The organism is Alterirhizorhabdus solaris, assembly GCF_007785815.1.
Classification (GTDB): Bacteria; Pseudomonadota; Alphaproteobacteria; order Sphingomonadales; family Sphingomonadaceae; genus Alterirhizorhabdus; species Alterirhizorhabdus solaris.
Map to the genome: position 1 here is coordinate 1 of NZ_VNIM01000029.1, position 42,414 is coordinate 42,414.

Here is a 42,414-nt window from a genome sequence, read left to right on the forward strand (position 1 = left end):
AACCCGGCGCTTGCTCGCGCCATCATAGATGGCCGCCGGGGCGAGAAAGCGCGGGGTTTGTGCGCCGTCCTTGGAGTGGCGGGCCGCCTTCCTCACAGAGGCAGCGTCGAAATCGGCGCGAAGCGCGATCGGCATGGCAAACTCCAATCCGTTTGCCATGTTGAATCAGGGCGCGCTGACGCTGGCAAGCCCCGCCGAGTCACGATCTCTGAGCCTTGGTATTAGCCGAGCAAGGTGGGCACCCTTTGGATGCCCACCCGAAGCGGCACCTACGCTACGCTCCGGCTTGCTTTATAAGCATCCTGACTGACTGGTGTATATCCCGCCCTGCAGGCATAACCTTCCAATGCATCCCTGAGCGGGGCTGCTTGTGGGGGTCTCACATCGACCCACGCTGTTGGCGCAAGGAGGGCGCGATCGGTGATCGTTCTCCTTCTCGACATCCTCGACGAAATCGTCTCTGGGATGCCGCGAGGCTCCTGCGGCTATATGCCGAAGGCCCTCCTTTCATCGCAGGGTGTTCAAACGTTGTTTCGGATTCAGCGGGTCTAGCGTGTCGTTTAAGCGCCCTGATTCTAGCACCATTTTTTCTGGATGGAAATCTACCGACCAGAAAAAGTCTACTCCTGTCCGCAGTGGGTCCGCATCAGCTCTCGGGACTTCCTTTGTGATGTAATCGATCCAGACTGTCGCCTCGGCGATTGGTTTTACGTGAATTTGCCCGCGCCCGCGAGATAGAGAGTTCCACTTCTCCGAGAGCTTTGCGAAGAAGGTGTCCTCCAGCCGGCACCCCATCCACCGCAGGCTTAAATCCGCTGCTATATGAACATGCGCATTACTCGCCAAATGCTCAGGAAGGCCGAATGCCTGAAAGCGAAAATCGGAGGGGATGTTATCTATCCTCTTTCTACCAAATTTAAGACGATCCACCTCACGACAAAACAATCCAAAGCGTGATCTAAGAACATTGATACTGAGGTCATGTTCGTTCGGATTTAACGTTATGGCATGAGTTGGACCACTGGCCTTGATCCAATCCTTCAGATGAGATCGTCTCTGACGAGATGAAAAGAGGGGTGACACCCCATTCTCCTATCTATTAGCGCGAGGTGTGCCCTTCGCGTCGCATCTTGGCCCTTGGATCTGGTGTCAGCCGCCCGGCGCTGGTGGGGGCGCAGGCAGTTTCAATCCGTCGAAGGTGCAGCCGCGGATCGCCGGATAAGTCTCTTCGATAGGAATGGTGCCGACATACCGGCGGTCCAATTCTGGTTTGGCATGTCCGATGACCTCGTTGATCGTATTGGGGTGAAGGCTAAACCGACTGCTGCCCAACATTGATTTAAACGCTCCGCGCAGCGAGTGAAACGTGACCTCCCGTCGTGCGCCCGGCACAAGCTGATCGCCCAAAACCGCTGGAATTACGGTACGATTAAACGCGCGAATGATCCTAGCGTTCGACCAGGCCGCGTCATCCTTGGCGAAGGAGGCGGACGTCTTCGGGCTTGCCCAGTCCGGGAATACGCGATCCTCGCCCTTGCGATGCAATGCAGCGATATACTCCACAAAGCCCTGAGCAAGCAGGGCGTCCAGAATCGGTACGCAACGTGAGTAGCCGCCCTTGGTGCGCCGGTAATCGTTATCGCGGATGACAATATGCGGGTGAGGGTCATCGAGCCGTACCTCTACTACTCGCAGTCCACCAAGCTCACTAGCGCGACATCCCGTAAACAACGCCAGCATCGGCGCCCAGTACTCTGCGCCGCCTAAGCGGTGGGCGCCAGGCGCGTGCGTCCAGTCGGCCGATTTGCACCCAGTGAACCACGGGTGCGCAAACACCCGGTTGAGCTCGCCTACCGTTAGTGGACGTTTTGCAGGCATCACTGCCTTGTCCGATTTCGAGACGAATGCGTCGACCTTGAAGCCGGTTGCCGGATTAGGTCCGGCAAACATTTCAGTCTCGATCGCATAATTGACGGCGGCTCTTAGCAAGCCGAGTCGCTTCTTTACGCTAGGCGCGGCCATTGGCCTGCTGACGCTGCCATCGGACTTGCCGCCCACTGTCTGACCCGCCAGATGTTCGACATATCGCTTAAAGTCGCTACGGCTGAGCGCGTCGAGCGGCCGATCGCCCACAACGGCGGTAAAGGTTCGAAGGGCGAGGTTCACTTCGGACGTCGTTTTGGGCGGGAAGCTCTTTGCCCCAGCATAGGCAGTAACAACCTCGCTAATTGTTGGGATCGAAGTCGCCGGCTCGGCGACCGACCCCGGAAGGCGAAGTTTGGCTCTACCTGCCAGAAGCTCGTCAACGTCATGATCGCCAGCCAAATAACCTCGCCGGATCGCCGCTACGATGGCGCCAAACGCCTCGCTGCCAGCTGGGGCATCAAAACCGCATCTCTCGATGATTTCACGAGCTTCTCCGGTCGGCGACGGCAAATCGATGCGGCTCGGGTCTTCGAAGCCGGGCGTCTGGATCGCCCCCCGCCGTTCAGAGGCAAATAATTCAAGGAGATGAACCCGATCTTCGAGCAGAGCGGCCGCATCAGCGTCAGCATCAGCGCGAAGGTAGTCACGCCGCCATGACGCGCTTACGGACCGACGCCGCTGGTTCTCGATAGCGGCCAGATCATCATTCGTGACCAGCCTGACTAACCGTACTGAAGACAAGCTGAAAGCCTCTGGCAGGCCGCCACACGCGACCGTCTGCCCGATCAGCGCCTCATATTCGCGTTCGGCCTCTGGCACCATACGACAGGCTTCCACCCTGTCTTTGGTGCGCAATGAAACGCGAAACTGCCGCCGGCCGCCAAGGGCTGCACGATGCTCCTCCGGTATCCAGCGCTCATACCTAAAAACATCCCCGCGCTTAGTCAGGTAGCGTACGTTTGCAGCCATCCCGCCTTGTCTTTCTCTCACACATTCCTCTCACACCAGAACCAGATAGACACCTGACTTGCAAGCATATATGCAATCTCAACGATCTAGATCCTGCCGGTTACTCATCCCGTAGGGGTCACCACCTGCATTGGATTAGGGTTCCTTTTCCGGTGTTTGTGTTGAGTGATTGGCTAACTCGCCAGCACGGTTAGCCAAATCAGCGTTGGACAGACGCCCGATCGCTGCACTTGCGAGCCGCCTCTGGTCGGCGCCTGCCGTGTACGTCGTCACCTCCGCGTCAGCTTTCCAGCCTCCGACGGATTTGATCGACTGCTGGCTCTCGCCGCTTTCCGCCAGCCGCCGCGCCATCGCCTTTCGGAGACCGTGCGAGGTGCATTGCGGCAACCCAGCTTCGTCGCACCACTCGCGCATCTTATTGCCGAACCCGGCGCGGCTGAATGGTTTGCCGTATTCGGTCACGAGGAAGGTCTTGAAGCCGACCCGGTTCATTGCGCTGATCGCGTCCAGCAGCTGAGGCGCCGCCGGCAGCCAGAGGTCGGTCCCGGTCTTCCCCTGCCGATAATTGATCTGACCGTGTTTGAGCTGTTCCGGCCCGAGCAATCTCGCGTCACCGCGCCGCTGGCCAGTCCACAGCATGATTTCCAGCGCGAGCCGTGCTCGTGTCCCTAGCGGGTGGTGAGCCTGGTACTTGCCGATGTCCTCTTCCGACCACGAATAAAACCCCGATGTTTTAGGCGCCTGGACGCGCTCGGCGTCGTCCACCGGGTTCTCCGCAATCCAGTCGAGGCGTTTGGCATACGAGAAGAGCCGGCGGAGCTGCTTTCGCAGGCTCTGAGCGGCGAACGGCCCACCCACGACCCGCCCTCGATCGTTGGTCGCCTTCTTCGCCCGCTCAGCTAACACCGCCTCGATATGCTGCCAGCCAAAGTTGGCCACGAGGTCGTCGGCGAAAGGCTCGCGAAAGCTCTCGATCAAGAGGCGTCGGCGGCGTTGATCGTCCAGGCCGCCCCGGTTGAAGTTAGTCGAACCGTAGTAGCGCGCCACGAGGTCGCCTACCGATCGAGGAATGCACCGTCCTTCCCCAGCGCGGATCGGGGCGCCCGCTTCACAAGCCGCCAGTTCTTCTTTGAACCCCGCCGTGTCGGGCGGATTGCGGAAATAGTAGGTGGCGAAGCCAGTCTTTCGCCACCGCCACCGCAGCTTGCCATGCCGGTCCGTGAAGCTGGAGACGTTTGGATAGCGCCGCTTCCGGGTCACGACCGCAGCAGCCTATCGAGCGGGTTGACGGAAGTCGCCGCCGGAGTGTCGCTGAAAACGAGACGGATCGCACCGTCCGGTCCGATGACGCACTCGCTCGGCCTGAGGCCAGCCTTCACCGCTGCGCGAAGAGCGCGGGTGGCGTCGGCCTGCCTGAAGCGGGCAGCGACCGTCATGCCTCGAAGCTCAACCCGAACAAGCGATCGACCTTATCCGGCTGCTGCGCTCCGCTGATTGCATACGCGACCGCGCGGAGCAGATCTCCGTTCAATTCCGCCGACAGGTTTTTGCCCGTGCGGAACCGCAGCATCTCTTGCTCATAGGCCAAGACGCGCGGATCGTCGGGGGATGTGGGCCGGTTTTTAATCAGGTCGACCATAGCGGGATGAGCGAAGCGGAGGATGATGCCGCCGGCTTCCAGATTACAAGCTGCGGCGCCACGGAACAGGTTGAGCTGAAGCGGCGCCTCGACCGCAAACTTGAAGCCGCGCTTGCGAAGAGCAGCGTCAAACGATCCATCCGCGATCGAGCTGAGCAGCGTCGTGAGGCTGTCCTCTAGTAATGAGCGATCGCCATCGTGCTCTTTACCCCTCCCGCTGCTGCTCTCGCGGGCATTGTTCACGAGGGAGCTGAAGGTCGCTTCGGCGTCAGCGGCCCGCTCGGGATGATCTGTCGCGGCACAAGCGATGAGGAAACGGGAGGCATCGAGGAAAGTCATCTTTGCAGCGCCGCGTCCCCTCCCGGCTTTGGAAACCCGACCCGCTTCCCGAAGCCGCCGAGCGAACAAATTCAACGTCGCCTCGGTATCGACGCGATGTTCGGCGCATATCGCCACGAGGTCGCTCAGCAATGCCATATCGGTGCGATACGCCGTTAAAGATGACAGCGCAACGTTTATCAGCGTAGCGCACCGATAATCATTCTGGTCGAGCTCGCCGCTTCCGCCGCCCTGTCTTACCCGGACGGCAGGCAGTAGAGCCGATCAGCCAAAGCTCGATCGATGCAGAGCCGCAACAGCTCAAGCCGCTGCTGATTGACTGCCGACCAGCGGGCTTCCCTCTTCCGCTTCGCGGTGCCGTTGACCAGCCTCCGCATCAAAGGGAAGAGCTGATCGGAGGCGACTTGATCCACGAAGGACGCGAGCTCGTCCATCGGTCGCGGCAGGATCACCCCGGCGTCATCGGTCGCGAGTGATGGGGGGAAGAACAGTGGTCGACCTACGGCATTGAGGGTCTGTGTCATGCTCGTGCCACCCCTTGCGCCAGACGGCGCACGTCCACCGCCAACGACTCGGCCACCAGCGTGGGCGTCCCAAGGTCGGCAAGGATCACGCGCAGTTTGGTAGCGAAGGCGGACAGGTCCGGCGCAGGCGCCGCCGTGAGCTGCATGGCTGCGCGATCGACTGCATCCCCTACGGCAATCTCGCGCTCGATTGAGGATGAGCATGGAAGCGCATCGCGCGCCGCTGTTGCTTTGGCATACCGTGCCAACGCGAGATTGAAGGTGACGCGATCGGTATTGGCCGGCGTCGGCGCCGGCAGTAGGGCATGTGTAGCCATGATCGTCTCTCCGGGACGGTGGTGGTTAGAGCCAGCGCGAGGTGTAGGAGCCTTGCGTTGGCTCGATATTTCTGGCACACGTTAACTATGACGTCAACCATAAATGGCACACAGAAACGGAAACCAGGGCGGCCTGCGACCGGGGAAAGCCCCCGCGTTCCCGTGCGTCTCACACCTGAGGTTCTTGGGATGCTGGATCTCTACTGCGGCCAAGCCGGCATAAGTCGATCAGATGTTGTCCGTGAAGCAATGATGCTCTGGATACGCAGTTATCGCGATATACTGATCACGTGCGGCGCGGACGAGGCAAGAGTCGACCGACTTAGCGAACATTACAGCCATACTTAGGTTACGCATCCAGTCCGATCAGCTCGCAAGGCCTTGTGCTTCGTCTTTAAGGGTATGGCATGTCCGATATCACCGGTGGTTTGATCGCAGACCTCAATCGACAGAAAAAGCATGCGGAGAATTTGGCAGCACGAGAAAAGGCGGAGCGTGACGGGTTGGACAAGCTGCCAACGATAGCGTCCCTCTGCCTAGCACGGCCTCTTTACGACGCAGTCGAAACGGACAGTCGAGTATATCTAAGGATGCTGCGCGGCGAGCCGGTCCAGTTCGATGCATTTTGTACTGGCTGCGGCACTACGTCCATATTCAAGGACCAGCTTTCTAGAGGTGGTGGCGCTGGATCGTCACAGGCCAACGACTGGATGCTCCAGCCTGGGCAGTTCAACATCATTGTCTTCTGCCAGCGAGCCGGCCACAAGTACACGTTCTGCTTTGACTATCGTGACTCAAAGCTTTTGAAGTTTGGGCAGATGCCCTCGCTTGAGGATGTGGCAGGGCAGGACATTAGAAAGTATGCTCCGCTGTTGCGCGACGGCTATTTCGGCGAGCTAAAGCGAGCAACTGGCCTCGCTAGCCACGGTATCGGCATCGGCTCATTCGTATATCTACGCCGAATCTTTGAGAAGCTTATTAGCGATCATCATACTACCCTTGAAAAAAGCGGGAAAGCTGTAGAGGGCTTTGCGACGTTGCGAATGGAAGACAAAATTGGAGCTTTGAAAGATGTGTTGCCGCCGGCACTGGTAAAGAACAAGGCTGCATACTCGATCCTTAGCAGTGGCATCCACGCCCTCGATGAAGACACCTGTCGCAGTTATTTCCCTGTTGTACGTGCCGCTATTATCGAAATCCTTGAACAGGATTTGCGTGCACGTGAGGAGGCAAAAGCCGCCGCCGCGTTGGAAGTCGAAATCGCGAGACTTGCTGGCGCGGTTAAATCCGCTGCCGGTCCCGTCAAGTGAAGCGAACGGAAGCGGAGCCTGCGATCCGGGCTCTAGTCGGCCAATGGGCAAAGGCGGCTTGCGTGCACGTCGGTTCAGCGGAACAGCCGTCGTTCACCGCCTTCAAGCGCTGGGCCGAAGCTGAGGGCTATGGCAGCTATTTCGTGTTCCGCTCCACCATGGGTGCTTTGGACGACGCGGAACGATGGTTCGACCAAGAGCTGCGGCAGGCCTGGCGCAACTAGGATTTGCTCCGTGCCTCCGCGATCACCGGTCCGGTGTAATACACTGCTACCACCGACCATATCCTGCCCTCGCCCCTCTCGACCTTAAGACGATTGGTCGAGGCCGCCAGGATCATCCTTGCACTGTGCAAGCCTCACACCATTGGCGGGTTAGTAACCTGCTACCATCGGCCATATCCTGCCCTCGCCCCAAGCCCTCGCTTTGGACGGCTCGGGATCGGGCGTGAGGGAAGGAACGGCTTGCACAGTGCAAGACCTGCCGCCCGGATGTTAAAGACTGCTACCACTCAACATATCCTGCCCTCGCCCCCATGAACCGCATATCCCTGCCCTCGCCCCCATGAACCGCATATCCCTGCGCTACGAAGCCTCCGCCGTGAACAGGAACGGCGACTTGAGCTAATGGCTGCAGCTATTCGCGCGCTCGGTTGACTAGCCGCCGATTACGATCCGCTCGGGCTCTGAAGAGTGGCCAGCATGTCGCGATGCCAATTCGAGCAGCAGCAGCAGCCGTTCATAAAGGTCAGTGAAGGTCGACAAGGCATCGTTGCCATCTGGAAGCACCAATTGGACAGTTTGAACGTGCACGTTGTCAGCATTGTGCAAACCGAGTTCCAAGCGCGCGCCCTCCGCCGAACCGATCAGCGGCTCGCGATGCAAGAATTTGTTTCGGTACTCGCCCAATGAGACGAGCCAAGCGTCAGGCTGGGCCGGATCGGCAGCACGTAGCATTTCCCCCAGAACGGGATGCCCGATTACGTCGGAGCGCGCCTGAAGCCCCTTCATGTGGACGAGCTTGGCTAAGGAGTCGATCTTGGCGAGGCCAAGCCGTTCACTGAAGGCCGTGGCAAGATAATCGCGAGCACTAGACATCTCAGACGCGAGCGAATGGAACGCCAAATGCAGGTCAAAGGCCTGAAGGTTGCTATAGCGATGCCCGACCTTCGTGCCTTCCTGGATGGCTTGGTGCAACTGCCCATGATATTGGTCGGAGGCATCACGGAGCCGAATGCCAGCAGCTTGAGCGCTGAAACCGATGTGACGGGCAAGTCGGGCGAAACCATTGTCACCAGCTTTTCCGGCTGCGGTCGCGATCGAGCCCCACATCAACGGTGCAGGCAACACCACACCGGCACCGCCAAGGGGCGTCCACATCCTGGCGGGCAAAGGATCATCCGGCAGGACGATGCTGTCTCCGCCAATGACACGCTGCCCTAAGCGAGCGACGAGGATGCGGAGTTGATCAAGCGGTACTGGCTGCAATAAGCCGATGCCACCGTCAGCCAACAGGGGACCGAGCGACCAGCCTCCCTGTCGCATTGTGGCGCGCAGCCCCCCCGTAATGTGGAGCTGGGAGACCTGCGGAACAGTGCCCCTCCGTGCACCTTCACTCTCCACCGCTAAGCGTGCGGTTCGATGGCTTGTTCGACGAAATCCACGCCGAGGCCGTGCCATTCGCTTACACGTTTCGTCCGGCGAGCGGCAGCCTTATCATATATGAAGACGAGCAGGCGCTGCTTCGGCCGGTGATCATCGACCAGCACAGCCGCTTCCGACGGGCTCAGACGCAGGTGCGTCAGAAGCCCTTGGCTAAGCGTGCTGATCGACTCATGTTTCATACGTTATGGCCTCGTAGCAGCGAGGCCCCCAAGCCACGGAGAACACTCCGGATCGGGATCATATAGCTTATCGAGCCGTCGGTCGCACCAGCGAATATCAAACCGACAGCATGCGCGCCGTCGCCGGTCACCACCAACGATCCGCTATCGCCCCCCATCGAAAAGGGGCCGCCGTCGGTCGCTCTGATTGCCCAAGAGTTCTGGAAGTACACGGTCGATTTGAACCGGTCTGCTGTGTAAGGGATACCCAGCGGCGTAGAAAATCGACCGATTATCTCGCCATAAGTAAGCCCCGTCGTCCGACCGACCTTCTTAACCGCCATGCCGCCGATTGGGTCTGCTACATCTTCTGGCGTATCGTACAATCCCGACCCCTGCATCGATGTGACAAGATCGGGATTTGTGAGGTCGAACAACGCTACATCTAATTCTTGTAGCTGCACCTGGCGCGGATCGCCACTCGCCAACGCCACGAAGGAATGATGCCGACCGATTGCAGTAGGCGCCCGATGATCTGGATCGGCATCGAAAGGCGCCGGACTTAAAATGTGCATGCCAACCCGGGTGTGGTTACAAGCACCGGTCACGTGATTATTGGTCAGGCCGCAAAGCGTGCCATCCCCAAGTGTTACTAGAGCACCCAAGGTGCCCGCACCCCAAACGGATGCCGCCGATAGCGAGCTTCCGCAGGCAATCCGATCATTATGGACAAAGAGCCGCTCGGCAGCGTCCACAGCCGCCTGCGGCAGCACCGGCGGATTCGGTTCGATACCAGCGTGTCCGATGTACTCGACCGGCACACCCTCCAGATACTCAGGGAGTATTTTCTTGGTCGAAGCTGAAATCTGATTCTTCGTTAGAACGACAGCTCTACCTCGCTCATCGTCAACGGCAACGGCAACAACCTTGACGCGCTCAAGAGCCTTCTCTGCCTTCGCTACGTCTTGCTGATCCTCTATCGCCGCGGGCACAGGAAAGACGCGAGTGTCAGTGCCCGCCGGGAGTGGAGGAACTGACAGATCGTCTGCCAACGCGCCGTGTTCTCTAGCCCACGCCAACACGCGCTCTGCCAGCCCTGTTAAATCTTTCCCGTCAGCTGGCATCCACTCACCCCGTTTGTATCTAGCGGGTAGGTAGCCGCATCATGCGTCCAGCTTCAAGCTTGCGAACGCCGGAGGCCACTGTTTGTCATTTCTGTGTTCGTCGCTGGATAGCGCCGTGCTCCGGCGTCAGCGCCGCCGGCCACGAGGCTTGGCAGGCTGACCCGCAGTGCTTGGCAGCCCGAACGTGCGGAGCGCCCATGGCTCTACCGGGCCGGGCTTGTGCGAAGCTATGAACGCGTTACCGAGCCGCGCCCAGGCGTCACGTGCAACAGCGAGGTCGGGCTGATGGTTGCCCGCGATCTCGATCCCGATGCGCGGGAGCGCGCGCAGGAAGTCGAACCCGCTCTTGAACGTCATGCGCCAAGCCTTCAGTTCTGCCGCCGTGTCCGTCTGCGATCGAGCGTAACGTCGTTGTCCCGTCATCATCTCTTCCCTTTGTAGCGCGCCGCGATCGGCGCCGGTGATGGTGGTTCCAGCTCCAAATTGAGGGCCTTAACGGCCGCGATGAAGCCGCTCCGGGCATCCTTTTCTAAGCCGCAAGCCGGGTTGAGCTTGGGGGCGCCGTACCGATCTGTGACGATCTCCCCGCGCTCGGCAATCACGTCCTGCGCCGCGCGCATCCGATCGACGCACTCCGATGCGCAGGTGACAAGCGCCACCCCAGCCGAGTCCTCGACCTGATATTCGTCTGTGACCTGCCGCCAGAACTTGGCGCCGGCCGGCTTCAGATGCGCTGGGGGACGCCTCCGCTTGGGTGGTTTCAACTGCATTTGAGAAAATTCCTCTCGCTGCGCACGCATGGGGCTGTCGGTCCTAGGCAAGCGCCCTCTCCAAAGTTTCGATGGGGGGGCGGGCTATCGCCGGTTCCACGGGTGGTTCGGGTCAGTCGGACGCCCACTCGCATCGACGCCGCCTTTCGGTCGGGCGCTCTGCCCCTTGTCGGCCAGTGTCTTGCGGTCTGAGCAGTCTTGGCAGAGTAGCTGGTAATTGCTGCGATCACCGGTCCCGCCTTGCGCCAAGGGCACCTTGTGATCGGCGATCTTCCCCACTGCCACATGGCCCTGCCGGGTGCATTCCTCGCAAAGGATGACGGTCCGCATCAGGTGGGCGCGCATCTTGTCGTGAGCGGTGCCGTAGCCCCGCGCGTGCCTGCTGGTGGTAGGCCATGCCATCGCGTGCGCTCTCAGCTCGGGTTGATCGTTGCGTGGGGAAACGGCCTACCGTGCTCGGCCGCGTGATCCTGGAAGGCGGCAATCCGTCGTTGCAGCCGGCGGGCTAGTTCATCGCAGAACCGACGCCGCGACGATGGGCTGGCGCAAGATTCGGAGCCTGACACCACACCCGCGACGACACCGACCAGCACGTCCACGATCTCAGCGGACATGAGGAATGCGACCCGCTCGCCGGCTTGCTCCGTCATGGATGCATCGACGATCGCCCGCATGACACCGGCTTCCAGCTTGCCAGTATAGGCTCGATCAAGACGGCTCATTGACCGGCCTCCATGTCATCCCAGCCGGGCACGGGGTCATCAGCGCTTTCACCGGGAGCCAGGATTGTTCTCCTACCGGGCAGCCGCTGCACGACGTTTCCCAACCCTTCTTCAAGGGAGGGTGCGGCAGCCTCCGAAGGGGCCGCACCCTCTACCCCTTTAGGGGTAGGTGTGTGTGGACCGCTATTTCCCGCGCTATCACCCGCACATTCCCCGCTGTCTCCCGCAGGCATTTCCCGCACATTTCCCGCAGGCATTTCCCGCACATTTTCGATCTCCCGCAGACCATACACCGACTTGCGATCGTCGCCCTGCCAGAGCGCCGCGCGCTCGATCCGACCAAGCCTGAACAGCCGATCCATCGCGCCTTCGAACCCCTTCTTCTGGATGCCCTTGGCCTCTGCCATCGATGCGAACACTGTCGGGGCGTAGGACTTGCAGACCTTCTCCGACACGGCACGACGCTGGCGGTTGCGTTCCCGCAAGCAGCGAAGGAACGTCTCGTTCTCAGCATTGCCGACGATGATTGCGCCGATCTCGGCCGCGACATTCGGTGCCATGTCTTCCTCGCGGACAAAGGCCCAGCGGTGCCACCGGAACGCTAGAGCATCGCCGTTGCGGGAGTAGTTCGCCTTGCCCTTGGACAGCAGCCGCGCGTCGGGATCGAGCACGCTGCCATCAGCATCTCGCGGTCGTTCCAAGAAGAGCCTCGATCGCACCTGGTTCTCCCATGCCGTCGAACCGGAGAAGCTATCGCCTGCCTTGTTCGGATGGCCGATCAGTAAGATCGCCGCGCCCGTCTCCGCCGCCAGCCCGTTCAGCAGCGAGAGGAAGGCCGCGACCTGATTGCGGATGTTCTCGTTGCCGCTGAACAGGTGCGCCACGTTGTCGAGCACGATGAAGCTCGCGCGGGTGGCAAGGGCGGTGGCGCGTAGCCGGTCCCATGCCGGGGTGGTGCCCATCCTGCCGAGCGGATCGAAGGTCGACAGCTCGTTGCCGATCCCGCCCGTCAGCGACGCGAGGTGCAGCTTCCCAGAAAGCTGCGGCAGGTTCGCGTCCAAGGCTTCGCAAATCGGCTTCTGGCGGCGGTGCAACTCGTCTGCGTCGTCCTCGCAGGTGAGATAGAGTGCGGTGCCCTGCCGCGTCTCCAGGCCCATGAATGGGTGCCCGAGCGCGATGCAGGCGGCGAGCTGCTGCCCGAGCAGCGATTTGCCCGTGGCACCTGCGCCGGTGAGATACGTCACCTGCCCGACCAGGATCATCTCGTGGAGCGCCCACACGCGTGCTGGCGTTTCCAACTTCGCCCAGGCGGCAGGATCAAGCAGCGGGATAAACCCGGCCGGGGCATCGGCAACCGCCAGCGCGGCAGTCGTTAGGCTCCGCAGCTCGTCCGCAGTGCCAGTCCAGTCAATCACGTCGCCCTTAGGCAGCAAGCCGGGCAGGTCGACGATGACGGCGCGTCCACCGGCCGCCTGGATGCCGTCGCGCGCGCGAACAGCGAAGCCACGTCCTTCATCGTCATTGTCTGGCAGAATTGCCACCGTTCGATCGCGCAGCCACTCGGCATAGTCCTGCCGCCAACCTTTGGCGCCGAACGCGACGGCGGTGGCAGTGAAGCCCCACTCGGCTACCTTGTCGGCCTTGCGCTCGCCCTCCGTGAGATAGACAGGCTCGTCGGGATCGGCTGCCAAGAGGGCCGGCAGACGATAGGACACCCGTTGCGCCTCGCCGAGACCGCTCTTCCATCCGCCGCGACCATCCGGCCGCTCGGCCACAAACCGTTTCCGCTCGCCGCGCTTCTCCTTCCGAACCGTCCGGTAAAGCACCTCGCCATGTTCGTCGGCATAGTCATAGATGCCAGTCACGCGGGTTGGCGGGACACCGCGAGCGCAGGCGCCAAGCGTCTCCGGGATCAAGCCTCGCTGGCGGCATTCGTCCCGAACGACCTTCCAGTCGCCACCGTTGAAGCTATTGAAGAGGACGTCATCCCCCTCCGCGTCCTTCACGGTCATGCCGCGATCGGCTTTGCTATGACCCGGCGACGGAAAGGCACCGTAGTTGCCGTGCCACTCGCCACCAAAGGCGCGCGTGATCTCCTGGGCGCGCGTCATTGATGCGCCTCAGACGAAATGGTATGCAGTTTTAGCCCGCCCGCCTGGTGAGCAATCTCAGCGCTCGATCCGGTTGCCGCCGGGTCGGGCGCTTCGCTTTTCAGGCTTGGCGAAGAGCGAAAAAGGTTAGCCAGCGCTTTCGGGGCGCCTCCTGCAAAAGGAGCCACGAATGGGAGGGTTTGCCAGTGTAAGTGCTTGAACGAGCATGCTTGTTGCAAGCCCGTAGGGGTCACCATCTCCAGGCTAAGTGGCGGAGATCTGCGGAATACTAGCAACATCAATGCTTTGTTAGGCGCCCAGTGCTACAAAAGGGTGCTACACATGGGGCGTCGGATGTCGCATTCCGTTAAGCGTACGAATTCAAAGAATGAGCAATTTCGATTGGTCGTGCCGGCCGACCTGCGCGAAGTGGTCGGCAAGACTGCATGGACCGAAAGTTTGGGCACCACCGACCCAGTTGTCGCGGCGAAGAAGCGCGGCACACTGATCGCCCACTATAAGGCATTGATCCTCAAATTGCGTGAGTCGAACGGACGCCAGGCGGAAGTCGAGGCGGTGACGCTGCTGGTTGGCTCCTTTACCCGATTGGCAACGCTGCGCGGGTCGATGGACGCAGCGGTGGCGCAGCAGCTAAATCTGCTCGCCAACTTCGTCTGCGATTCTTGGCGTGGCTCTGAGGAAGCCGGCCAGCCGCAATGGTGGGGTGATTGGATCGTGCACGAGCCTGCGACCGTCATCGAGGTCGTGCCCTCGATCGATGCGGAGCCCGAGCGTGATCTGTTCCGATTACGCGCCGAGATACTCGAAGGGCGTGGCATCGCCGACGGGCTGGTCTATCAGGAACTGGCGACGATCCTGCTACGGCGACGCGTGTTCCGGCCGATCTGGTTCGCTGTTAGCTACATGTGTTCGATCGAGCCGCGCCTCAATCTCGACGGCGACGCCGTGTATGACGTCGTGGCGGAGGCGTATCTGCGCCAACTAGCCGAGCACCGCTTCGCCAAATGGCCATCGAACATTCATGCCGCGCTCGCGCCGCCTTCGCAGGCGGTCACTTGGGAACCCAGTGTTCCTGAATCACTGCGGGTGCAGAGCAAAACCGCTAAACCCACCCAGCATCAGGGGCTACTCGCCATGCCGCTGAGCGAGGCATGCCGCTATTGGCAGGAACAGCGCCGACCCGGCGCCTCGGCGATCGCTGAAGCGAAGCGTTCGGTGGCGCGCTTCGTCGCACTGTTCGGCGACATGGCGGTAGGTGACATCACCCGCGATCAGGTGATCGAATTCCGCAACCTCGTCTCCGATATCCCACCGCAAACCGAGCTGGCCCAAATTTTGGCGGCGGGACGAACCTTGCGGTTGGTGATCGACGCCGCGCGGGAGGCACGCCGAGTATGGGAGCAGGGCGGACGTCTCGGCCCTGCTCCTGACCGGTTGGCTCCGGGGTCGGTCAAGAAAGATGTCGGAGCGATCAGTTCGATCCTCGGCAAAGTCCAGTCCGACATCGGTCAAGGCGTCAATGTCGCCGCGAATATCGAAATCGCCGGCTATTCCAAGACGCGAAAAGGTCAGAAGCGTCCACGCCTCCCGTTCACTTCGGCGATGATGCAGACGCTGTTCGATTCGCCGCTGTTTACCGGCTGCCTCGGCAAAGGCGATGCCGCCCGCGCCAAGCCAGGGCCACATATCTATCAGGATGAACTCTACTGGTGCCTATTGTTCGGCGTGGTGGGCGGCCCGCGCTTGGGGGAGATCGGCCAGATCGCGCTAAGCGACATTCACGAATGTGACCTGCGCCGAACCTATGGCGGTGACGTCGAGGGTCGCTGCACCTATGTCCACATCACTGGCACGGGCGAGGATCAGCATGTCAAGAACGAGGCGTCTGAGCGCTATGTCGTCATCCACCAGCGGCTGATCGAGCTAGGTTTCGACGCATACGTCGCGCGCCGCCGGACGGCGGGCAACGTCCGATTGTTCGACCTCGAGCCCGACCGCGGAGGCAACTTCGTCAAGGAATTAAGCCGCCGGCTCAACCGCTATCTCGACCGTGTGGTGACGGACGACCCTCGCTACGTATTCCACTCGACCCGGCATGAATTCACCGACCGCGCGGACCTCAGTCAGATGCCAACTCGGGTCGCCAACTCGATCAAGGGGCACGCCAACGCAACCGAGGGCGAAAAGTATGGGTTGGTCTCTATTCTTCATCAATATTTCCACCTTGCCAATCTGAAGGTCGGCTTCATAGACTGGCCGCGCCTTATCGCTGCGGCGCAGGGCTCTGCGGGTTGATACTGCCGGTTGCCGGACACTCACGCGGCGGGCATGGCCGAACTTTAATACGGCACGTTCTGCGGTCCCGTACGGGAGTACGACACATGCGTCATCGGCATGAAGTGACGATCCGGCCGGCGTGCTGATCCAGCGGAGCTTGCGTGCAGAAGTTGTGCTGTTGGATCCTGCACCGACGCCGACGACCCTTGCGATAGCTCGCCGTCGGCGGCAGCCATCTTGTTCAGCCCGCCCGCCACGCGTCTTCGGCTGTGTTGCTCTTTAAAAGGCTTCGCTGTCCTCCGGCCATCCCAAGCCGGCAAGGATGCGATCGTAATCGAACGGCCCCTCCCACGGCTCCCGTCCCTTGGCGTGCGCCGCGCCGCGATACTCGAGACATGTCTGCAGGAGGACGCGCTTCAACACCTTCTTGAAATCGGCTTCGTCTCGCAGGGCATGCAACGTAACCAGGATCAGCTGGGTGTCCACCTGCTGCTGCTTCTGTCGTGCCTCGTCATCCTTGCCCTTCTCGTTGCCCGTCGGACCCGAGATAGCATCCAGCACCGTCCATCCCGCCGCCATGGCAAATTTAGGCGCGACGGACTTGCGAATGGCGGTCAGGAACAAGGTCAGCGCATAAAGCTTCAACCCGTCGGCGACCGCGTCGCGGTCTTGTTTCGCTTCCGCGAGTTGAGCCTCCAGGTCAGCGACCCGCTTCTCCCGCGATTGCAAAAACGTGTGCTGTCTCTTCAGAAATGCGGACGGCTCCTGTGTGCCCTTGCCATGTACCCTGCCGTAATCGTTACCACGAGAGCCCGCCGCCCCCCGAGGGGAGGACGGCTTCAATCGCTCCTCGATTGGACCGTATTGGGTGATCGCGGGCAGATCCACATTCCGCCCGACCGCGAGATCCGCCCACAGGCTGGCGTCGATGGTGTGCGGTATCAACTGCAACAGCAGGTCGTTCACCGCCGTCTGTCGCTCGTCGATGTCCCCGACCCTATTGAGGATGCTTAGCGCATCTTCAAGCACAGCGCTGAGTTGATTTCCGGCCGCCTGCTCAAGATCTGTCACGAGCGGAATGCCTAGGCGCGACCGAAGCTCTTCCAGCAGGCGTTGCACCTCATCTTCCGAAGGGTAGACCTTCATATCTTTTTCCTTGCACCAGCATCCGTCAGGCGAGCGCAGGCCTTCTCAAGCTAAGTGAGACCACGCCGCATTCTTCACGAAAGATGATATCCGAATTTACGTGGGAGTGGCAGGTTCGCCAGACCCCGACATATGAGCCGCCCGAAGGTCGAATGTCGTCCGCCAAGCCACGACAGATGAGACTTATAACCACCCCTAGAAATTTAGGCGCAATACCGTAAAACTGCCGCAGGGGCAGTTTTACTGCGCTACCGCCGCGCTGCGGCTTGACCTGTTGCAGGCCTGCAACAGGCGTCAGGATAATCGAGCGCGACGCGCCCGCGATCCTGACGGTTTGTCGTGGCTGCGCCCCGGGTCCTCCACCGCCTCGTTCGAGTCGGCTCCGGAAGGCAAGGGGTTCAGGACAGGGTCGGCGGCCGGCATGCGGACCGGGCCGATGAGGCGGCAGGAAGAAGGCCGACGGGGCGGGTCGATAAGCCCGTCGCCAGAGATGTCCGGGAAAGCCAGATGCTTCGCTGACGGGTGAGAAAAAGCCCGGGAGAAGAAGCGTCAACACGCTCCTGAAGGACATGCCACTTGAACACCACCATCATGTGCCGGCCGGCTTCGGCCGGCGTTGCCGCCGCGCGCATCGCGCATGTCGTCGCCACGATCCTGACCGGCGAGACAGTTCTGTCGGATACCAGCCTGCCCGGTCGCTATGCCCGGCACGACTGCGTGCTCGTCGTTGCCGTGCCGACCAGCGGCACGATCTCGCACGGGCTGCTCGAGCGGCTGTGCGACGAGCGCGAGGCCGATCTCGTCTGCGCGCGCTTCGATCCGGCCGGTGTCGCGCCGCCCGTGATCACCGTCGGCGTCCGCCTGTCGTGGAAGATGCTCTACCATGGCGGTTTCCAGCTGTGGCTGCCGCGGGGTGACGGCGCCGCCCGCCTGATCCCGCTCGATCCGGCCTCGCCGCTGCATTTCGAGGTCGGTGACGGCCGCATCGAGGCCTGGGCGGACGGGCCGCTCGATGCACGGCAGCGCCGCCGCGGCTGCGATGCGGCGCAGACGCGCTTCCGTCAGCTGGTGGGGGCGCTCTGATGGGCGACTATAACGCAGAGCGGCTGAAGCTGGCGGCCGAGCTCGGCGTCGACATCGCCCACGGCGTCATCCAGTCGGTGCATGCCGGCAAGTGCAACCGGCCGGGCGACGCGATCGCCCGGCGGCTGGCGCTTCATGGATCGATCGAGCCCAACTGCTTCGCGCATGCGGTGCTGCTGCCCAGGCGCGCCTCCGAGCAGCTAACCGACATCGCAGCGCTCGTGCGGCTGTACGAGGCGCAGCTGCTCCCCGAGCAGGTCGATCTGCTGACCAACACCACGCTGCGGTTCGGCGACGAGGTGCCGACGCACCGGGCGTGGATGCTGGCGACGAACTTCGCCTATTCGGAGCCCCTCAACGTCGCACGCCAGTTCGCCTCGCTCGACCATCTGAGTGGCGCGCGCGCGGGCTGGAACGTCGTCACCTCCTGGCTGGGCGACACCGCCGCCAATTTCAGCAAGACCGAACATCCCACGCACGACACCCGCTACCGGATCGCGGCCGAATATCTCGATGTCGTCCAGGGCCTTTGGGACAGCTGGGAGGACGACGCCCATGTCGCGGACAAGGCGACCGGCCAGTTCGTCGATCCCGACAAGCTCCACCGCCTTGATTACAAGCGCGAGCATTTCCAGGTGCGCGGTCCGCTCAGCATCAAGCGCGGGCCAAGGCCCGCACAAGCGCGCCTGATGTCAGCATATCGGCACCGGCGAGGGCGCAGAGGCCGGACCCAGAGGCTATCTAAAAGGCGGCGGGCGCTGCTGCCTGCAAGCCAGTAGCGACCGTAGCCTTCAGAGCCTCGCCGCTGCAGGTGGCGGACTTGCGATTGCCAAAGGGCAAGAAACTTTTCCGCTTGCAGTGATCGTGCAAGGCGGCTGTTTCGTTGGACGAAGCTGTCGTGCCCGGGTCGTGGCGGGTCCGTGGCGCTCTCACGCTTCCGGCCAGGGCGGACGCTGCAGCCGGTCGTGCAAGCCTATTCCGCCACCATGGAGACGGTCCGGTCGTGCGCGCCGAGCGGCACCGTCAGCGTCACCCGGTCACCATGCGCGATCCGCACGTCGCCGGGGTAGTTGGTGAAGCCGACCTGCAGCTCCCGCCGCTCGCCGGGCTTCAGCGTCAGCTGGGTGGTCGCAGGCGATGTTTCCATCTCGTATAATATGGTCGCCTCGTCATTGTCCGTCCGCGCGTCGTCCCGATCGACCTCCGTCATGTCGCCCGCGGACCATAACGGCGCGTCGCCCAGCTGCTCGTGGTGCATCGCCAGGTGCGGTAGGACGATCGACACCGGCGCGGCGCCTTCGTTCCGATACACGATGTTCGCCGTTTGCGACCGCTCCGCCGCCCAGTGCGCCGTCAGCGTCGCGCTGACCGCGCCGTCGCGCACCACCGCTGATCCCGCCGCGTCGCCCTGCTCGGCCGACTGCCCGGCGGCGGGTTCCAGCGTGCCGCCATCACCCTGCGAGCAGCCGGTGGCGAGTAGACCCGCGAGCAGCAGCGCCGTGGCGCCCCAGCCGCTCATAACGCGCGTTGCAGGGAAATGAGCGGCTGCGCCAGCTTGCGGCGCGTCAGGCTGTGGGGTCCGCCTAGCTCGCGGTCGGGCTTCAACCCGTTGCGCCGCTGAAACGCCGCCACCGCCTCCAGCGTCGCGCTCCTGGAGCGTCCAACCACGCCGTCTACTTGGCGCGCGTCGAGATAGCCGAGCGCGGCCAGCTTCTCCTGCATCGCGCGGATCGCTGGGTCGCTGCCGCCGATCGCCTTGAGCGGCCGGTACGCAGCATGCCGGTCGCCAGTTCGGACCACGTCTCGTATGTAGGGGAAGCGCGGGTCCCCTTCCGACCGATTGCCACCATAGACGCCGTCGCCGAAATTGGTGACCTTGGCCATGTGCGGGCCGATGCGGAGATAGCGCACGTTTTCCGGCATGAACCAGCTTTGCACCAATGAGGCCTGCTGCTCCGCATTGAACGACGACCAAGGGCGGCCGACTTCGCTCGGCCTGAACACGTAGGCTGTGCCGCGATGCTTGTCCCAACCGCGCCACTGGCGGGTCCGCAGGATGTCGCGGACCCCGCTGCTCACCTGCGCCCAGGCAGCCTGCGCCATGTAGAGCGGCGGAAACGTCCCATGCTGTCCCTGCCAGACATGGGTCAGCTCGTGGATCAGCGTCGCCGGGCTATCCGCCGGGATGAAGGTGGACCGGAAGCCGTCCGGCCAGTTGATGAGGAAGAGCGGCCCGTTGCCGTCCCGCGCCATATCCATCAGCGTCACGGGCGCGCCCATGTCGAACGTGGTGATCGCCACGCGGTCATATTGAATGCTGTGGCCGAACACCGTCTGCGCGAGCGCTATTTCGCCGCCCGTCGGTGGCCGGCCGATATACCGGTCGCCGAATTCCTTGATCCGCTCGCGTATCCAGCTCGGCAACGACATGGGACCTCCGGTTCCGGCCGCACGGCCTGCACCCCAGCTTCCCAACGTGGACGCCGCCGCATGGATCCACGGGCCCGCACAGCAAGCCCGCCATGGCGGTGGGCGGATTGCCGGGAGGCGCGTCAGGCCGCCTTCGCCCCACTTCGGCTTGGGCGCGTCCGCCGTCTTCCGAGTGTACATCTCGAACAGATTCTCCGGCCGCTTGGTGTCGTTCCGGAAGCGGCGGCCGATGTAGATGGCGTCATACGCGCGGCGTCGGGTTCCAAGCGTCACCTCCGGATCATAGAAGTCGGCGATGGTCGCGGGGAAATACGTCTCGCCCGCGAGAAGGATGTCCTCAGCGCAGCGTGTTAGGTCGGCTTTGTCCTGCTCGGTAAATTTGTGGACCGGGAAGGCGTTCCGGCGTGCTGCTTGAGACGGTGCTGCGGAAACAATCGGATTGGGCCGCAATGTTGGCTGCGATCGAGAAGTTAGCGTCGTAGCATTCGACATTGCTTCACTACGAGCGCGGGTGGGCACTCAGCCACTTCCTACTTGGCTACGTCTGACCTCAACGTGAACATTAACAAGCGACCGAAGCTAGGATGCCGAAAACTGCTAGGGAATGTCGCTTTGTGGGTCACTCAGTCCGTTTGATTTTTGTCCGCGCCAACAATTCTAGTCGTTCTTCAATCCCGAAGCGGAGGCGTGACGTCGTTCGGCGTAAGCGACACGAAAACCGATGTGGCTGGTGCCGAGATCCTGTTCCTGCGCCTGGAAGGCGGCAGGACGGAAGTTGGCACAATAGTTCATCGCGCACAGATAGCTCCCGCCCTTGACGAGGCCGGTCGGCCCCGTACCGGCTACCCATTCCCACACATTGCCCACCATGTCGTGCAGGCCGAAGCCGCCCGCCTCGAAACAGCCGACGGGAGCGATGCCGGTATAGCCGTCATCGCCGGTATCACGCATCGGGAACACGCCCTCCCACACGTTCGCGCGCGGCTTGCCTGAAGCGGTGAAGGCCCAGCTCGTCTGCGCGCGGGTGTCGGTCTGGTCGCCGCGGGCGGCCCGCTCCCATTGCGCGGCATCGGGCAGCGCGCCGCCGGCCCAACGGGCGAACGCGGCGGCATCCTCGCGATCGACCTGGACGACGGGATCGTCGGCATGGTCACGCAGGTCGCTGCCCGGTCCTTGCGGGTGACGCCAGTCCGAGCCTCTGACAAAGCGCCACCAGCGGGCGGCGTCGTCGAGCGGCACCGGGGCGGCGGGTGGCACGAAGACCGCCGAGCCGCCGTCCCGCTCCGCCCGCGTGACATGGCCGGTGGCAGCCACAAAAGCGGCGAACTGGCGGTTCGTGACCTCGTGCCGATCGATCCAGAAGGCCGCCACCGGGGTCGGCGTGCCGGGGCGGTCCGGCCCATCCTCGCCGAGCGGCACCGTGCCGGCGGGAATGAAGACGCGGCCATCGGCGATGTCGCATCGCCCCGCCGGCGCGGCGCGCGCGCCAATCAGTGTCGCGAAAGCGAGGCCGGCGAGCAACGCGGTCGCACGCGCTCTCAAGGCTTGGGCGCCGTCGATACTGGCGCGGCGGTTTCGGGCGGCAGTGCGACGACGCCCTTGGCCCTGGCATAGGCATCGTAAGCGGCCACGAGTTCGGTCAGCCGCGCGGGCTCGGCCGTGGCCAGATCGATCGTTTCGCCGGGATCGCGGGCGAGGTTGAACAGGTGCCAGCGGCCATCCCCCACGCCGTTGCGGGTATAACCGGTGCCGCCCCTGGGCAGGAACACCGCCTTCCAGTCGCCCTTGCGCAGCGCGCGGCGGAAAAACAGCTCGTAGCCGAGGCTTTCGTCGGCCGGCCGTACCGCTTCCGCTTGCGCGGCGAGCACCGGTCGCAGGCTGTGGCCCTCATAAGGCAGGATGGGATGGCCGGCAAAGCTGGCCGGCTGGGTCAGGCCGGCGAGGTCGAGCAGCGTGGGCGATACGTCGCGCACGTCGAGATTGCCGCGCGCGATCCGCCCGGCACCGGACACGCCCTTGCCGGCGGCGAAGGCGACGGTCCGGATGCCGCCCTCGGTGGTATAGGATTTCATCAGCCAGGACGGCGTGGAGTTCGCCTGCGCCCAGCCCGGACCATAGCCGACGTAGCTTGTCGCCTTGCCGATATTGGCGAGGCTGTTGTCGATGCCGAGTTTTGGATCGGGCGGCAGATCGCGGCTGAAGCCGGGTGAGTTGATGACGCTGCCCTCCGGTCCGTTGTCGGCGAAGAACAGGATCACGGTATCGTCGTAGCGGCCGAGCGTCTTCAGCTCCGCGATTACGCGGCCGACATTCTGGTCCATGCGATCGACCATCGCCGCGTAGACCTCCATCTTGCGCGCCTCCAGCGCCTGCTCGGCCGGGCTGAGCGAGGCCCATAGCCTGGTCGGTTCGAACGCGTGCGGCACCGCATCGGCGGGGACAAGGCCCAGTTGCTTCTGACGCGCCAGCCGGGCGGTCTGCAGTGCCTCGTAGCCGGCATCGTAGCGGCCCTTATATTTGGCGATCGTCTCGTCGGGCGCCTGCATCGGCCAGTGCGGCGTGGTGAACGGCAGATAGGCGAAGAACGGGCGATCGTCCTTCGCCTTAGCGCCATCCTCCAGGAAACCGATCAGGCGATCGGCGAAATAGTCTGCGGAGAAGGTGCCCTTCGGCAGCTTGGCCGGCTTGCCGTCGGCGCGGTAGGTGGGGGCATAGCCGGCCTTGCGCCACGCCGCATTCTGGTCCGCGCCGAAATGGTTGGATAGGCCTTGCAGCAGCGCGAAGCTCCGCTCGAACCCGCGCGCCTTGGGCTCGCGATCTGGCGTCAGTCCCAGATGCCACTTGCCCGACATGATCGTGCGGTAGCCGCCGGCGTGGAGCAGTTCCGCGATCGAGGCGACGCGGTCGTTCAGATAGCCCTCATAGCCGGGCGCGCCGCGCGTCGCGTCGTTCAGCGTCTCGGCCATCGAGCCCAGCCCGGCCTCGTGATTGTCCACCCCGCTCATCAGCATGGATCGCGTCGGCGAGCAGGTGGGGGCAGTGTGGAACCCGGTGAAGCGCACGCCGGACAGCGCCAGCGCATCGAGGTTAGGCGTGGCGATCTCTCCGCCGAAGCTGCCGAGATCGGACCAGCCGAGATCGTCCGCCACGATCACGAGGAAGTTGGGCTGGGCGGTCCGCGCGACGGCGGCGGTCGGGGCCGGGGCGGCGGCCGCCAAGGGGGCCAGACCCGCCGCCAGCGCACCTGCGGCCACGGCAAACGACAGCCTCTGAAAACGCATTCTTCCTCCCGGGGGTTCGGCGATCCGATCGGCGGCGTACCTACCCACCCGTTTGGTGGCCTCCAATAAGGTTTTCTCAACCGGAGAGATAGAGAATCTTCCTTCGCTTAGCCGCAGCGGTTTCCTATCCGCCGTTTCGCAGCCTCCCGGCGCGATAAACACACGATATCAGGGATTCCGTCATGCCTTTCCTCATGCGGCGCCGCGTGCGCCTGTTGCTGATTTCCGGCACGGCCCTGATCGCGGCACCCGCATTGGCCGATGTCGTCCCGGCGCCCGATGCCATACAGCAGGCGGAAGCGGACAGCGGCTCGACCGGCGACATCCTCGTCACCGCCCGCCGCCGCGAGGAGAAGAGCCAGGACGTGCCGATCGCGATCAACGCGTTCGGCGCAGCGCAGATCGAGGCGACGCGCACCTATAATCTGCGCGACCTGCAACAGCTGACGCCGAGCCTCGTCGTTACCAACACCAACCCGCGCAACACCAGCATCAATATTCGCGGCCTAGGCAACAATGTCGCGGTCTATAATGACGGGCTGGAGCCGGCGGTTGGCGTATATCTGGACGGCGTTTATCTCGCGCGGCCGGGGCAGACGGTGTTCGATCTCGCCGACCTGGAGCGGATCGAGGTGCTGCGCGGGCCACAGGGCACGCTGTTCGGCAAGAACACGTCCGCCGGCGCCGTGGTGGTGACGACCAAGTCGCCGACGTTCGATCCGGAAGCGGGCGGCGACATCAGCTTCGGCAACCATGATTTCCGCCAGTTGCACGCCTACGCCTCGGGTCCGCTGACGGATACGCTGGCGGCGCGCCTGTTCGTCTCGAAGACGGATCGGGATGGCTTCACCTACAATCGCGCCGACGGCCGCTACAGGCAGAGCTACCACGATCTCGGCCTGCGCGGGCAGTTGCTCTACAAGCCGAACGAGGCGTTCCAGCTGCGCGTGATCGCCGATTACGGCCGCCAGCACGCCAACACCGCCGGATCGATCCTGACCGGCGCGATCCGTTCCTATGACAACGGTACAGTCTTCGCGAACAACTTCTACGATCGTGCCGCGCGGCTGGGCTATACGCCGGTGCCGGCGGATATCGGGCTGCGCACCACCGATGCCGATGCCAACCCGCGCTATCGGATGAACCAGCACGGCATCGCCGCGACGGCGGATCTGGACGTCGGCGCCGCGACGCTCACCTCGGTGACGGCCTACCGCGCGTGGAACTGGTATCCGCACAATGACGGGGATTCCACCAGCCTCGATGCCGGCTCCGACTTCCACCAGAGCAACAACCAGCGCCAGTTCAGCCAGGAGTTGCGCGCAGCATCAAACGGTACGAACCGGATCGATTATGTCGCCGGCCTCTATTATCTGTATCAGTCGATCAAGGCGGAGGCGGTGAACAATTACGGCACGCAGGCCGCCGGCTGGTTCCTGCCGCCAAGCACCGATCCGGTCGTCGGCGCCGCCGCGCTGAACGGCTACAGCATCATCAGCCATTCGCGGCCCGTCACCAACAGCTACGCCGCCTTCGCGCAGACGATCCTGCACGTCACCCCGACGATCGATCTCACCACCGGCCTGCGTTATACCTACGAGACGAAGCGTGGCTATTTCGATCAGGAAGCGACCGGCGCATCGCTGGCTGGCCTGACGACCGCACAGCAGGCGGCGGCACAGGCGATCCGCGCACGCTATGGCGTCGCCAATTATTATGACGCGGAGACGAAGAAGGGCCGGCTGTCCGGGCAGGCGACCCTGTCGTGGAAGATCACGCCGCAGGTGCTTACCTACGCCACCTATGCGCGCGGCAACAAGTTCGGCGGGTTGAACCTTGCCAACATCACCACCACCGGCCCGTTCGCCGCCAACCCGGTGATCCAGCCCGAAACGATCGACAGCTACGAGGTGGGGCTGAAGACCAGCTGGTTGGGCGGCCGCATCACGGCCAACGTCGCCGGCTTCTGGACCGACGACAAGGGCTATCAGACGACCATCGTCGATCTGGACCGCAACAGCTTCAGCTTCTTCGCCAACGCCGGCAAGGTGCGTACGCGCGGTTTCGAGGGGGATCTGCGGGTGGCCCCGGCGCGGTGGATCTCGCTCTACGCGTCCGGCACCTATGACGATGCGCGTTATGTCTCCTACCCCAACTCGCCGTGCCCGATCGAGGTGACGGGCCAGACCCTGTGCGATCTGGGCGGCAGTCGCCTGCCGGGCGTGTCGAAATGGGCGGGGTCGGCCGGTGGCGAGCTGAAGGCGCCGGTCGGCACCCGCTTCGGCCATGACAGCGAGGTGTATCTGGGCGGCGACTACAGCTACCGCTCGAACTTCTACACCACCGCCAACGACAGCCGCTATTCGCTGATCCCGCATTACGACATCGTCAACCTGCGGGCCGGCGTACGCAGCGAGGACGGGCGCTTCGACGTGCAGGTGTGGGCGCGCAACCTGACGAACAAGGATTACTTCCTGTCGCTCTCGGCGGCCAATACCGGCGCAATCACCGGCACCCTGGGCGATCCCCGCACCTACGGCGTCACCCTTCGCACAAAGCTCTAATTCGTGATGTCGGGGCAGGCAGAACGCGACGCCGCCGGCTCACAAATTCCGCTCGGTGAGATTCCGCAATCAGCGGTTCCCGCTCCGCCGCCCACGTATCGGCCGGGCGGGTGTCGTTAACCGTGGGGCACTGTTTTTGGCCGCATAGATTCGCCGACTTTCGAGCCGCAGTCGGCGGTGACCTAGCGAGGATCGTGGCGCCTGCTGGGTTCTTGACGGGAGAACCTGGGCAAGCCTTGAAATGCTCACCTTGAACTTTTTCCGCCACAAACTCCCGGGCCGCTACCTCCCCCTACCGTTCAATTCCCGCAGGCTTTGAAACTGACCACGGGGTAAACCTGAACGAACGACCAATTCCGGGGAGAGGTCAAGGCGGGCTGAACGTCCATAACTGGGTCAAGGCGTCACGGTTTCGCCCGTGCATCCAGCCAGGCACCGAGTACCGCGAAATAGGCTGGTGCATCTGGTGCGGCCTGCGTGGCAAACTGGGTGTCGAGCTGACGCGCGGGCGACACATCGAGCATCATGGCGTGATCTGCCCCGTCGATGACACGCACGGTAGCCTTCGGGAATTCGGCAGCCCGCGTTCGCAGCGCGACTAGGGAGGGCGCGACTGGTACCCAGGGGTCCGCCTGGCCGAAGAGAATGAGCGTCGGGACCTGTGAACCGGCCAGCGCACGCAATGGATCAGCCTCGATCTGCCGCTTCCATTCGGGGTCGTCGATGTTGCCCTTGAGCCAGAGCTTGTCGTACCAAGGCTCGCCCCGGACATCGGCCTCGGCTGCCGCAGCCTCGGCGCGGCTGCGTCGGCCCCGGGCATAATCATCGACAACAGTGCGTGCTCGGATGGCGCGGTCGATCACCGCCTGTGGCTGTCCCGCAACACGCAGGATGTTGGCAACTGCAAAGTTCATCTGCACGTCGGCGCCAGCCATCGGAGCCGACACGGCGATGGCAAAAGCGGCGCGCTGCTCCTTCCTGGCGGCAAGCAGTGTCAGCCACCCGCCCTGTGACAGACCCCAGAAACCAATACGCGCGGGATCGATGCCTGGCTCGCGCGCAAGCCGCGCTAAGGCGGCCACCGCATCAGCCGCCAGCAGGTCAAAATTGCCGGGAGCCGCTCCGCCGCTGGTGGACTGGCCCGAGCCTCGCCGATCGTAGAGGAACAGGGCAATCTCAAGCCGCGGCAGGATTTGAACGAGGTGGCGGTAGAGTGGATCGGTGCGCAACGGCACCTGCGCACCATGCAGCGCTATGATGGCCGCACGAGGCTGCCGGCCAGCGGGCAGAAAGAGGGTGCCAGCAAGGCGCGCGCCCTGATTCTCTACCGTGATCTCACGTCGCTCGACCATGACGTCCGACGGCACCGTCCACGGCACCTGCTCAACGGGCGCGGCATGACCGACTGCCGCGCGAACAAACATGGCGGCAACGCCCAACGCGACAGCCAATCTCGCCGTGACGATCATCCTCTGCTCCCTCCAGCGCCAGCCGATGCTTGTAGGACGGTCTTCGCTGAAGATGAACAGCCGTCCGTTTCTGAGCGACAGTTCCGGGTGGCTGAGTGACCGGGTGTGGGTCACCTCCGCCTTACCGCTCGCACCCCGAACCCGGTTGTTCAGGCTCGTGATCCGAACGGATGCCACGCTTCGTGGAGAGCAAGGTTGGCCGCGTATGCTTGCCGCTAAAAGTCGTTGAAACCGGCAGCAGTTCGGATCAATCGGGATCGGTTGAAGAGCAACGGCTTGAACCTACAGCCCTAGCGCCTCCAGCCCGGGATGATCCTCCGGGCGCCGGCCGAGTGGCCAGTGGAACAGCCGATCCTTCACGGCGATCGGGACATCGTTGATGCTGGCGATCCGGCGCGCCATCAGGCCATTGGGCGCGAACTCCCAATTCTCGTTGCCATAGGCGCGATACCAGTCGCCGGCTTCGTCATGCCATTCGTAGGCGAAGCGCACCGCAATCCGGTTGCCGTCGCGCGCCCAAAGCCCCTTGATGAGCCGATAGTCGTGCTCGCGCTGCCACTTCGTCGTCAGGAAGGCGACGATGGCGTCCCGTCCCCGAAGAAAGTCGGAGCGGTTCCGCCACTGGCTGTCCGGGGTGTAGGCGAGCGCCACGCGCCCGGGATCGCGGCTGTTCCAGCCATCCTCGGCGGCGCGCACCTTTTGCAGCGCGGTCTCATGGGTGAAGGGCGGTAGGGGCGGTCGCGACATCGGGTCGATCCTTTCAGGCAAAGGGAGTGGCAAATTCGAGGCGGATGCCGCCCGGAATGAAGACGAGGAAATGTCGCGTCGTCGATCCGGGCGCGATGGAGCCGGGCGGCGCATCGACCACCACCTCGGGATGGGCGGTCACCGCGTCCCAAGCCGCCGCGAGCGCTGCATCGTCGGCGACCGAGAGCGAGAGATGGTGGAGCCCGATATTGGCACACCGGTCGAAGGCGCGGGCGGTCGGCGGGTCGGCGGCGCGCCACAGGGTCAGCAGGATCGCACCGTCCGAAACGAAGATCGAGGGATAATCGGGCACGCCGCCGACCTCCTCGAACCCCAGCGTGCCGCAGAAGAAGCCGCGCGCCTGATCGAGGTCGGGCACGGTCAGGCCGATATGGTGGACGCCCCGTGTGAGTGTGGCGGTCATGATGCTGTCCCTTCCAGTTCTGCGATGCGCGCGCGTAGCACCGCGATCTCGTCGATCAGCGGTTGAGAGGCGCTGCGCACCTCCGCCTCGGTGAACCGCGGGGTGATATGTTGCGGGCAGTTCCAGTCGAAGCCGACGACGTCGATCAGGAAGCCGCGCTCCGGTTCGGCCGCGTAGCCGGGTGGCATCAGCGCGGCGATGACCGCGGGGTCGTCGCTCGCCTCGGCATGGCCGATGATCTTCAGGCGCCGGCGGTTCGGATAGGCCATCAGGAACAGCGCGATTCGGTCGTCAGCCGCGACATGCGCGGCGGAAAGATATTGCCGGTTGCCGCGATAGTCGGCGAACCCGATGCGATTGCTCTCGATGTGCCTTAAGAAGCCCGCCGGCCCGCCGCGATGCTGGACATAGGGCCAGCCATGCTCGGAAATGCTCGCCATGTATAAACTGTCGCGGGCGGCGATGAAATCCAGTTCCCGCGCCGTCAACGCGTCCAGCGGCCCCGCGCCGGCTTCCATTCGGGCATAGGATGCGCGCGAGCCCGCGGCCGCCTGCATCGCGCGGGCACGGGGGCCGAAAAGCGCGCGGAGATAGGTCTGTGCCATGGCCGGCAACATGGCGCGTTGCCGTAACCATGATAATTCGCGATCAACGGCATTCACTATTGCGCATCGAGGAATGATGGATCGCTTCGAAAGCCTGTCCGTGTTCGTCGCGGTGGCCGAACAGCGCGGCTTCGCGGCGGCGGCACGCGCGCTGAACCTGTCGCCGCCCGCGGTCACGCGCGCGGTCGCGGCGCTCGAGCGGCATCTGGGCGTGACGCTCTTCCATCGCTCGACGCGGGCGGTGTCGATGACCGACGACGGGGCGGTCCTGCTCGACAGGGCGCGGCGGATACTGGCGGAACTGCGCGAGGCGGAGCAGATCGCGATGGGCAGTCGATCGGTCCCACGGGGACTGCTCTATGTGACCGCGCCGGTCATGTTCGGGCGGCTGCATGTGCTGCCAGTCATCAACACGTTGCTGGCAAGCCATGCGGGCCTCAGCGCCCGCATGATGCTGCTCGACCGCAATGTCCGCATCGTCGAGGAGGGCGTGGACGTCGCAGTGCGGATCGGGGCGCTTGCCGACAGCAGCTTGCGCAGCGTGACGATCAGCTCGGTGCGGCAGACCATCGTCGCCAGCCCGGCCTATCTGGCCGAGCATGGCGTGCCCCGCGATCCCGCCGATCTGGCCGGCCATCGGTGCATCATGGGCAGCGGCGTGCGCGCGGGCAGCGGATGGCCGTTCGGTCCGCGCGCCGAGAAGGCGGCCGGGCTGGTGCCCCGCCTTTCCATCAACGGCATCGACGCGATCCTCGCCGCCACCGAGGCGGGGGGGGGGCTGGCCAACGTGCTGAGCTACCACTCCGCTGCACAGATCGCCAGCGGGCGACTGGTCGAGGTGCTGGCGGATCACGCCCCGCCCGCCATGCCGGTCAGCCTGCTCTACGACCCCGGTCGGGCGACGATGCCCGCGGTGCGCGTGTTCATCGACGCGATGCGCGAACGTGGCCGGCGGGGGGGATGGGCCTGAGCGGGACTGCCGGACGAGTTGTTTACGGCCAAGGCTCAACAGCTCCGGTTTTCATTGTTCCTTTAGGTGAAAATCGGAGCGCAGACCGGCGGCGTTTGCCCATCGATCGAGGAGTCGCCGACGCCTGAACGAACGGCAAATGTCTGGGTGGCGAAAGCGGCTCGGCAATGTCGCTTTCTGGGTCCCTAACGCTGTTGGATTTAGCCCGGCCGCACTCTCGAGCACGGCCCACCGCCCGGCATCTTTGTAGAACAGCCGTTGCGCTGGGGGACGCGGCTCGCCAAGCTGCCCGCATTCTAATGGGGGTCACACAGAATGCGCCGCCCGATGCTTGCGTCCTTGCTTGCCGCCCCCGCGTCGATCACCGCCGCATCGATCGCCATGGCCACGCCGGCGACGAAGGAGCAGCTGATGGTGCCGCCAGCCGGCGCGCGCCACTACACGATCAGTTCGACTGCGGGCAAACATGGCGATGTCTGGTCGTGGACGATGCCGGACAAGCGCCTGGCCTACCGCATGTCCATGTCCCTGCGCGGCTGGGTCACGGAAACGGATGAGTTATTGACGGCCGGCGCCGACCAGCGGCCGACCGCCATCGCCATCCGCGGCTTCACCGATTCGGGCGATGCGACCGAGGAGTTCACCGTCGACCCCACCGGCGTGGCCCACTGGAAGACCGCGGTGGATGCCGGATCGGCGCCGTTCGCCGGCAAACGCTACAACCCTTATGGCGGGCCGATGCTCGCCATGGAGCGAGACGTTGAGGCGCTCGTCGTGGCTGGCGGCAAGGGTATCGATCTGCTGCCGACGGGCCACGCCAGCATCGCAATCGGCGCACCCGTACAGATCACCGGGCCGCAGGGGCCGAAGACCGTCAGGCTCGCCTTCATCCGGGGCTACGGCTTCGCGCCCGTGCCGATCTGGCTGGATGGGGACAACCGCTTCTTCGGCAATGTCGGCGACATATCGCTGCTGCCCGAGGGCTACGAGATCGCCGGCCCCAAGCTGAAAGACATCCAGGATCAGGCGACTGCCGCCATGGTGCGCGATGTGGCGCATGGCTTTCTGAAGCCCGCCAACCGCACGCCGACGCTGGTCGATCATGTGCTGATGTTCGATTCGGTCGCGGGTAAATATCTGCCGGACCGGGCGGTGCTGATCGCCGATGGCAAGGTTGTGGTAGTGGGCGCGGGCGGCACGATCAAGCCGCCGGCCGGTGCCACCACGATCGACGGACGCGGCAAGACGCTGACGCCCGGACTGTGGGATTCGCATCGCCACGTCGGCGGGGACGACTGGAACCTGCTACAGAACGTCGCCACCGGCATGACCAACTATCGCAGCCCCGGCTCGCAGATCGAGGACGCCCTCAGCATCTACAAGCGCCGCGCCGCCGGTGATCTGCTGGCGCCGGACGGCAAGGTTTCGGTCATCATCGATCGCAAGGATCCGTTGGCCGCGCAGGGCGCGCTCACCGTGTCGTCGGCGGCGGAGGCGATCGCGGCGGTGGACAGGATCAAGGCGGCGGGCCTGTGGGGGGTGAAGTTCTACACCTCGATGAACCCGGCGTGGATCGCTCCGGCGGCCGCTGAGGCGCACAAGCTCGACCTGCACGTTCATGGCCACGTGCCCGCCGGGATGCGTCCGCTGGATGCCGTACGGGCGGGCTATGACGAGGTGACGCACATCAACTTCATCATGATGCAGGCGATGCCGCAGGACGTGGTGGACAAGGCCAATACCGCCGCCCGCCTCGAAGGCCCGGCGAGATACGCCAAGGATGTCGATCTCGACGCCCCGGCGATGAAGGCCTTCTACGCGGAACTGGCGAAGCGGCACACGATCATCGACCCGACCCTCACCGTGTTCGAGCCGCTGATGATTTCGGACGGCAGCACGGTCGCGCCGGAATATGCGCCATTCGTCGCGATCGCACCGCCAGCGGTCGCGCGTAGCTGGAAGATCGCCGGCTACCCTCTGTTCGGCGGCCTGACGCGCGAGGACTTTCGCAAGAGCTTCGCCAAGATGGTAGGGCTCGTCGGCCGGCTGCATCAGGCCGGCGTGCCGATCGTCGCCGGCACTGACGGCTACGGACTGGAACTGGTCCGCGAGCTCGAACTCTACCAGCAGGCTGGCCTCAGCAACGCCGAGGCACTGCAGACCGCGACGATCATTCCCGCGCGGATGACCGGGATGGCCGATCGCACCGGATCGATCGCGCCCGGCAAGACGGCGGACATCATCCTCGTCGACGGCGACGTCTCACGCGACCTCACCAACCTGCGCCATGTCGATACCGTCTTTCTGGATGGCTACCGCCTCGGCGGAGACGCGCTGCGCCAGGCAAGCGGGCTCGGCGGGATGCCGCGATAAAGCGCTGCGGCGAGAGCAAATTATCCGATGCCCGAGGGGATCGAGCGAGCGGAGGCGCGGCTACCCAAGTTGGTTCGTTGCGGCGGCCTTACTCCGGGTCAGGCCCAGGTACGGTTCGATACGACCCAGAGCGCGCAATCTTGAAAAACCGGCACGACATCGAGCATCTCGTGCGCATCCGCGCCTAGCGTAGATGAGCGCCGCGAACGCGGTCGTGAAACGGTTGACAGGTTGGCGCTAAGTCCCCCCCGGGCGCCACGCACCACAGCCAAGAGTTTCGTCGACCGTGGCTAACATGCCGCCCCGATAAGCACGTCGATCGTCCAGGCCCGTCCATGAGATCCTGTTGACCTGACGGGCTCTTTTCCATATTCCTCCATCGCGTTTCGGTGCTACAAACGCGTTACGAACGAAACCTAGGCGCCTAGCTAAGTTGTTGATTATACTTGAGAGTTTTTCCCGCAGACCCTTCCCGTAGGGGTCACCAACCTCGCGCCAGGCCGCGAGGGAACGTCGGAAAGCGCGAATGGACACAGTCGCTTGATCGACCCCACACCGGCGATCGCAACCTCCTTCATCGGCTATTTTTATTTCATCGTCAGGTTTCTCTCGCGGGCGGCAAACCAGTCGACGGTGTCTTCGATGGTTTCGCGCAGCGGTCGCGGCGTCCATCCCAGGTCGCGACGTGCCTTGGCGTTGTCGAGCGCGCGGAACACGTTGGACAGATAGATCGCATCGGTGGTGAGGAGGCTGTCCCGGCGACCGAGCAGCCTTGCCCAGCGCTCCGCGACCCAGGCGATTGCATAGGCGAGGCGATACGACATGAACCGTGGCATCGGCACCCCCCGCCGCGCCACGGCCGGCGCATAGAAGTCGCGAGCACCGACAAAATCACCGGCGATGATGTAGCGTTCGCCGATATGTCCAAGCGCCTCCGCCGCCAAGGCGGCCTCGGCGACGTCGCGGATATCGACCACCGGCTGCGCGACATCCACCGCCACCTTCTGCTGCCCGCTGGCGACGCGCCACAAGGAGCCGTTATGTGGAGTCGGCTGATAATCCTGCGGACCGTAGGTGTTGGCGACGCACAGCGCGATCCCGGGCAGGCCACGCTCACGGCAGCAGGCCAGGAAACGCGTCTCCGCCTCGAGACGTGCGCGGATATAGGGAGGTGCGCGGTCATGCCAGTTGAACGGCACGTCCTCGGTCACCGGCCGATCGGGATCGATTCCCAGGGTGCCCATGCTGCTGGTGAATACGAAGCGCCGGACGCCACAGGCCAACGCGGCGTTCATCGCGTTGACCAGTCCCTCGACATTGTTGCGTACGATCGGCGTCTGATCGGTCAACCAGAAGCGCGGATCGACGACGCTGTAGAAGACGGTGTCACACCCCTCCATCGCGGCATGCAGCGAGGCGGGATCGAGTACGTCGCCTGTGACGATCTCGATCGGCAGGCCTTCCAGCGCCTCGCGATTGCTCGATGCGCGCAGCAGCACGCGAACCCGGCGACCGCGCTCGACCAGCAATCGCGTGATGTGGCTGCCGACAAATCCGCTGGCACCAGCGACCAGAACCGGCTTGTCCGGTACGGTCTCAATCATTTCGGTGTGCCAGATCGACAGGTCACGACACGCCTCCCCACCCGGCCGGCTATGCCGACCATTCTACCGTTATGTACTCATTCGTGGACATCATGGCGCGGCGTGTCAACGCCGCCGTCCCTCACTGGTCGACAATCGCCTGCGTCGCTTTCGCCAGCCAGTCGAACGTCTGTGCCTCGAATTCATGAACCGGCTTCGTCGGAAGGATCTCCCGCACTGTCATGAAGCCCATCCACAGGAGGTTGAGTTGCCCGGCCCGCGCCATGGCATCGGGCGGGCCCAGCCACTCCGCCAACGGCAGGATGACGCGTTCGTGCACCAGATCCGAGCACAGCATCCGCGCGGCGGGATCGGCGGTTGCCAGCACCATCATCGAAACCGGATTGTCGATCGTTTCCGCCAGCCGCAACTGGGCGACGACGCGTTCGCCAAGCCCTGCACGATCACTGTCGAGAATGTCGTCCATGTGAAGATATTCCTCGATCGCGGCGCGCAGCAGCCCCTCCTTCGAGCCGAAGTATCGCCGTACCAGCGCCGAGTTCACCCCTGCCTCGGCCGCTATCTCGCGTACGCCGGTCGTCGTGTATCCTTTCGCCGCAAACAGTCGTTGAGCGGCCCGAAGGATCGCCTCGGTCGTCATGGCGGAATTGCGGGGTCGGCTGGTCGGCGTCTCGCCTGATTTTTCCTTCATGCGCCTTGCCGTAGATCGGTCGGGCTGTTACGTCCAACCGTACACAGTCGTAGACCGGCGAGTTGGGGGACATAGCGCTTCTTCGATCCGTGGGCGGGTCAGGCCTCGTCCGGGGTGCTTCAGCCGTAGTTTCGGACGGGGAGCGTCAGTCGAACACGTCGTTACGGGTTGACCCGATACGAAACTACGGATGCGGCCTGTGTCAGGCAGCGAAACATGAAATGACAACGACCGACCGATAAAAGGGTCGGCGGTTTGGGGGGGGGATCATGACGAACTACAAGGCTATCGCGAGCGCACGCACCCGGCTGCTGCTCGGCACCGCGGCGATGGGGCTGACCGTATGGACGGCTCCGGCCGTCGCGCAGGATACGGGAACCGCAGCGCAGAACAATACCGCGCAGAGCGGCCTCGCCGACATCGTCGTGACCGCCCAGAAGCGCGAGCAGAGCCTGCAGGACGTGCCCATCGCGATCACCGCGGTGACCGAGGAGACGCTCACCGCCAACCGCGTGCAGAGCGTGACGGACCTCAGCGGCCTGGCGCCCGGCGTGACGGTGCGCCCGGCCGCCGGCGGCTCTTCCATCCCGACCTTCTCGATCCGTGGCGCGACCAGCTATGGCGTGGTCCCGGGGTCCGACAAGCAGGTGTCGATCTATCTCGACGGCGTGTACGTCTCCTCGCCGCGCGGATCGATCTTCGATCTTCCCGATCTCCAGCGGATCGAGGTGCTGCGCGGCCCGCAGGGCACGCTGTTCGGCCGCAACGCCACCGCCGGCGCGATCAGCGTCTCCACCCGCGACCCGACCGGCGAGTTCAGCGCCCGGCAGGTCTTCTCGGTCGGCAATTACGACCTGTTCCGCACCCGGACGACGATCGACACGCCGCAGTTCGGCCCGTTCAGCGCATACGCCACCTTCGTGGCGGAGGATCGTGACGGTGACATCCGCAACCTCGGCGCCGGCACGGTGCTCGATCGCTCCGCATTCGGCTTCGGCACCGCGACATCGCCCAAGACCCTGGGCGCCAAGGATACCCGCTCCTTCTTCGGTGCGCTGAAGTTCGATCCGGGCGGCAATTTCACCGCCACCTACAAGTTCGACATCTCGCGCGATCGCGGCACGCCGAGCGGCATCGCCACGACCGGGATCGACACTTCCCAGCTCGGCCCGCTCGCGGGGATCGCCAACTCGATCTTCGCGACGCGCAACTTCGACGTCGCCGATGGACGCAAGCGGCCGAAGGCCGTCAACAACGCCTTCACGATCCCGCGCGACCAGAAAGTGTACGGGCACAATCTGACGATGAAGCTGGACGTCAGCGATGCCCTGTCGCTCACGAATATCGCGTCCTATCGCAAGAGCCGGGTCAGCGCTGCGACCCAGCTTGACGGGGCGGGCGGGCTGACATTCCCGCAGTCGGCGGTCAGCCCCGTCGCGGCGATCTTCGTCCTCGGCGCAAACCCCAGCCTCGGGCTGCCGGCCAACGCGCAAACGCTGGCGGCCGCGATCGCGGCGACCACGCCGCTGGTCCAGGGCTATGTCGGGCGGCCGTTCCTGTTCATCGCCAACCAGAACTTCAGCATCAGCAAGCAATACAGCAACGAGCTTCAGGCGAACTACCAGTCGGATTTCCTGACGCTCACGGTCGGCGGGGTCTATTTTCACGGCAAGGACGTGACCGGCAATCCGCTGGGTGCGCCGACGAACTATTCGCTGGTGACGACCAACGGCGGCTTCGGCGCCAACCCGTCGCTGATCCTCCCCACCATCGCGCAGCTGAACACGCCGCTGAACCAGATCAACTTCAGTGGCACGGCGCAGAACGGCCTGTCCCGCAACAAGGCCACATCGCTGGCCGCCTACGCGCAGGCGGAGTTCCACGTCACCGATCAGCTCGATCTCGTCGGCGGCGCTCGCGTGACCAACGATCGCAAGAGCGGCTCGCTGCTCGCGGGGACCACCGCGGCACCGACCCTCTTCGCTTTCAAGTTCGACGATACGCGCGTCAACTATCTTGCCGGCGCCAACTTCCGGCCGAGCAACGACATCCTGCTCTACGCGAAATACTCGACCGCCTTCGTGACGGGTGGCGCGGTGGCGGACATCACTTTCTCCCCGGAGACGGTCCGTTCGCTCGAAGGCGGCGTCAAGGCCGACCTGTTCAACCGCAAGCTACGCACCAACCTCTCGGTGTATCTCGCGAAGTACAAGAACGTTCAGACCGCCCAGGGCGGCCGCAACCTCGTCCCGGCCCGCAACGAACTCGGCACCGTCATCGTCACGCAGGGATCGAGCAAGGTGAAGGGCTTCGAGTTCGAGGCCACCGCCGCGCCGGTTCGCGGTGTCACCGTGGGCGCCAGCGTCGCTTACACCGACATCAACTTCGGATCGCTCAACCCGCAGGTGCTCGCCACCGTCGGGCTGACGACCGCCACTCAGGATGCGTTCCGTCCCACGCTCCAGCCCAAGTGGACCGGGTCGGCCTATGCGCAATATGAGTCCGGCCCGCTCTTCGGTGACGTCGGCGTGTCGTTGCGTGGCGATCTGATCTGGCGCGACCGGTTCAGGACAGATTCCAACGAGATCCGCAACAATCCGAACTACGCCACGCTCCGCTTCTCGCCCGCGCAGCAACTCGTCAACGCCCGGGCGGCGCTGACCGACATCGGGCTTGGCCCGGTCAAGGCCGAGGTCGCGCTGTGGGGGCGCAACCTCACCAACGAGAAGCAGCAGACGTTCGGGCTGATCGCGGGCTTCATCTCCTCTGCCGAGTATCAGGAAGCGCGGACCTACGGCATCGACGTGTCGTTCCGCTTCTGATCCTCGCGGCCTCACCGGGGAGGACGCCGATCTCATGCGACCTCCCCGATGACCGCTCACGACTTTCCGGTAAGGAGATACGGGTGTCAGCAGAGCGCATCGCCGACAGGATCGCGATCGGTGAGGTCAAGGCACGTTACTGCCGCCTGCTCGATACCAAGCAGTGGGAGCAGTGGGCTGCGTTGTTCACCGACGATCTGGTGCTCGACACCTCGCAAGCCGGCGGTCCGGCACCGATCGAGGGCCGTGGGGCGGCGGTCGCCTCCGTCCGTCAGTTTCTCGAAACCGCCAGGACCGCTCATCAGATCCACGCGCCCGAGATCCGGTTCGACGGCGCCGACCGGGCAGAGGCGATTTTCGCCATGCAGGATCGCGTGATCTTCGAAGGCGGCCCGAGCCTTACCGGCTACGGCCATTATACGGAAACCTATGTGAGGAGCGAGGACGGCTGGAAGATCGCTCGCACCAGGCTCACACGGCTGGTCCTCGACATAGGCGCCTCGTAACCAGCGAATTCATTCGAACCGCTGGGACTATGCCTATACCGGCGGGAACGCCGAAGGCGGGCTGACCGACCTACCGGCAAGGGCGTCGGCATTATCGGCACGGCGGCGGCAACGGCGGTCCAGGCGATCCCAGACGATGGAGAGCATCGGGGATAGCGGCGCGGATGCCGTTCGGGCGGACGCCGTCGATCCGGTCACGGTCGGCCTGCGGCGTGGCCGGCAGCGGCGTGTCGTAGCCGCGATAGACGACCCTTCTCGACCACCTTGCCCGGCGCCGCGACGAAGGGATACATGCCGATCGCACCTTCCTGCGACACGAGCGTCAGGCCGATCCCGCAAGCCAGTCGGCGGCACGAGACGCCTGCCGACTCGTCCGGCAGGACCGCGCCGCCCCGAAATCAGCATGCCTCGAACACCATGGCGCGGGCGTCCCGGGTCAGGTCTGCCGATCGCCGCGTCGTGTCGCCTGTCGACATGATACCGAGGCGCCCCGCCGCTTACGCCGCGCGCGGACGCTGACGCATCAGCCACCACACCATCGCACCGAGCAACGCGGTGCCCGCCAGCAGCACCGCCCACAGCACCATGCCGCGACGCGCGGCGGTCGCGTCCGGCGCCGCCGCCGCCACGACCGGGTCGGCGGCGGGCGCCGTCGTCGCGGCGGGGAGTGCGGCATCGGCGGCCGGGCCATAGCCGGGCACGAGGCTGGCGGCCGGCAGCCAGACAGGCGGCGCATCCCGCCGCCCCGCCGCCAGCACGAATGGCGGCGTACTGCTGGCAAGAAAGATCAGCCGCACCGGATCGAACCGCACCGCTACTTCCGGCGTGGCGGCGAAACCGGCGCTGTTGGCGTCCGTCTCGATCCGCAGCGTGCGGAAACGGGCGCCGTGCAGGTCGAACGGCGGGTTGAGGCGGGTGCGCCCGCTGTTCGTCAGGCGGAACACCGGGCCGGCGGCGAGCGGCACCCACGCCTGATCGCGCGCGTCGCGGCCGAGGATGCGGACGGGCACGACGCTGTCGCCGCCTGTCGGCACCCCCTCCAGCGCGGCGACCGGGGTGGCGAACGGCAAGGCGAACTCGATCGCCTTGCCGCCGGCCGATGCGGGCAGGCCGATCACGGCGCGCTGCCTCGCCACCGCCTCGCCCGCCACCATCGCCAGCCGCGCCCCCCGCACCACCACCGGCGATACGAGCCGCGAGGCCGCCTGCCACGTGACCCGCAGATACCGGCCGTGCAGACCCATGGCCGCAAAAGCGATCGCCTCGGGCGCCGCCGCCGCATCGGCGCGATAGAGCGTCTTGCAGGCCACCGGCTGCCAATCCTGCAAGTCGTCGCTCGCCTCGATCGTGAAGGTGACGGGCTGGGCGACCGGCACCTCGGCATCGAGTGTCAGCGCATCGACCGGTCCGGCGAGGCGGCGCGTATCGAACAGGACACCCAGCACCACCGTGCCCGCGCCCGCGCCCGCCCGCGGCGTGCCGTCGACGCGCACCACGCTGGCACGCTGGCCCTCGTCGATCCGCAGCGACACGCCCGTCACCGCCAGCGTGCCGGCCGCACCCAGTATCGGCAGCGCGGGCAGCGTCATCATGCGGTGGCGTGGCCCGGCGGGGGCGGTGGAAAGCGCGATCGGCACCGCCTGCCCGCGCCCGTCGAAGATACGCAGATCGGCCAGCCCGGCCCGCTGCGAGGCGACCAGCGCGCGCGTCGGCACCGCCAGTTGCTGCAACGAGCCACCGGGCGCGGGGGTGACGGGGATGCGCACGGCATAGGCCTCGGGCCGATCCGCTTCGGCAGCGCCGGCCGGGGCCGAAAGCAGCAGCGCCGCCGCCAATACCGCGATCGATCGGATCATGCCCGCCCCTCCCTTGCCGGCGCATCGGCGGCCTTCGGCGGCAGCGGCGCGAAATAGCCGACCACCAGCATCAATATGCCGACCACGATGAAGGTGACGATCCGCGCCGCGCCATCGGCGTTCGACAGATCGACCAGCAGCAGTTTCGCCACCACCACGCCGAGCAGCCCTGCGCCCGCCAACCACATCGTCCGCTGCCCGCGCCGGTGCGCCGTCAGCGTCAGCGCCAGCGCCAGCAGCGTCCACAGGATCGACAGGCCGGTCTGCACCACGAAGCTGCCCATCAACGCCGGCCCGCTCCACGCCACGCCGAGCAGGTGATGCGCGATCCGCAGCCACACCGTGTTCACCACCACGAAGGCGAGCGCCGCCAGCGCGATCAACGGCGGCGGCCCGTCGAGCAGGGCCGCGCCCGGCGGACGGGGCGAAGCGGCGACGACGGTGCGCTGCCACAATGCCAGCACCGCGATGGCGAGCGCCAGCGACAGATCGACCGGGTTGAGCAGCGGCACATAGGGCAGCGGATCGGTGCGCCCCTCGGCGAACAGCGCGGTGCCCGCCGCGCCGACATAGACGAGGGCGGCGATCGGCACGGCGGCGGACCAGAGGTACTCCTCGCGGTGGGTGGCCAGCGGCCACCGGCGCCCCGCGCCCCGCCCCGCCCACAGCGCCAGCCCCAGCAGCGCGGCGATCGCGCCGACGAGGAAGGTCACGCCCGCCCATGACGTGTGCCACAGATCGGCGCGGTCGATGGCGAACCACAGGCAGTCGGTCACCATCGCCGCCACCAGCCACGCGCTGCCCACATGCACCGCGCGTTGCAGGCCGAGAGCCGGATCGCCCGCCGGCGTGTCCCGGTCATTCAGATAGAGCAGGCGATAGTGCAGCGCCGTGCCTGCCAGCCAGAAAAGCCAGTTGGGCGTCACGAGGATGAAGCTGCCCGCCCCGCTTCGCCCGAGCAGCGCAAGCACCAGCGCCACCAAAGTCACCCGCCCCGGCCATGTCGCCACCGCCCATGCGCGTCGCCGGCCGATCCATGCCGAAACGGCGGCGCTGGCGACGAACGCGAGCATCGCCGCCGGACCGCGCAGATCCCACGGCACCACCGGCACCAGCGCCTCGCCCGCGACACGCGGGGGCAGCAACCGGCCGATCTCCAGCAGGCAGGCGATGCACCACAGCAGGAAGGCGTACAGGAACATCGGCTGCGGCAGGGCGCGCTCGATCCCGGCATAGCCCTTGGCCCAGCGCGACTCGCCCTCCGCCAGCGGCCCGCGCAGCCACCACGCGATGGCGAAGGCCGGCAACGCCAGCAGCAGCGCGCCCAGCGTGTTCGGGTTGAGCAGCGGCAGCGCCGAGACGTTGTTTCGCACGGCGGCAAGGAAGACGAGCGCCCCCGCCGCCTGCAACGCCAGCCCGAACGCGCGCGGCAGCCAGCGCGCCTGCCGCATCCCCAGCCAGAAGGCGCCCGCCCCCTCCAGCGCCCACACCGAGGCCGTCCAGCGGACGCCCAGCGCCAGCGGCACCGCCAGCGTGACGAAGCCGACCGCGACCGCGATCAGACCGTCGCCCAGCACGCGATTGTCGCCGCGCCCGCGTCGGATCACGAACAGCGCCAGCCCGAGATACAGCGCGCCGAGTCCCAGCGCGGAAAAGGCGCTGCCGAGCGGCAGATCGCGCACCAGCCCGGCCTGCAACCCGAAGCCGGCCAGCGCCGGGCCGAACAGCAGGGTGCCGTCCACCACGTTCCCCATCCGCCCCGGCCGGTTGCGCGCGTGCAGGATTCCGGCGACCACGTAGATGAGCACGAACAGGATCAGGAAGAATTGCGAGAGGCCGTACAGCGCCGGATCGTACACCAGCACGCCCCACAGCGTGGCCAGGCCGAAGGTGGCGACGAAGCCGATCAGGTTCACCATCCGCCACGCCCGGCGCCACGCGATCGCCAGCACCGCCAGGTTCAGCACGGTATAATAAGCGAACAGGCCGATCC

At 64.6% G+C, this 42,414-nt stretch carries 36 protein-coding genes and 1 pseudogene; 10 read left to right on the forward strand and 27 right to left on the reverse strand.

All coding sequences use genetic code 11. The annotated features are described in order from the left end of the window. Positions 1-507: 507 nt before the first annotated feature. From FOY91_RS08965 to FOY91_RS08995, 6 genes are all read right to left on the reverse strand, one after another. Positions 508-1,083, reverse strand: coding sequence for a hypothetical protein (locus tag FOY91_RS08965; RefSeq protein WP_145150254.1), 576 nt, complete (start codon positions 1,081-1,083; stop codon positions 508-510). A gap of 66 nt (positions 1,084-1,149) precedes the next feature. Continuing rightward, the gene (locus FOY91_RS08970) at positions 1,150-2,895 is read right to left on the reverse strand and encodes a DUF6538 domain-containing protein (protein ID WP_145150257.1); all 1,746 of its coding nucleotides are present in this window, start codon (positions 2,893-2,895) and stop codon (positions 1,150-1,152) included. Positions 2,896-3,030: 135 nt separating this feature from the next. Beyond that, positions 3,031-4,155 carry a tyrosine-type recombinase/integrase gene (locus FOY91_RS08975; protein ID WP_145150260.1) on the reverse strand — a complete coding sequence of 375 codons (1,125 nt, stop codon included), beginning with the start codon at positions 4,153-4,155 and terminating at the stop codon, positions 3,031-3,033. 172 nt (positions 4,156-4,327) lie between these two features. After that, positions 4,328-5,011: a hypothetical protein gene (locus tag FOY91_RS08985; protein WP_145150267.1), complete on the reverse strand. Its 684-nt coding sequence runs from the start codon at positions 5,009-5,011 to the stop codon at positions 4,328-4,330. A 98-nt stretch (positions 5,012-5,109) separates the two neighbouring features. Then, positions 5,110-5,397: a hypothetical protein gene (locus FOY91_RS08990; RefSeq protein WP_145150270.1), complete on the reverse strand. Its 288-nt coding sequence runs from the start codon at positions 5,395-5,397 to the stop codon at positions 5,110-5,112. Next, the gene (locus FOY91_RS08995) at positions 5,394-5,714 is read right to left on the reverse strand and encodes a hypothetical protein (RefSeq protein WP_145150274.1); all 321 of its coding nucleotides are present in this window, start codon (positions 5,712-5,714) and stop codon (positions 5,394-5,396) included. Before FOY91_RS08995 ends, FOY91_RS08990 begins: the two co-directional genes overlap by 4 nt. Before the next feature lie 407 nt (positions 5,715-6,121). Between FOY91_RS08995 and FOY91_RS09000 the strand changes: the two genes are divergently transcribed. Both FOY91_RS09000 and FOY91_RS21650 read left to right on the forward strand, forming a co-directional pair. Continuing rightward, complete coding sequence (locus FOY91_RS09000) at positions 6,122-7,024, forward strand: hypothetical protein (RefSeq protein WP_145150278.1); 903 nt, start codon at positions 6,122-6,124, stop codon at positions 7,022-7,024. A 62-nt stretch (positions 7,025-7,086) separates the two neighbouring features. Continuing rightward, positions 7,087-7,248 carry a hypothetical protein gene (locus FOY91_RS21650; RefSeq protein ID WP_162527185.1) on the forward strand — a complete coding sequence of 54 codons (162 nt, stop codon included), beginning with the start codon at positions 7,087-7,089 and terminating at the stop codon, positions 7,246-7,248. A 432-nt stretch (positions 7,249-7,680) separates the two neighbouring features. Here the strand turns inward: FOY91_RS21650 and FOY91_RS09005 are convergent, their stop codons facing one another. The 8 genes from FOY91_RS09005 to FOY91_RS09040 all read right to left on the reverse strand — a co-directional run bounded on the left by FOY91_RS09005 (position 7,681) and on the right by FOY91_RS09040 (position 13,573). Next, positions 7,681-8,535: a hypothetical protein gene (locus FOY91_RS09005; RefSeq protein WP_145150282.1), complete on the reverse strand. Its 855-nt coding sequence runs from the start codon at positions 8,533-8,535 to the stop codon at positions 7,681-7,683. A gap of 113 nt (positions 8,536-8,648) precedes the next feature. Beyond that, on the reverse strand, positions 8,649-8,867 hold the full coding sequence (locus FOY91_RS09010) for a hypothetical protein (protein WP_145150285.1): 219 nt from the start codon (positions 8,865-8,867) through the stop codon (positions 8,649-8,651). After that, positions 8,864-9,898 carry a chymotrypsin family serine protease gene (locus tag FOY91_RS09015; protein ID WP_145150288.1) on the reverse strand — a complete coding sequence of 345 codons (1,035 nt, stop codon included), beginning with the start codon at positions 9,896-9,898 and terminating at the stop codon, positions 8,864-8,866. Before FOY91_RS09015 ends, FOY91_RS09010 begins: the two co-directional genes overlap by 4 nt. A 198-nt stretch (positions 9,899-10,096) precedes the next feature. Then, complete coding sequence (locus FOY91_RS09020; RefSeq protein WP_145150291.1) at positions 10,097-10,327, reverse strand: hypothetical protein; 231 nt, start codon at positions 10,325-10,327, stop codon at positions 10,097-10,099. 65 nt (positions 10,328-10,392) lie between these two features. Beyond that, the gene (locus tag FOY91_RS09025; RefSeq protein ID WP_145150294.1) at positions 10,393-10,770 is read right to left on the reverse strand and encodes a hypothetical protein; all 378 of its coding nucleotides are present in this window, start codon (positions 10,768-10,770) and stop codon (positions 10,393-10,395) included. A gap of 54 nt (positions 10,771-10,824) precedes the next feature. Beyond that, on the reverse strand, positions 10,825-11,142 hold the full coding sequence (locus FOY91_RS09030) for an HNH endonuclease signature motif containing protein (RefSeq protein WP_145150296.1): 318 nt from the start codon (positions 11,140-11,142) through the stop codon (positions 10,825-10,827). Between the two features lie 11 nt (positions 11,143-11,153). Continuing rightward, the gene (locus FOY91_RS09035; protein WP_145150298.1) at positions 11,154-11,462 is read right to left on the reverse strand and encodes a hypothetical protein; all 309 of its coding nucleotides are present in this window, start codon (positions 11,460-11,462) and stop codon (positions 11,154-11,156) included. Beyond that, positions 11,459-13,573, reverse strand: a complete 2,115-nt coding sequence (locus FOY91_RS09040; protein WP_145150301.1) for an AAA family ATPase — start codon at positions 13,571-13,573, stop codon at positions 11,459-11,461. The genes FOY91_RS09035 and FOY91_RS09040 overlap by 4 nt, the downstream gene beginning before the upstream one ends. Before the next feature lie 333 nt (positions 13,574-13,906). Between FOY91_RS09040 and FOY91_RS09045 the strand changes: the two genes are divergently transcribed. Beyond that, positions 13,907-15,868 carry a DUF6538 domain-containing protein gene (locus FOY91_RS09045; protein ID WP_145150304.1) on the forward strand — a complete coding sequence of 654 codons (1,962 nt, stop codon included), beginning with the start codon at positions 13,907-13,909 and terminating at the stop codon, positions 15,866-15,868. 261 nt (positions 15,869-16,129) lie between these two features. On the opposite strand, the gene FOY91_RS09050 is transcribed toward FOY91_RS09045, so the two are convergent. Next, a complete protein-coding gene (locus FOY91_RS09050; protein ID WP_145150306.1) occupies positions 16,130-16,996 on the reverse strand; it encodes a hypothetical protein in 867 nt (288 codons plus the stop codon). Positions 16,997-17,572: 576 nt separating this feature from the next. Here FOY91_RS09050 and FOY91_RS09055 point away from each other — a divergent pair. Beyond that, a complete protein-coding gene (locus FOY91_RS09055; protein ID WP_145150309.1) occupies positions 17,573-18,079 on the forward strand; it encodes a hypothetical protein in 507 nt (168 codons plus the stop codon). A 335-nt stretch (positions 18,080-18,414) separates the two neighbouring features. After that, positions 18,415-18,750: pseudogene (locus FOY91_RS09060) on the forward strand (LLM class flavin-dependent oxidoreductase); the annotation flags it as partial. Positions 18,751-19,052: 302 nt separating this feature from the next. On the opposite strand, the gene FOY91_RS09065 reads toward FOY91_RS09060, so the two are convergent. The 4 genes from FOY91_RS09065 to FOY91_RS09080 all read right to left on the reverse strand — a co-directional run bounded on the left by FOY91_RS09065 (position 19,053) and on the right by FOY91_RS09080 (position 23,790). Then, complete coding sequence (locus tag FOY91_RS09065) at positions 19,053-19,598, reverse strand: hypothetical protein (protein WP_145150312.1); 546 nt, start codon at positions 19,596-19,598, stop codon at positions 19,053-19,055. Further along, a complete protein-coding gene (locus tag FOY91_RS09070; protein ID WP_145150315.1) occupies positions 19,595-20,959 on the reverse strand; it encodes a peptidoglycan-binding domain-containing protein in 1,365 nt (454 codons plus the stop codon). Before FOY91_RS09070 ends, FOY91_RS09065 begins: the two co-directional genes overlap by 4 nt. Before the next feature lie 207 nt (positions 20,960-21,166). Beyond that, entirely contained in the window at positions 21,167-22,051 is an 885-nt protein-coding gene (locus FOY91_RS09075) for an SUMF1/EgtB/PvdO family nonheme iron enzyme (RefSeq protein WP_145150318.1), read from the reverse strand. Then, on the reverse strand, positions 22,048-23,790 hold the full coding sequence (locus FOY91_RS09080; RefSeq protein ID WP_145150321.1) for an arylsulfatase: 1,743 nt from the start codon (positions 23,788-23,790) through the stop codon (positions 22,048-22,050). Before FOY91_RS09080 ends, FOY91_RS09075 begins: the two co-directional genes overlap by 4 nt. 182 nt (positions 23,791-23,972) lie before the next feature. Here FOY91_RS09080 and FOY91_RS09085 point away from each other — a divergent pair, with 182 nt between their 5' ends. Then, positions 23,973-26,354, forward strand: coding sequence for a TonB-dependent receptor (locus tag FOY91_RS09085; protein WP_238995319.1), 2,382 nt, complete (start codon positions 23,973-23,975; stop codon positions 26,352-26,354). Positions 26,355-26,758: 404 nt separating this feature from the next. Here the strand turns inward: FOY91_RS09085 and FOY91_RS09090 are convergent, their stop codons facing one another. From FOY91_RS09090 to FOY91_RS09105, 4 genes are all read right to left on the reverse strand, one after another. Next, positions 26,759-27,823: an alpha/beta hydrolase family protein gene (locus FOY91_RS09090; RefSeq protein WP_145150324.1), complete on the reverse strand. Its 1,065-nt coding sequence runs from the start codon at positions 27,821-27,823 to the stop codon at positions 26,759-26,761. A 282-nt stretch (positions 27,824-28,105) separates the two neighbouring features. Beyond that, the gene (locus FOY91_RS09095) at positions 28,106-28,570 is read right to left on the reverse strand and encodes a nuclear transport factor 2 family protein (protein WP_145150327.1); all 465 of its coding nucleotides are present in this window, start codon (positions 28,568-28,570) and stop codon (positions 28,106-28,108) included. Positions 28,571-28,583: 13 nt separating this feature from the next. Beyond that, the gene (locus FOY91_RS09100) at positions 28,584-28,994 is read right to left on the reverse strand and encodes a VOC family protein (protein ID WP_145150330.1); all 411 of its coding nucleotides are present in this window, start codon (positions 28,992-28,994) and stop codon (positions 28,584-28,586) included. Continuing rightward, positions 28,991-29,599 (reverse strand): pyridoxamine 5'-phosphate oxidase family protein, encoded by a 609-nt coding sequence (locus tag FOY91_RS09105; protein WP_145150333.1) that lies wholly within the window; start codon positions 29,597-29,599, stop codon positions 28,991-28,993. The genes FOY91_RS09100 and FOY91_RS09105 overlap by 4 nt, the downstream gene beginning before the upstream one ends. A gap of 76 nt (positions 29,600-29,675) precedes the next feature. On the opposite strand from FOY91_RS09105, the gene FOY91_RS09110 reads away from it, so the two are divergent. Together FOY91_RS09110 and FOY91_RS09115 are read left to right on the forward strand one after the other, a co-directional pair. Continuing rightward, on the forward strand, positions 29,676-30,569 hold the full coding sequence (locus tag FOY91_RS09110; protein ID WP_145150360.1) for a LysR family transcriptional regulator: 894 nt from the start codon (positions 29,676-29,678) through the stop codon (positions 30,567-30,569). Positions 30,570-30,896: 327 nt separating this feature from the next. Further along, positions 30,897-32,942 (forward strand): amidohydrolase family protein, encoded by a 2,046-nt coding sequence (locus tag FOY91_RS09115; protein WP_238995320.1) that lies wholly within the window; start codon positions 30,897-30,899, stop codon positions 32,940-32,942. A 587-nt stretch (positions 32,943-33,529) separates the two neighbouring features. On the opposite strand, the gene FOY91_RS09120 is transcribed toward FOY91_RS09115, so the two are convergent. Both FOY91_RS09120 and FOY91_RS09125 read right to left on the reverse strand, forming a co-directional pair. Further along, positions 33,530-34,546 carry an NAD-dependent epimerase/dehydratase family protein gene (locus FOY91_RS09120; protein ID WP_145150339.1) on the reverse strand — a complete coding sequence of 339 codons (1,017 nt, stop codon included), beginning with the start codon at positions 34,544-34,546 and terminating at the stop codon, positions 33,530-33,532. Positions 34,547-34,667: 121 nt separating this feature from the next. Continuing rightward, positions 34,668-35,186 carry a TetR/AcrR family transcriptional regulator gene (locus tag FOY91_RS09125; protein WP_162527186.1) on the reverse strand — a complete coding sequence of 173 codons (519 nt, stop codon included), beginning with the start codon at positions 35,184-35,186 and terminating at the stop codon, positions 34,668-34,670. A 320-nt stretch (positions 35,187-35,506) separates the two neighbouring features. Here FOY91_RS09125 and FOY91_RS09130 point away from each other — a divergent pair, with 320 nt between their 5' ends. Together FOY91_RS09130 and FOY91_RS09135 are read left to right on the forward strand one after the other, a co-directional pair. Further along, positions 35,507-38,059, forward strand: a complete 2,553-nt coding sequence (locus tag FOY91_RS09130) for a TonB-dependent receptor (RefSeq protein WP_145150345.1) — start codon at positions 35,507-35,509, stop codon at positions 38,057-38,059. A gap of 83 nt (positions 38,060-38,142) precedes the next feature. After that, positions 38,143-38,565 (forward strand): nuclear transport factor 2 family protein, encoded by a 423-nt coding sequence (locus tag FOY91_RS09135; protein WP_145150348.1) that lies wholly within the window; start codon positions 38,143-38,145, stop codon positions 38,563-38,565. Between the two features lie 497 nt (positions 38,566-39,062). Here the strand turns inward: FOY91_RS09135 and FOY91_RS09140 are convergent, their stop codons facing one another. Both FOY91_RS09140 and FOY91_RS09145 read right to left on the reverse strand, forming a co-directional pair. Continuing rightward, positions 39,063-40,421: a DUF3999 family protein gene (locus FOY91_RS09140; protein WP_145150351.1), complete on the reverse strand. Its 1,359-nt coding sequence runs from the start codon at positions 40,419-40,421 to the stop codon at positions 39,063-39,065. Then, positions 40,418-42,414, reverse strand: a 1,997-nt coding sequence (locus tag FOY91_RS09145) for a DUF2339 domain-containing protein (protein WP_145150354.1), incomplete at its 5' end; no start/stop codon positions are given. The genes FOY91_RS09140 and FOY91_RS09145, both read right to left, overlap by 4 nt.

Bases quoted from the DNA above. Each gene is read 5' to 3' on its own strand.
- FOY91_RS08970 (WP_145150257.1), bottom strand. From the start codon at position 2,895: ATGGCTGCAAACGTACGCTACCTGACTAAGCGCGGGGATGTTTTTAGG.
- FOY91_RS08985 (WP_145150267.1), bottom strand. From the start codon at position 5,011: ATGGCATTGCTGAGCGACCTCGTGGCGATATGCGCCGAACATCGCGTC.
- FOY91_RS08990 (WP_145150270.1), bottom strand. From the start codon at position 5,397: ATGACACAGACCCTCAATGCCGTAGGTCGACCACTGTTCTTCCCCCCA.
- FOY91_RS08995 (WP_145150274.1), bottom strand. From the start codon at position 5,714: ATGGCTACACATGCCCTACTGCCGGCGCCGACGCCGGCCAATACCGAT.
- FOY91_RS09000 (WP_145150278.1), top strand. From the start codon at position 6,122: ATGTCCGATATCACCGGTGGTTTGATCGCAGACCTCAATCGACAGAAA.
- FOY91_RS09010 (WP_145150285.1), bottom strand. From the start codon at position 8,867: ATGAAACATGAGTCGATCAGCACGCTTAGCCAAGGGCTTCTGACGCAC.
- FOY91_RS09020 (WP_145150291.1), bottom strand. From the start codon at position 10,327: ATGACGTTCAAGAGCGGGTTCGACTTCCTGCGCGCGCTCCCGCGCATC.
- FOY91_RS09025 (WP_145150294.1), bottom strand. From the start codon at position 10,770: ATGCGTGCGCAGCGAGAGGAATTTTCTCAAATGCAGTTGAAACCACCC.
- FOY91_RS09030 (WP_145150296.1), bottom strand. From the start codon at position 11,142: ATGGCATGGCCTACCACCAGCAGGCACGCGCGGGGCTACGGCACCGCT.
- FOY91_RS09035 (WP_145150298.1), bottom strand. From the start codon at position 11,462: ATGAGCCGTCTTGATCGAGCCTATACTGGCAAGCTGGAAGCCGGTGTC.
- FOY91_RS09040 (WP_145150301.1), bottom strand. From the start codon at position 13,573: ATGACGCGCGCCCAGGAGATCACGCGCGCCTTTGGTGGCGAGTGGCAC.
- FOY91_RS09045 (WP_145150304.1), top strand. From the start codon at position 13,907: ATGTCGCATTCCGTTAAGCGTACGAATTCAAAGAATGAGCAATTTCGA.
- FOY91_RS09050 (WP_145150306.1), bottom strand. From the start codon at position 16,996: ATGAAGGTCTACCCTTCGGAAGATGAGGTGCAACGCCTGCTGGAAGAG.
- FOY91_RS09065 (WP_145150312.1), bottom strand. From the start codon at position 19,598: ATGAGCGGCTGGGGCGCCACGGCGCTGCTGCTCGCGGGTCTACTCGCC.
- FOY91_RS09080 (WP_145150321.1), bottom strand. From the start codon at position 23,790: ATGCGTTTTCAGAGGCTGTCGTTTGCCGTGGCCGCAGGTGCGCTGGCG.
- FOY91_RS09085 (WP_238995319.1), top strand. From the start codon at position 23,973: ATGCCTTTCCTCATGCGGCGCCGCGTGCGCCTGTTGCTGATTTCCGGC.
- FOY91_RS09090 (WP_145150324.1), bottom strand. From the start codon at position 27,823: ATGATCGTCACGGCGAGATTGGCTGTCGCGTTGGGCGTTGCCGCCATG.
- FOY91_RS09095 (WP_145150327.1), bottom strand. From the start codon at position 28,570: ATGTCGCGACCGCCCCTACCGCCCTTCACCCATGAGACCGCGCTGCAA.
- FOY91_RS09100 (WP_145150330.1), bottom strand. From the start codon at position 28,994: ATGACCGCCACACTCACACGGGGCGTCCACCATATCGGCCTGACCGTG.
- FOY91_RS09105 (WP_145150333.1), bottom strand. From the start codon at position 29,599: ATGGCACAGACCTATCTCCGCGCGCTTTTCGGCCCCCGTGCCCGCGCG.
- FOY91_RS09110 (WP_145150360.1), top strand. From the start codon at position 29,676: ATGGATCGCTTCGAAAGCCTGTCCGTGTTCGTCGCGGTGGCCGAACAG.
- FOY91_RS09115 (WP_238995320.1), top strand. From the start codon at position 30,897: ATGCTTGCGTCCTTGCTTGCCGCCCCCGCGTCGATCACCGCCGCATCG.
- FOY91_RS09120 (WP_145150339.1), bottom strand. From the start codon at position 34,546: ATGATTGAGACCGTACCGGACAAGCCGGTTCTGGTCGCTGGTGCCAGC.
- FOY91_RS09125 (WP_162527186.1), bottom strand. From the start codon at position 35,186: ATGACGACCGAGGCGATCCTTCGGGCCGCTCAACGACTGTTTGCGGCG.
- FOY91_RS09130 (WP_145150345.1), top strand. From the start codon at position 35,507: ATGACGAACTACAAGGCTATCGCGAGCGCACGCACCCGGCTGCTGCTC.
- FOY91_RS09140 (WP_145150351.1), bottom strand. From the start codon at position 40,421: ATGATCCGATCGATCGCGGTATTGGCGGCGGCGCTGCTGCTTTCGGCC.